52 protein-coding genes and 1 riboswitch (1 of these 53 running past the window's edge) are annotated in these 56,204 nt (G+C 69.8%); of the genes, 23 read left to right on the plus strand and 29 right to left on the minus strand.

Features of this window, described 5'->3' with window-relative positions; all coding sequences use genetic code 11:
- On the plus strand, positions 1 to 107 hold a 107-nt coding region (locus tag ABE487_RS07775; RefSeq protein WP_346448448.1), incomplete at its 5' end, for a transposase.
- A gap of 58 nt (positions 108 to 165) precedes the next feature.
- Here ABE487_RS07775 and ABE487_RS07780 read toward each other — a convergent pair.
- Complete coding sequence (locus ABE487_RS07780; protein WP_346452822.1) at positions 166 to 3,384, minus strand: multidrug efflux RND transporter permease subunit; 3,219 nt, start codon at positions 3,382 to 3,384, stop codon at positions 166 to 168.
- 4 nt (positions 3,385 to 3,388) lie between these two features.
- Positions 3,389 to 4,588, minus strand: coding sequence for an efflux RND transporter periplasmic adaptor subunit (locus ABE487_RS07785; RefSeq protein ID WP_346452883.1), 1,200 nt, complete (start codon positions 4,586 to 4,588; stop codon positions 3,389 to 3,391).
- A gap of 180 nt (positions 4,589 to 4,768) precedes the next feature.
- Here ABE487_RS07785 and ABE487_RS07790 point away from each other — a divergent pair, with 180 nt between their 5' ends.
- From ABE487_RS07790 to ABE487_RS07800, 3 genes are all read left to right on the plus strand, one after another.
- A complete protein-coding gene (locus tag ABE487_RS07790) occupies positions 4,769 to 5,542 on the plus strand; it encodes a helix-turn-helix domain-containing protein (RefSeq protein WP_346452797.1) in 774 nt (257 codons plus the stop codon).
- An 11-nt stretch (positions 5,543 to 5,553) separates the two neighbouring features.
- Positions 5,554 to 6,741, plus strand: a complete 1,188-nt coding sequence (locus ABE487_RS07795) for an efflux RND transporter periplasmic adaptor subunit (RefSeq protein ID WP_346452884.1) — start codon at positions 5,554 to 5,556, stop codon at positions 6,739 to 6,741.
- A 64-nt stretch (positions 6,742 to 6,805) separates the two neighbouring features.
- Positions 6,806 to 9,988 (plus strand): efflux RND transporter permease subunit, encoded by a 3,183-nt coding sequence (locus ABE487_RS07800; RefSeq protein ID WP_346449688.1) that lies wholly within the window; start codon positions 6,806 to 6,808, stop codon positions 9,986 to 9,988.
- Positions 9,989 to 10,034: 46 nt separating this feature from the next.
- Here ABE487_RS07800 and bioD read toward each other — a convergent pair whose 3' ends face one another.
- The gene (bioD, locus tag ABE487_RS07805; RefSeq protein ID WP_346452799.1) at positions 10,035 to 10,736 is read right to left on the minus strand and encodes a dethiobiotin synthase; all 702 of its coding nucleotides are present in this window, start codon (positions 10,734 to 10,736) and stop codon (positions 10,035 to 10,037) included.
- 72 nt (positions 10,737 to 10,808) lie between these two features.
- Between bioD and ABE487_RS07810 the strand changes: the two genes are divergently transcribed.
- The 4 genes from ABE487_RS07810 to ABE487_RS07825 all read left to right on the plus strand — a co-directional run bounded on the left by ABE487_RS07810 (position 10,809) and on the right by ABE487_RS07825 (position 14,629).
- Positions 10,809 to 11,291: a GAF domain-containing protein gene (locus ABE487_RS07810; protein WP_346445829.1), complete on the plus strand. Its 483-nt coding sequence runs from the start codon at positions 10,809 to 10,811 to the stop codon at positions 11,289 to 11,291.
- Entirely contained in the window at positions 11,288 to 11,647 is a 360-nt protein-coding gene (locus ABE487_RS07815; protein WP_346445828.1) for a TfoX/Sxy family protein, read from the plus strand. Before ABE487_RS07810 ends, ABE487_RS07815 begins: the two co-directional genes overlap by 4 nt.
- A 20-nt stretch (positions 11,648 to 11,667) precedes the next feature.
- Positions 11,668 to 11,886: riboswitch (cobalamin riboswitch) on the plus strand.
- A gap of 128 nt (positions 11,887 to 12,014) precedes the next feature.
- Positions 12,015 to 13,886 carry a TonB-dependent vitamin B12 receptor gene (gene btuB / locus ABE487_RS07820; protein ID WP_346452800.1) on the plus strand — a complete coding sequence of 624 codons (1,872 nt, stop codon included), beginning with the start codon at positions 12,015 to 12,017 and terminating at the stop codon, positions 13,884 to 13,886.
- A gap of 110 nt (positions 13,887 to 13,996) precedes the next feature.
- Positions 13,997 to 14,629, plus strand: a complete 633-nt coding sequence (locus tag ABE487_RS07825; protein WP_346447682.1) for an NAD(P)H-binding protein — start codon at positions 13,997 to 13,999, stop codon at positions 14,627 to 14,629.
- A gap of 55 nt (positions 14,630 to 14,684) precedes the next feature.
- Here the strand turns inward: ABE487_RS07825 and ABE487_RS07830 are convergent, their stop codons facing one another.
- Positions 14,685 to 15,473, minus strand: coding sequence for an NAD(P)H-dependent oxidoreductase (locus ABE487_RS07830; protein ID WP_346452697.1), 789 nt, complete (start codon positions 15,471 to 15,473; stop codon positions 14,685 to 14,687).
- A 52-nt stretch (positions 15,474 to 15,525) separates the two neighbouring features.
- Here ABE487_RS07830 and ABE487_RS07835 point away from each other — a divergent pair, with 52 nt between their 5' ends.
- From ABE487_RS07835 to dld, 4 genes are all read left to right on the plus strand, one after another.
- Positions 15,526 to 16,455 carry a LysR family transcriptional regulator gene (locus ABE487_RS07835; protein ID WP_346452698.1) on the plus strand — a complete coding sequence of 310 codons (930 nt, stop codon included), beginning with the start codon at positions 15,526 to 15,528 and terminating at the stop codon, positions 16,453 to 16,455.
- A gap of 367 nt (positions 16,456 to 16,822) precedes the next feature.
- The gene (lldR, locus tag ABE487_RS07840; RefSeq protein WP_346452699.1) at positions 16,823 to 17,626 is read left to right on the plus strand and encodes a transcriptional regulator LldR; all 804 of its coding nucleotides are present in this window, start codon (positions 16,823 to 16,825) and stop codon (positions 17,624 to 17,626) included.
- Positions 17,627 to 17,637: 11 nt separating this feature from the next.
- On the plus strand, positions 17,638 to 18,780 hold the full coding sequence (gene lldD / locus ABE487_RS07845; protein ID WP_346452700.1) for an FMN-dependent L-lactate dehydrogenase LldD: 1,143 nt from the start codon (positions 17,638 to 17,640) through the stop codon (positions 18,778 to 18,780).
- Positions 18,777 to 20,477 carry a D-lactate dehydrogenase gene (gene dld / locus ABE487_RS07850; RefSeq protein WP_346452701.1) on the plus strand — a complete coding sequence of 567 codons (1,701 nt, stop codon included), beginning with the start codon at positions 18,777 to 18,779 and terminating at the stop codon, positions 20,475 to 20,477. The genes lldD and dld overlap by 4 nt, the downstream gene beginning before the upstream one ends.
- Positions 20,478 to 20,714: 237 nt before the next feature.
- On the opposite strand, the gene ABE487_RS07855 is transcribed toward dld, so the two are convergent.
- The 9 genes from ABE487_RS07855 to ABE487_RS07895 all read right to left on the minus strand — a co-directional run bounded on the left by ABE487_RS07855 (position 20,715) and on the right by ABE487_RS07895 (position 29,192).
- On the minus strand, positions 20,715 to 20,921 hold the full coding sequence (locus ABE487_RS07855; protein ID WP_241946029.1) for a cold-shock protein: 207 nt from the start codon (positions 20,919 to 20,921) through the stop codon (positions 20,715 to 20,717).
- 93 nt (positions 20,922 to 21,014) lie between these two features.
- Positions 21,015 to 21,770, minus strand: coding sequence for an S-methyl-5'-thioinosine phosphorylase (locus ABE487_RS07860; RefSeq protein WP_346452702.1), 756 nt, complete (start codon positions 21,768 to 21,770; stop codon positions 21,015 to 21,017).
- A gap of 111 nt (positions 21,771 to 21,881) precedes the next feature.
- A complete protein-coding gene (locus ABE487_RS07865; protein ID WP_183426326.1) occupies positions 21,882 to 22,442 on the minus strand; it encodes a hypoxanthine-guanine phosphoribosyltransferase in 561 nt (186 codons plus the stop codon).
- Positions 22,439 to 23,419, minus strand: coding sequence for a beta-N-acetylhexosaminidase (nagZ, locus tag ABE487_RS07870; protein ID WP_346452709.1), 981 nt, complete (start codon positions 23,417 to 23,419; stop codon positions 22,439 to 22,441). The genes ABE487_RS07865 and nagZ overlap by 4 nt, the downstream gene beginning before the upstream one ends.
- A gap of 88 nt (positions 23,420 to 23,507) precedes the next feature.
- Complete coding sequence (locus tag ABE487_RS07875) at positions 23,508 to 24,191, minus strand: DsbA family oxidoreductase (protein ID WP_346452703.1); 684 nt, start codon at positions 24,189 to 24,191, stop codon at positions 23,508 to 23,510.
- 38 nt (positions 24,192 to 24,229) lie between these two features.
- On the minus strand, positions 24,230 to 24,733 hold the full coding sequence (locus ABE487_RS07880) for a CYTH domain-containing protein (protein WP_346452704.1): 504 nt from the start codon (positions 24,731 to 24,733) through the stop codon (positions 24,230 to 24,232).
- 4 nt (positions 24,734 to 24,737) lie between these two features.
- Positions 24,738 to 26,078 (minus strand): 23S rRNA (uracil(1939)-C(5))-methyltransferase RlmD, encoded by a 1,341-nt coding sequence (rlmD, locus tag ABE487_RS07885; protein ID WP_346452705.1) that lies wholly within the window; start codon positions 26,076 to 26,078, stop codon positions 24,738 to 24,740.
- Between the two features lie 442 nt (positions 26,079 to 26,520).
- Positions 26,521 to 27,120, minus strand: a complete 600-nt coding sequence (locus tag ABE487_RS07890; RefSeq protein ID WP_346447692.1) for a YdbL family protein — start codon at positions 27,118 to 27,120, stop codon at positions 26,521 to 26,523.
- Positions 27,121 to 27,155: 35 nt separating this feature from the next.
- Positions 27,156 to 29,192 carry a hypothetical protein gene (locus ABE487_RS07895; protein WP_346452706.1) on the minus strand — a complete coding sequence of 679 codons (2,037 nt, stop codon included), beginning with the start codon at positions 29,190 to 29,192 and terminating at the stop codon, positions 27,156 to 27,158.
- Positions 29,193 to 29,226: 34 nt separating this feature from the next.
- Here ABE487_RS07895 and ABE487_RS07900 point away from each other — a divergent pair, with 34 nt between their 5' ends.
- The gene (locus tag ABE487_RS07900; protein WP_346444408.1) at positions 29,227 to 29,961 is read left to right on the plus strand and encodes a response regulator; all 735 of its coding nucleotides are present in this window, start codon (positions 29,227 to 29,229) and stop codon (positions 29,959 to 29,961) included.
- Positions 29,962 to 29,973: 12 nt separating this feature from the next.
- On the opposite strand, the gene recO is transcribed toward ABE487_RS07900, so the two are convergent.
- The 10 genes from recO to rpoE form a co-directional block, all read right to left on the minus strand.
- Entirely contained in the window at positions 29,974 to 30,714 is a 741-nt protein-coding gene (gene recO, locus ABE487_RS07905) for a DNA repair protein RecO (protein ID WP_346452707.1), read from the minus strand.
- An 18-nt stretch (positions 30,715 to 30,732) separates the two neighbouring features.
- Positions 30,733 to 31,185 (minus strand): GFA family protein, encoded by a 453-nt coding sequence (locus tag ABE487_RS07910; RefSeq protein ID WP_346444405.1) that lies wholly within the window; start codon positions 31,183 to 31,185, stop codon positions 30,733 to 30,735.
- Entirely contained in the window at positions 31,182 to 32,087 is a 906-nt protein-coding gene (era, locus tag ABE487_RS07915; RefSeq protein WP_346444403.1) for a GTPase Era, read from the minus strand. Before era ends, ABE487_RS07910 begins: the two co-directional genes overlap by 4 nt.
- A gap of 53 nt (positions 32,088 to 32,140) precedes the next feature.
- Positions 32,141 to 32,824 (minus strand): ribonuclease III, encoded by a 684-nt coding sequence (gene rnc / locus ABE487_RS07920; protein WP_346444402.1) that lies wholly within the window; start codon positions 32,822 to 32,824, stop codon positions 32,141 to 32,143.
- On the minus strand, positions 32,808 to 33,188 hold the full coding sequence (locus ABE487_RS07925; protein WP_346444400.1) for a DUF4845 domain-containing protein: 381 nt from the start codon (positions 33,186 to 33,188) through the stop codon (positions 32,808 to 32,810). Before ABE487_RS07925 ends, rnc begins: the two co-directional genes overlap by 17 nt.
- 29 nt (positions 33,189 to 33,217) lie before the next feature.
- The gene (gene lepB, locus ABE487_RS07930) at positions 33,218 to 34,012 is read right to left on the minus strand and encodes a signal peptidase I (protein ID WP_346444398.1); all 795 of its coding nucleotides are present in this window, start codon (positions 34,010 to 34,012) and stop codon (positions 33,218 to 33,220) included.
- Between the two features lie 92 nt (positions 34,013 to 34,104).
- Positions 34,105 to 35,916 (minus strand): translation elongation factor 4, encoded by a 1,812-nt coding sequence (lepA, locus tag ABE487_RS07935; RefSeq protein WP_346444396.1) that lies wholly within the window; start codon positions 35,914 to 35,916, stop codon positions 34,105 to 34,107.
- 167 nt (positions 35,917 to 36,083) lie between these two features.
- Positions 36,084 to 37,625 carry a Do family serine endopeptidase gene (locus ABE487_RS07940; RefSeq protein WP_346452708.1) on the minus strand — a complete coding sequence of 514 codons (1,542 nt, stop codon included), beginning with the start codon at positions 37,623 to 37,625 and terminating at the stop codon, positions 36,084 to 36,086.
- A 78-nt stretch (positions 37,626 to 37,703) separates the two neighbouring features.
- Positions 37,704 to 38,663, minus strand: a complete 960-nt coding sequence (locus tag ABE487_RS07945) for a sigma-E factor negative regulatory protein (protein ID WP_346452885.1) — start codon at positions 38,661 to 38,663, stop codon at positions 37,704 to 37,706.
- Entirely contained in the window at positions 38,660 to 39,286 is a 627-nt protein-coding gene (gene rpoE / locus ABE487_RS07950; RefSeq protein ID WP_346444391.1) for an RNA polymerase sigma factor RpoE, read from the minus strand. Before rpoE ends, ABE487_RS07945 begins: the two co-directional genes overlap by 4 nt.
- A 217-nt stretch (positions 39,287 to 39,503) precedes the next feature.
- On the opposite strand from rpoE, the gene ABE487_RS07955 reads away from it, so the two are divergent.
- Positions 39,504 to 41,573, plus strand: coding sequence for a 3-hydroxyacyl-CoA dehydrogenase NAD-binding domain-containing protein (locus tag ABE487_RS07955; RefSeq protein ID WP_346451448.1), 2,070 nt, complete (start codon positions 39,504 to 39,506; stop codon positions 41,571 to 41,573).
- 43 nt (positions 41,574 to 41,616) lie between these two features.
- Here the strand turns inward: ABE487_RS07955 and ABE487_RS07960 are convergent, their stop codons facing one another.
- Positions 41,617 to 42,195 (minus strand): TetR/AcrR family transcriptional regulator, encoded by a 579-nt coding sequence (locus ABE487_RS07960; protein WP_346444388.1) that lies wholly within the window; start codon positions 42,193 to 42,195, stop codon positions 41,617 to 41,619.
- Positions 42,196 to 42,269: 74 nt separating this feature from the next.
- Here ABE487_RS07960 and ABE487_RS07965 point away from each other — a divergent pair, with 74 nt between their 5' ends.
- Entirely contained in the window at positions 42,270 to 42,530 is a 261-nt protein-coding gene (locus ABE487_RS07965; RefSeq protein ID WP_346444386.1) for a hypothetical protein, read from the plus strand.
- A 33-nt stretch (positions 42,531 to 42,563) separates the two neighbouring features.
- Here the strand turns inward: ABE487_RS07965 and ABE487_RS07970 are convergent, their stop codons facing one another.
- The 4 genes from ABE487_RS07970 to mltG are packed head-to-tail and all read right to left on the minus strand — an operon-like array spanning position 42,564 to position 45,664.
- On the minus strand, positions 42,564 to 42,923 hold the full coding sequence (locus ABE487_RS07970) for a PilZ domain-containing protein (RefSeq protein WP_183426345.1): 360 nt from the start codon (positions 42,921 to 42,923) through the stop codon (positions 42,564 to 42,566).
- 22 nt (positions 42,924 to 42,945) lie between these two features.
- On the minus strand, positions 42,946 to 43,881 hold the full coding sequence (locus tag ABE487_RS07975) for a DNA polymerase III subunit delta' (protein WP_346451449.1): 936 nt from the start codon (positions 43,879 to 43,881) through the stop codon (positions 42,946 to 42,948).
- Positions 43,878 to 44,519 carry a dTMP kinase gene (gene tmk, locus ABE487_RS07980; protein WP_346451451.1) on the minus strand — a complete coding sequence of 214 codons (642 nt, stop codon included), beginning with the start codon at positions 44,517 to 44,519 and terminating at the stop codon, positions 43,878 to 43,880. Before tmk ends, ABE487_RS07975 begins: the two co-directional genes overlap by 4 nt.
- Positions 44,516 to 45,664 carry an endolytic transglycosylase MltG gene (gene mltG / locus ABE487_RS07985; protein WP_346452886.1) on the minus strand — a complete coding sequence of 383 codons (1,149 nt, stop codon included), beginning with the start codon at positions 45,662 to 45,664 and terminating at the stop codon, positions 44,516 to 44,518. The genes tmk and mltG overlap by 4 nt, the downstream gene beginning before the upstream one ends.
- Positions 45,665 to 45,834: 170 nt before the next feature.
- On the opposite strand from mltG, the gene ABE487_RS07990 reads away from it, so the two are divergent.
- Both ABE487_RS07990 and ABE487_RS07995 read left to right on the plus strand, forming a co-directional pair.
- Positions 45,835 to 47,397 (plus strand): phospholipase D family protein, encoded by a 1,563-nt coding sequence (locus ABE487_RS07990; protein WP_346451454.1) that lies wholly within the window; start codon positions 45,835 to 45,837, stop codon positions 47,395 to 47,397.
- Between the two features lie 289 nt (positions 47,398 to 47,686).
- Positions 47,687 to 48,787, plus strand: coding sequence for a Glu/Leu/Phe/Val dehydrogenase (locus tag ABE487_RS07995; RefSeq protein WP_183426350.1), 1,101 nt, complete (start codon positions 47,687 to 47,689; stop codon positions 48,785 to 48,787).
- Positions 48,788 to 49,248: 461 nt separating this feature from the next.
- On the opposite strand, the gene ABE487_RS08000 is transcribed toward ABE487_RS07995, so the two are convergent.
- Positions 49,249 to 52,068, minus strand: coding sequence for a S8 family serine peptidase (locus ABE487_RS08000; RefSeq protein WP_346451456.1), 2,820 nt, complete (start codon positions 52,066 to 52,068; stop codon positions 49,249 to 49,251).
- 191 nt (positions 52,069 to 52,259) lie between these two features.
- On the opposite strand from ABE487_RS08000, the gene ABE487_RS08005 reads away from it, so the two are divergent.
- The 6 genes from ABE487_RS08005 to ABE487_RS08030 form a co-directional block, all read left to right on the plus strand.
- Positions 52,260 to 53,435, plus strand: coding sequence for an acetyl-CoA C-acyltransferase (locus ABE487_RS08005; RefSeq protein ID WP_346451457.1), 1,176 nt, complete (start codon positions 52,260 to 52,262; stop codon positions 53,433 to 53,435).
- Positions 53,436 to 53,560: 125 nt separating this feature from the next.
- Positions 53,561 to 53,896, plus strand: coding sequence for a hypothetical protein (locus tag ABE487_RS08010; RefSeq protein ID WP_183426352.1), 336 nt, complete (start codon positions 53,561 to 53,563; stop codon positions 53,894 to 53,896).
- Between the two features lie 159 nt (positions 53,897 to 54,055).
- Positions 54,056 to 54,415 (plus strand): hypothetical protein, encoded by a 360-nt coding sequence (locus ABE487_RS08015; protein ID WP_346444371.1) that lies wholly within the window; start codon positions 54,056 to 54,058, stop codon positions 54,413 to 54,415.
- Positions 54,416 to 54,791: 376 nt separating this feature from the next.
- On the plus strand, positions 54,792 to 55,334 hold the full coding sequence (locus tag ABE487_RS08020; RefSeq protein WP_346444369.1) for a polymer-forming cytoskeletal protein: 543 nt from the start codon (positions 54,792 to 54,794) through the stop codon (positions 55,332 to 55,334).
- Between the two features lies 1 nt (position 55,335).
- Positions 55,336 to 55,713 (plus strand): hypothetical protein, encoded by a 378-nt coding sequence (locus ABE487_RS08025; protein ID WP_346444367.1) that lies wholly within the window; start codon positions 55,336 to 55,338, stop codon positions 55,711 to 55,713.
- Positions 55,714 to 55,738: 25 nt separating this feature from the next.
- On the plus strand, positions 55,739 to 56,204 hold the 5' portion of the coding sequence (locus tag ABE487_RS08030; RefSeq protein WP_346451459.1) for a hypothetical protein. It continues 71 nt past the right edge of the window; 466 of the gene's 537 nt are visible here — the first part of the coding sequence; it begins with the start codon at positions 55,739 to 55,741; the stop codon falls past the right edge of the window.

Below are 56,204 nucleotides of genomic sequence, written 5' to 3' on the forward strand. Positions count from 1 at the left end.
GCATCAACAACACCATCAAGGTCATCAAGCGCCGTGCCTACGGGTACCGCGATCAGGAGTACTTCTTCCTGAAGATCCGCGCAGCCTTCCCCGGAATTCAGCGATGAACCAAAAAAAGGGCCGCCCCGCGCACGGGACGGCCCTTGGGTCATGCCACCGCGCGCCTCAGTGGGCCTGCGGTGTCTCGTTGCGCGCCTGATGCGCGGCGATCGCCTTGGGATCGGGCTCGTCCATCTTGTCGCCCAGCACGCGCCGGACGATCACGAAGAACACCGGGATCAGCAGCAGGCCCAGGAACGTCGCGAACAGCATGCCGCCGATCACGCCGGTGCCCAGCGCGTGGCGCGCGTTGGAGCCGGCGCCGGTCGACAGTGCCATCGGCGTGACGCCCAGGATGAACGCGAACGAGGTCATCAGGATCGGCCGCAGGCGCAACCGCGCCGCCTCGACCGTCGCCTCGCGCAGAGTCTTGCCCTCTGCCCGTTGCTGCACCGCGAACTCCACGATCAGGATCGCGTTCTTCGCCGCCAAACCGATCACGGTGATCATGCCGATCTGGAAGAACAGGTCGTTCGACAGCCCCGGACGCAGCATCGTGAACACCACCGCGCCGAGGATGCCCAGCGGCACCACCAGCAGCACTGCCACCGGGATCGACCAGCTCTCGTAGAGCGCGGCCAGACACAGGAACACCACGACCACCGACAGCACCAGCAGCAGCGTCTGGGTGTTGCCGGCGATGATCTCCTGGTAGGACATGCCCGCCCAGTCGAAGCCGAAGCCCGGCGGCAACTCGTCGGTGACGATGCCTTCCATCGCCGCCATCGCCTCGCCGGTGCTGCGGCCGGGCGCCTGGGCGCCGACGATGTTGACCGCCGAGTAGCCGTTGTAGCGGCTCAGCGACGGCGAGGCGGTACCCCACTCGGCCGAGACCACGTTGCTCAGCGGCACCATCGCCGGCTGGCCGTTGGCGGCCGTGCCCGGCGCCGGGGTATAGAAGCGCTCGAACGACTCCGGACCGGTGCGGTAGGGCGCGTCGGCACGGATGTTCACCCGCTTGATGCGTCCTTCCGAGAAGTAGTCGTTGACGTACACCGGCGCGAGCATCAGCTGGATCGCGTTGTAGACGTCCTGCACCGACAGGCCCATTGCCTGCGCCTGCACGCGATCGACGTGCAGACCCAACTGCGGCGCGGCCTCCAGGGTATTCGGGCGCACGCCCACGACCGTGTCGGACTTGCCCGCGGCACTGGCCAGCAGCTTGTTGCGGGCTTCGGTCAACGCCGCCTGGCCCTGGCCGGTGCGGTCCTGCAGGTACATGTCGAAGCCGCCGAACTGGCCCAGGCCCTGGATCGTCGGCAGATTGACGACGAAGATCTGCGCTTCGGGCACCGCGCCGTAGAGCATGCCGTTGGCCTGATTGACGAACTCGTCGATGCTGACGTCGCGCTCGTCCCAGTGCTCGAGCTCGACGAACGCCATACCGACGTTCTCGCCCATGCCCACGAAGCTGAAGCCCGAGACCTGCAGGATGTTCTTGAAGCCGGGCACGCCGCCCGTCCGCTCGCCGGTTTCCGGGTTCTCCTGGCCGCGGAAGGTCTGGTAGACCCGGTCCATGACCGCCTGCGTGCGCTGCAGGCTGGCGCCGGGCGGCAGTTGCACGATCACCATCGCATAGCCCTGATCTTCCTCGGGCACGAAGCTGCTCGGCAGCCTGGCGTACAGCAGGCCACAGACCAGCGCCAGCAGCACGAACAGCACCATCCAGCGCGGCGAATGCCGAACGACGCTGGTGATGTGGCCGACATAGGTGTCGTTGATGCGGTCGTAGTACTTGTTGAAGACGCGGAAGACCACGTTCTCGCGCTTGTTGCCGTGCGGCTCGTGCTGCTTGAGGAACGTGGCGCACAGCGCTGGGGTAAAGCCCAGGGCGAGGAACGCCGAGAAGCCCATCGACACCGCGATGGTGATCGCGAACTGCTTGTAGATCTCGCCCGAAGCGCCGCCCTGCAGCGCGCTGGGGATGAACACCGCGGCCAGCACGACGGTGATCGCGACCACTGCGCCGGTGATCTGGCCCATCGCCTTGATCGTCGCCTCGCGCGGGGGCAGGTGCTCCTCGGCCATGATGCGCTCGACGTTCTCGATCACCACGATCGCATCGTCGACCACGATGCCGATCGACAGCACCATCGCGAACAGCGTCAGCTGGTTGACCGTGAAGCCGAGCGCGCTCAGGCCCAGGAACGTGCCCAGCAGCGCGACCGGGATCACGAGGGTCGGGATGATCGTCGCGCGCAGGTTCTGCAGGAACAGCAGCATCACCAGGAACACCAGGACGACCGCCTCGATCAGCGTCTTGACCACTTCCTTGATCGAGATCGTCACGAACGTGGTGCTGTCGAACGGCTTGAACCATTCGACGCCGGGCGGGAACGTGGCCGACAACTCGTCGAGCCGCGCAGTCACCGCCTCGGCCACGCCGAGCGCATTGGCGCCGGGCTGGAGCATGATCGCGACCGCGCCGGTCGGCTGGCCGTTGTACCTGGTGTCGAAGCCGTAGCTCGACGGACCAAAGGCGACCCGCGCCACATCGCCCAGACGCACGACCGCGCCATTGGCGTCGGTACGCAGGATGATGTCGCGGAACTGCTCGGGCGTGCTGAAACGGCCTTCGCCCGACACGGTCGCGCTGAATCCCACGCCCTCGGGCGCGGGGTCGGAACCGATCGAGCCGGCGGCGAACTGCACGTTCTGCGCCCGCACCGCCGCCAGCACCTCGGTCGCCGACAGGCCGTAGCCCTGCAGCTTGTCGGGATTGAGCCAGATGTTCATCGCATACTCGGCACCGAAGTGCTGGGTATTGCCGACGCCGGGCACGCGCGCCAACTGCTCGAGCACACGGGCCGCGATCAGGTCGTTGATCGCATTGCGGTCCATCGATGGGTCGCTCGAACGCAGGCCGACCACCATCAAAAAGCCGGTGTTCTCCTTGGCGACGACCACGCCCTGCTGGACCACCTCGCTGGGCAGCCGCGGCGTGGCCAGGGCGACCTTGTTCTGGACCTGCACCTGGGCGATGTCGCTGTCGGTGCCGGTCTCGAAGGTCAGCGTGACGCTGGCCCGGCCATTGGCGCTGGACGTCGAACTGAAGTACAGCAGATTGTCGATGCCGGTGAGCTGCTGCTCGATGACCTGGGTCACCGCCTGCTCGGTGGTCTGCGCATCCGCGCCGGGATAGGTCGCCGAGATGGTCACCTGCGGCGGCGCTACCGACGGATACGACTCGACGCCCATGTTCAGCAGCGAGATCAGGCCGCTGAGCGAGATCAGAATCGAGACGACCCAGGCGAAGACCGGGTGGTTGATGAAGAACTTGGGCATGGGATCAGTCCTGGTCGGCGGCGTCCGGGGCCGGCGCATCGGCAGCCGGCGGCGCGGCAGGCGCCGGGGCCGGCGCGCCGGACGCCGGCGTGGCGGCGGCAGCCGGTGCGGCCTGAGCCGGCTTCGGGCTCACCGCCGCGCCGATCTGGGCGCGCTGCAGGCCCGAGGTGATGACCCGGTCGCCTGCCGCCAGACCCGAATCGACGATCCAGTTGCCGCCGTCGGCGCGCACCAGATTGATGTCCTTGCGCGCGACCTTGTCGTCGGGACCGGCGACGAGCACGAAGGCGCTGGTCGCGTCGCGTTGCACCGCGGCCTGAGGCACCACGTAGATGCCGTCCTGGCGGCCCATGTCGGCGACCAGGGTCACGTACGTGCCCGGCAGCAGGCGGCGGTCGGGATTGGGCACGGTGGCGCGCAGCGCGATGGCGCCGGTCGCCGGGTCGACGACGTCGGCCGAGAAGTCCAGGCTGCCGGTGTGCTCGTAGACCGTGCCATCCTGCAACCGCACCTGCACCGAGGCCTGCTCGCTGCGGTCGACCTGCTTGGCGCGCAGCGCCTCCATGTCCGACACGCTCATCGAGAAGTTCACGTACAGCGGGTCGATCTGGTCGACGGTGGTCAGCAGCGTCACATCGCCCTGTCCGACCAGCGCACCCTCGGTGACCTGCTGCTTGCCGGCGCGGCCCGAGATCGGCGCGCGCACGGTGGCGTAACCTAGGTTGATCTGCGCACTGCGCACCGACGCCCGCGCCGCTTCCAGCGAAGCCTGCGCGCTGCGCTCGGTCGCCAGCGCGTTGTCGAGGTCGGACTTGGAGATGAAGTCGGTGGGCGCCAGCTGACGTGCGCGGTCGGCGGCGGTCTTGGCGTTGGTGTACTGCGCCTGCGCCTGCGCTTCGGCGGCCTGGGCGTTACCGAGCGCGGCTTGCAGTTGCGCCGGATCGATCACGAACAGCACGTCGCCTTCCTTTACGTCGCTGCCTTCGGTGTAGACACGACGCTCGAGCACGCCGGGGACACGGGCGCGCACATCGGCGCTGCGGAACGGCGCGAGCCGGCCGACCAGATCCTGGCGCAGCGGCTGCGCGCCCGGCTGGACAGTCAGCACCTCGACTTCGGGTGGCGGCGGCGCCGCCTGTTCCTGTTGATTGCCACAGGCGGAAAGCGCCGCGGCGAGCACGGCAATGGACAGGATTCGGCGCATGGGAGGACCTGGGGGAGGAGTCGAACGGGATTTACTATACCGGCCAGTATAGCTAATTAGGCAACCGATCTGCACCGTGCAGGAAGTCATTCCGCCACTCGGCTCCCCGAAGCGGCCATGAACCTTGCTCACAAAATGAACTTGATTCACAATGCGCCGCCGTTCCTGTTCAGGTTCCTCATGTCCGTCACCAGCGCCACTGTCGCCCGGCGCCAGCGCGAGATCGCCGAGCGCGAGATCGCCTTGCTCGATGTCGCCCAGGCGCAGATCCAGCGCGACGGGCTGATGTCGTTGCAGATGGCGCGCGTCGCCGAGGAATGCGGCTATGCGATCGGCACGCTGTACCGGCATTTCGCCAGCAAGGAAGATCTGCTGGTGGCCCTGGCGACACGCAACTGCATGAGCCGGGTGGAGCTGTTCGAGCGTGCGGCGCATTGGCAAGGCCCCACGCGTGAGCGGATGCTGGCCGTGGTTCTGGCCGACCTGCTGATCATGCGTGAGCAGCCGGAGCATTTCCGCCTGGCGCAGTTCGTCTGGACCGACATGGTCTGGGGCGCTGCGTCGGCGGAGAGCCGGCGCCGGGCGCTGGCGGCATTCGCGCCGCTGGGCGACCTGATCGACGGCATCGCGGCCGAAGCCCGCGCGAACGGCGAGCTGCCGTCGTCCACGCTCCCGATCCCGGCACTGACGATGGGCCCATGGATGATGTCGGTCGGGCTGCAGGCGCTGGTGCAGCAGCGCGATCTGATCGACACGGCCGTGATCGGCCACCCCTATCGACTGCTGATCCGCCATCTGCAGTACCTGTTCAACGGCTACGGCTGGCAGCCGCTGGTCGATGCCGGCGACGACGCCGCGCTCGACGCGCTGATCGACCGCGTCAGCCGCGACGTCTTCGGGACCGACTGGTCCAGCATCGCTCCCGCACTGCCCTGCCCTCCTTCCTACGCCTGACGGAACCCCCTATGTCCAGGACCGAGCCCCGACGCGCCCCGCGTCCCCGCCTCCGCATGTTCGTCGTGCTGCTGATCACCGTTCTGGTGTTCGGCGGCGTGTTCCTCGCCAAGTTCCTATCGGGACGTGCGGTCAACGCCTTCTTCGACGACATGCCGCAGCCACCGGTGGCGATCACCACGTTCGATGCGGTCGAGCAGGCATGGACGACGCCGCTCGAAGCGGTCGGCACCCTGGTCGCGGTCAACGGCACCGATGTCACCACCGAGGCCGGCGGCGTGGTCCGCCGGCTGTCGTTCGAGCCCGGCCAGCCGGTCAAGGCCGGCACGGTGCTGGTCGAGCTCAACACCGACAACGAGCTGGCGGTACTGCGCTCGAGCGAGGCGGCCGCCAAGCTGGCGGCGGTGCAGCGCGACCGCTGGCGCGAACTCGGCAGCGATCAGCTCGTCTCGCAGGCCGAGGTCGAGCAGCGTGCCACCGAGGCGGCAACGGCGCAGGCCCAGGTCGATGCGCAGCGGGCGCTGATCGCGCAGAAGACCATCCGCGCACCGTTCGACGGCGTGCTGGGCATCCGCAAGGTCAACCTCGGCCAGTACCTCGCGCCGGGGGCCGCGATCGTCAGCCTGCAACAGCTCGACCCGATCTTCCTGAACTTCACCCTGCCCGAGCAGCAGCTCCCCCGCATCCAGGAAGGCGCGACCATCGAGGCGCGGGTCGACGCGCTGCCGGACGCGCGCTTCGAGGGCACGATCACCGCAGTCGAGCCCGCGGTCGACCCGAACACCCGCAACTTCCAGGTGCAGGCGACGCTGGCCAACCCGGATGGCAGGCTGCGTCCAGGCGCGTTCGCACGCGTCGGCCTGGCGGTCGGCGGTGCGCAGAATGTGGTCGTGATCCCGCAGACGGCGGTCAGCTTCAACCCCTACGGCAATGCGGTCTACGTGGTGTCGGAGCAGCGCGGCGACGAGAAGGCCGACGCGCCCAAGGAGGGCGCACAGGGCCCGACGCTGACGGTGCGCCAGCGCTTCATCACCACCGGCCCCACGCGTGGCGACCTGATCGCGGTGACCGACGGCCTCAAGCCCGGCGAGCGCGTGGCCACCAGCGGCCTGCTGAAACTACGCAACGACGCGGTGGTGACGATCAACAACCGCGTCCAGCCGTCCGCAGACGACGCGCCGACGCCCGAGAACCGCTGACGCCGCGCGGGCTCCGGCCCGCCCCGCTCCCTGACCCGCGCTGCGATGCGCGGGGGAGAACGAGATGACATTCACAGACATCTTCATCCGCAAACCGGTGCTGGCGATGGTCGTCAGCCTGTTCATCCTGCTGTTCGGCCTGCGCGCGTTCTCCGAACTCAATGTGCGTCAGTACCCCGAGCTGCAGAATGCGGTCGTCAACATCAGCACCACGTACTTCGGCGCCGACGCCGACCTGATCCAGGGCTTCATCACCACGCCGCTCGAGCGCGAAGTCGCCAGTGCCGAAGGCATCGATTACATCACCTCGACCAGTTCGGCCGGCGTGAGCGTGATCCAGGCCTACATCCGCCTGGACTACGATCCCAACCAGGCCCTCACCCAGATCGCGGCCAAGGTCAACAAGCTGCGCAGCGAACTGCCGGCCGAGTCCGAGAATCCGGTCATCGACCTGCAGCAGGGCCAGCAGGTCGCGGCGATGTATGTCTCGTTCGCCAGCGACACGCTCGACGACAACCAGATCACCGACTACCTCACGCGCGCGGTGGAGCCGAAGATCGCGACGATCCCAGGCGTGCAGCGTGCCGAGATCATGGGCCCGGGCGCATTTGCAATGCGGGTGTGGCTCAAGCCCGACCGGATGACCGCGCTGGGCGTCACCGCCAGCGATGTCCACGCCGCGCTGCAGGCCAACAACGTGCTCTCGGCCCTGGGCTCGACCAAGGGCCAGATGGTGGCGGTCGATCTCACCGCGCGCACCGATCTGCGCACGCCCGATGAGTTCCGCGCGCTGGTGGTGCGCGAGGCAGACGGCGCGATCGTGCGCCTGGGCGATATCGCCGATGTGGTGCTGGGCTCGGAGAACTACGGCTCGTCGGTGCGCATCAACGGGGCCTCGGCCACGTTCATGGGCATCTATGTCTCGCCCGACGCCAACGCGCTGGACGTGATCGCGGACGTGCGCCGCGCCTGGGACAACGAGATCGTGCCGCAGTTGCCCGAGGGCATCGAGGCGACGATCCCCTACGACAGCACCGAGTCGATCCAGGACGGCATCAACGAGGTCATCCGCACGATCATCGAAGCGGTGATCATCGTGATCGTGGTCATCTACCTGTTCCTGGGGTCGCTGCGCAGCGTGCTGATCCCGGCGATCACCGTGCCCCTGTCGCTGGTCGGCGCGCTGTTCCTGATGCTGCTGATGGGCTTCACGATCAACCTGCTCACATTGCTGGCGATGGTGCTGGCGATCGGCATCGTGGTCGACGACGCGATCATCGTGCTGGAAAACATCCACCGCCACATCGAGGAGGGCATGACGCCGTTCGATGCGTCGATCCGTGGCGCGCGCGAACTGGCGTGGCCGGTTGTGGCGATGACCACGACCCTGATCGCGGTGTATCTGCCGATCGGCTTCCAGGGCGGACTGACCGGAGTGCTGTTCACCGAATTCGCGTTCACGCTGGCCGGCTCGGTGCTGCTGTCGGGCGTGATCGCGCTGACGCTTACGCCGATGATGTGCGCCAAGATCCTCAAGCCGCATGGTCAGGGCAGCGGCAAAAGCCGCCTGGAAGCGTGGCTGGACCGCCGCTTCGACGCCCTGCAGCACGGCTATCAGCGACGCCTGCACGGCGCGCTGCAGACCCGCGGCGTGATCCTGGCCTTCGGCGCGGTGGTGCTGGTCTCGTGCGCATTCCTGTACATCGGCGCGCCCAAGGAACCGGCGCCGATGGAGGACGAAGGCTTCGTGTTCGCGATCGGCAGCGCGGATGCGGCAAGCACGCTGGACTATGTCGAGCGCTACACCGAAGAGATGTCCGACATCGTGGATCAGATCCCCGAGATCAACGACTTCTTCCTGTTCAACGGCGGCTTCGGCGGCATGGGGGGCAGCAACAGCGCGATGGGCGGCTTCGTGCTCAAGCCCTGGAGCCAGCGCGACCGTTCGACCAACCAGGTGCTGCAGCAGGACCTGCAGCCCAAGCTTGCCGAGATCACCGGCTTGAACATCTTCGCGCTGGTGCCGCCGTCGCTGCCCTCGGCCGGCGGCGACGGCGGCGGCGAGTTCCTGATCGGCGGCATCGGTTCGCTGGCGCAGCTGTCGGAGATCGCCGACGAGGTCGTCGCGCGCGCGCAGCAGAGCCGGCGCTTCATCTTCCTGGACAAGGACCTGAAGATCGACAAGCCGCGCGTGGAGGTGCAGATCGATCGCGACAAGGCGGCGCTGCTGGGCATCGACATGCGCACGTTGGCGGCTGACATGAGCGCGCTGCTCGCCGGCGGCTACGTCAATCGCTTCGCGATGCAGAACCGCTCCTACCGGGTGATCCCGCAGGTGCAGCGCGCCGACCGGCTCAATGCCGAGCAACTCGGCAACTACTACACCCGTACCCGCAGCGGCGAGCTGATCCCGCTCTCGACGGTGGTCTCGTTCAAGGAAAGCGCGCAGCCGCAGTCGCTCAAGCGCTTCCAGCAGCTCAATGCGGTGGGCATCACCTTCGCGCCGCGACCGGGCGTGACCAAGGGCGAGGCGCTGCGGGTCCTCGACGAGATCGCCGCCGACGTGCTGCCGCAGGGCTACAGCGTGGACTACGCCGGCGAGTCGCGGCAGTTCAAGCAGGAAGGCACCACGATGCTGATCACGCTGGCGTTCGCGCTGGTGATCATCTTCCTGGTGCTGGCCGCGCAGTTCGAGAGCTTCCGCGATGCGCTGATCATGCTGATCACCGTGCCGATGGCGATCAGCGGCGCACTGCTGGTGCTCAACGCGCTGGGCCTGGTGTCGGGCATCCTGCAGTTCGCCGGCATCGAGGCCTTCCCCGGCATGTCGATCAACATCTACACGCAGGTGGGCTTGGTCACCCTGGTGGGTGTGATCTCCAAGCACGGCATTCTGATCGTGGAGTTCGCCAACAAGCTGCAGATCAACGAAGGTCTGAGCAAGGCCGAGGCGATCGAGCAGGCCGCCGCGATCCGCCTGCGACCGGTGCTGATGACGACGGCCGCGCTGGTGTTCGCGATGGTGCCGCTGCTGATCGCCAGCGGTCCGGGTGCGGCGGCGCGCTTCTCGATGGGCCTGGTGATCGCCGCCGGCATGTCGATCGGCACCGCGTTCACGCTGTTCGTGCTGCCGGCGTTCTACCTGCTGCTGGCGCGCGACCACAGCCACGACCGGGGCGCGGTGGCCGCCACGGACGCCGACGGGCACGACGGCAACCCAGCGACGCCGGTGCCCCAGGGGCACTGAGCACGTCGGGCATCCGCGGCGCATGCCGCGGATGCCACGCCCTCGATCAGAGCCGGCGCGGCAGCGCGTCGATCCAGGCCGGATCGAGCACCAGGGCGCCCGCGTCGGCGCTGCCCCCGTCGCCGACGAACGGCAGCACGCCCAGGCACGGCGCCGGCAGCGCATCGGCAAGCAGGCCGAGATAGTCGTCTGCGCGCGAGAACTCTGGATCGATCCGGTTGCCGACCCAACCCACAAGCCGACAGCCGTCGGCCGCGATCGCGCGTGCGCTTAGCCGGGCATGGCTCAGGCAGCCGAGCCGGAGCCCGACCACCAGCACCACTGCGCCGCCCAGCCACCGCGCCAGGTCCGCATGTTCGATGCCCTCGGCCAGCGGCGCAGCCCAGCCGCCAGCGCCTTCGACCAGCACCACATCGGCCGCCGCGGCGAGCCGCGCGTGCGCCGCGTGCAGATCGGCGGCATCGACGATCACGCCGGCCGCGCGTGCGGCCAGGGTCGGCGCGGTCGCTTCGGGCAGGGCCACCGGGTTGACGTCGGCGTATGCCGGCCGGGGCCGGCTGGCGGCCTGCAGCGCCAGCGCATCCTCATTGCGCCAGCCACCGTCCTGCCAATCGCAGCCGCTGGCGACCGGCTTCATGCCGACCGCGCGGCGACCATCGGCACGCAAGGCCTGCAGCAGCGCCACGCTGGCGTGGGTCTTGCCGATGCCGGTATCGGTCCCGGTGACCAGGCACGTGCGCGCGCTCATACCGGTGCGCCTATCGGGACGCCAGCGACGGCGCGGCCGGGCGGGTGCGACCCCGCTGCTACACTGCGCGACATGTTCACATCCACACCTCTGAGCGGCAGCAAGGCCGACCAGTATGCCGCGCTCGCGGCACAGGCCCGCGCTCTGCTGCACGGCGAATCCGACCCCATCGCCAATGCCGCGAACCTCTCGGCGCTGGTCTACCACGCCCTGCCCGACCTCAACTGGGTCGGCTTCTATTTCTACGACGGGACCGAACTGGTCGTCGGCCCGTTCCAGGGCCTGCCGGCCTGTGTGCGTATTCCGCTCGACAAGGGCGTGTGCGGCGCCGCAGCGCGCACCCGGCAGACCCAGCGGGTCGACGACGTGCACGCCTTTGCAGGCCATATCGCCTGCGATGCTGCGTCGCGGTCTGAAGTCGTCGTGCCACTGGTCGACGGCGACCGCCTGATCGGCGTCTTCGATCTCGACAGTCCGCTGCCGGCCCGGTTCGACGCCGACGATCAGGCCGGGCTGGAGGCGCTCGCACGGCTCTACGTCGAGCACGCGCGTTGAGCGCGCCGAAGCTGCGCAACCTCGGGCCGAAGTCGGCGGCGTGGCTGCGACAGGTGGGGCTGCGCACGCGCGAGGACCTCGAAGCAGCGGGCGCGGTCGAGGCCTTCGTGCGCGTGCGCCGGGCCGGCTTCCGACCCAGCCTCAACCTGCTGTACTCGATCGAGGGCGCGCTGCTGGACTGCCACTGGCAGGAGGTCCCCGAAGCTCGGCGTCTGCAGCTGACCGAGGCCGCCGAAGCGGCGACCGCACAACTGCCCGACCCGCGCGCACGGACCGCGGGCGGCCCGGTCACCACGATCGTGCACGACGCGGCCGATCGCGACGACGCGATGCCGGGCGACCCCGACGCACGCTGAACCGGACGAGCGCTGGCGTACAATCGCGCCTGCTTCGCGGTGACCCGGCCTGCCTGGGTTGAAACGGGAAGCCGGTGCGGGCGCCGCGAGGCAACCCCATTCCGGCACTGCCCCCGCAACGGTAAGCGTGTGCAAGCGTCGCTTCTCGCCACTGTGCCCTGTGCACGGGAAGGCGCGACGCCTGGGCTCAGACCGCCCACGCGCAAGTCCGGAGACCGGCCTCGAAGTTCCACCTGATTGCGATGCGGCGGGCATTGCGACGACGTTCCGGGTGCGCCTTGCGCCTGGACGGCGGTCCGTGTGCGCCCGTTCCCGCGATCTTCGCCCGCCCGCCGCGCGTTCGATGCGCGCGCGCAAGGAGACCGCAATGCCGTTCCGCACCTTGACCGTGGCGATCGCCACTGCCCTGCTCGCTCCGTCGGCGCTCGCCGCTCCCGGCGAACTCGACGCCGTGCTCGTCACCGCCAATCGCACCCAGACCGCGCTGGCCGACACCCTCGTGCCGGCGCAGATCATCGACCGCGACGAGATCGAACGCAGCCAGGCGCGCGACCTGCCGGAGCTGCTGCGCGGCCGCGCCGGCATCCAGATCGGCAACAGCGGCGGCCCGGGCAAGCTGAGCTCGATCTTCCTGCGCGGCGCCGAATCCGACCACGTACTGGTGCTCGTCGATGGCGTACGCATCGGCAGCGCGACCGCCGGCATGCCGGCGATCCAGGACCTGCCGGTCGACCAGATCGAGCGCGTGGAAATCGTACGCGGCCCGCGTTCGAGCCTCTACGGCTCGGAAGCGATCGGCGGCGTCATCCAGATCTTCACCCGCCGCCACGACGGCGCGATTGCGCCGCACGCACGAATCGGCGCCGGCAGCCACGGCTTGCGCGAAGCCAGCGCCGGCATCGGCGGCCGCAGCGGCCGGGGCTGGTTCGGTGTCGATGCAGCGTTCCAGCGCACCGACGGCATCGATGCCTGCCGCGGCTCGTCGGCGTTGTTCCAGGGGTGCTTCGTCGAAGAGCCCGACCGCGACGGCTACCGCAACCGTTCGCTGAACCTGCGCGCCGGCGTGCAGCTCACCGACGCGCTGCGGCTGGAAGGTCATGCCTTGCATGCCGACGCGTTCAATCAGTTCGACGGCAGCCTCTTCGGCGGTAACGAGGCCGACATCGTGCAGCAGGTGGCAGGCGGAACACTGACCTACGCGCCCTCGGACGTCGTGCGCCTGACCGCGCAGGCCGGCCGTGCCTACGACAAGTCGAGCACCTCCTTCCGCGATGCCGACACCGGCACGCGCAGTCATGTCGGCCGCATCGACACCCGCCGCGACACCGCCTCGGTGCAGGCCGACTTCGGCCTGGCGCCGACCCAGGGCCTGAGCCTGGGCTTCGACTGGCAGGCCGACCAAGTCGACAGCGACACCCGCTACGCGGTGACGGCGCGCGACAACTACGCCACGTTCGTCGAGTACCGCGGCCGCTTCGGCGCGCATCGCCTGCAGGCGAGCCTGCGCCACGACGACAACGAGCAGTTCGGCGGCCACGGCACCGGCAGCCTGGGCTGGGGCATGGAGCTGGCCCACGGCCTTCGCGTGACCGCCAGCGCCGGGACCGGCTTCAAGGCCCCGACCTTCAACGACCTGTACTTCCCCGGTTCGGAGAGCCCGGACCTCAAACCGGAACGCGCCAAAAGCGTGAATCTCGGCATCTCGCAGCAGGCGGCCCAGTGGCGCTGGTCGCTCGACGTGTTCGAGAGCCGCATCGACGACCTGATTGTGTTCGTCTACCCGCCGCCGGACTATGTCGGTCGCGGCAGCAACATCGACGAGGCCCGCATCCGTGGCGCCGAGCTGACGTTCGCGACCACCCTCGCCGGCTGGGACCTGTCGACCGAGTTGAGTCACGTCGACCCGCGCGACCGCAGCCAGGGCACCTACCGCGACAACCTGCTCGCCCGACGCGCGCGCAGCAGCGGCCGGCTCGACATCGATCGCAGCTTTGGCGACCTGCGCATCGGCACTACGCTGCGCGGCGCCGGCGGCCGCTACGACAACCCCGCCAACACGCTGCGCGTCGGCGGCTACGGCACCCTCGACCTGCGTGCGGCGTGGGCGTTCGCACCCGCGTGGACGCTCGAGGCGCGGGCGACCAACCTGCTCGACAAGGACTACGAGACGGTGGCGTGGTACCGCCAGCCCGGGCGCGAGTACGGCCTGGCGTTGCGCTGGCAGCCGCTCGCGCGCTGACGCGGTGCCGGTCGCGGGGGGGCGGGCCGCCTCGCCCCCCCCCCCCCCCCCGGCCGCATCGCCCGGCATCTGCGAGACTGTCGGCCGGCACCGGCTTGGCAGGGACAGCAATGCGCGTATTCGTCATGGGCGCGTCGGGCGGCGTGGGCACACGGCTGGTCGCGCAGGCGGTGGCGCGCGGCCACCGGGTCACGGCGCAAACGCGGTCGGCAGATCGGCTCACCGCCACAGCGGGCGTCGACATCGTAGTCGGCCGCCCCGACGACGCCCGCTTCCTGGCGCAACGCATGCCCGCGCACGATGCGGTCGTGATGAGCCTGGGCGTCGCCAGCCCGAGGCCGACGACGGTGTTCTCTGATGCGACCCGTGCAGCGATCGCCGCGATGCGCGACAGCGGCGTGCGGCGCCTGATCGCGATCACCGGCGTGGGCGCGGGCGAGACGCGCGGGCACGGCGGCTGGCTGTACAACCGCATCGTCTTTCCGCTGGTCACTCGCCACCGCTATGCCGACAAGGAACGCCAGGAGGCGCTGATCCAGGACTCAGGGCTGGACTGGACGCTGGTGCGGCCCGCGCCGTTCACCGCGCGCAGTGGACGCGGCGACTGGCAGGTCGCCCTGTCCGTCCCGCCGTCGCTGCAACTGCGCACGGTCACCCGGGACGAGGTGGCTGGCTTCGTGATCGATTGCCTCGAATCAGGCGACTTCCTCCACTGCACGCCGTTCATCGGGCGTCCGCGCTGAGGTCACGGCGCAGGCGGGGACGCTGCCCAGCCGGACGGGCACCGCCCGCCGCAGGTCAGCATCCCGCTTGGGCATCCGAATCGGCGATATGCGCCATCAACCCGCTTCGACCGGGCGCGACCTCCGCGGCCAGCACGTGGCGGTCGGGGTAATCGCCACCGTTCTGCGCCCGGAACGCGATCGGCGCCTGCTCGAACAGCCCCGCCAGCCGCGCCCGCCACGCCTGGGATGCCGACGCGAGGCCCTGCGCGTCGAGCGCACCCGCGCCGTAGACCGCGAAAGTGGGCAGCACCTGCATGCCCGGAAAGAACAAAGCACCGTGGGTGATCGGAAACAGCAACTGTTCCAGCGGGCCATTGATGCCGCGGGGCGAGTAGTCCACCTCGGGACCGCCGACCGACACCGCGAGCAATGCACGCTTGCCCGCAAACCCGCCCTCCCCGTACCGGTGGGCGTTGCCGGCATCGCCGTAGCCATAGGCCAGCCCGTAGGCCCAGACCCGGTCGATCCAGCCCTTCATGATCGCCGGCATGCCGAACCACCACAGCGGAAAATGCAGGATCACCGCATCGGCCGCCATCAGCTTGCGCTGTTCGGCCACCACGTCCGGCGTCTGACCATCATGAGCGAAGGCATGGCGCGACTCGGCCACGAACGACAAGCGCTCGGGGTCGAGGCGATGGGGAAAGTCGTCGGCGTCGAACACCGCCTTCCAGCGCGCCGCGTACAGATCGGATTGCGTCACCATGTGACCCTGCGCAGACAGGACGTCGGTCGAGATGTCGACCAGACGACGGGTCATCGAGGTCGGCTCTGGATGGGCGTGGACCAGCAGGACATGCATCGGCGCGGCTCGCAAGGACGATGCACACAAGGTAGCGATGGGAATCCTATAGTTGAAATGGATTCTCACCATTCCAGGTATCGTCATGCGCAATACCTTGCGGGGACTCGATCTCAACCTGCTGCGCACACTCGACGCGTTGCTGATCGAGCACAACGTGACCCGCGCCGCGCAGCGTCTGCATCTGGCGCAGCCGACCATCAGTGCCCAGCTCGCACGGCTGCGGGATTTCTTCGACGACCCGCTGCTGCTGCCAGGACCGCGCGGCATGCGCCCGACGGCACGCGCCGATGCGCTGCGCGAGCCGCTGCGGCAGTCGCTGGCGGCGCTGGCCCAGGCGGTCGCGCCTGCCCCGCCCTTCACGCCCGCCCAGGCCCGCCAGACGTGGCGCGTCGCCGCCTTCGACTACAGCGTACTGACGGTCCTGCGCCCGGCCTTGGCCACGTTGCGGATCGCCGCGCCAGGGATGCGCCTGGCGGTCGTGCAACGGCCACCGGGCCAGATGGCCGCCAGTACGGCGCAAGATGAGGTCGACCTCGCGTTCCTGACCAACGCCGAGGCACCGCCCACGTTGCGCTGGCGCCGCATGTTCACCGAGCGCTACCTGCTGGTCGGGCGCGCGGGACATCCTGGATTGAAGCGTCGCCCGACACTGGCGCAGTTTTGCAAGCTCGACCATGCGATCGTCTCGCCGGACGGCGGCGGCTTCGATGGGGCTACCGACCGCGCACTCGCCGAGCGCTGCATGGCCCGTCGCGTCGTGCTGTCGGTGCCGCAGTTTCTGGCGCTGCCGGCGTTGCTGGAAACCAGCGACTTGGTGGCGATGCTGCCCTCGCGCCTGGTCCAGGCGAACCCGGCGTTGCGGGTGGTCGCACCGCCGATCGCCATTCCCGGCTTCGACCTGCTGATGCTCTGGCCCGAGCGTGTCCATCGCGACCCGGCCCACCAGTGGCTGCGTGCGCACATCGCCGGTATGGAATGAGGCGACCAGCCGCGCCCCGGTGCGTGGCGGCCGCCCTCTGCCGCCGCATAGGCCGAGACCTTCGACGCGCATCTGCGCGACGGTGTGGCGCGCACCGGCTGCGAACATCAGCGCCCCTCACATTGGTATGACCACATATCTGCGACCTTGGTCGCGTTGACGTTGAACCCGCTCAGTTCGCTAAGATTGCCCGGTATTGAGCGCGCCCTGCCTTCGAATCGGTCATACCAATTGGCCGTGGCGCGCCGGATGCGGTCCATTGATCCGCGCTTGCCGGGCGCGAATCGGACCCGCCTCGGTTCACCGCCCCGCCTCCGCGCCGATGATCGTCATCGCTGCAGGCGAACTGACATGGATGGATTCCCGGATGCGCATTCCCGCCCCAGCGACCCGCCCCGACACGATCGGCGCGCGCCGATTGCGTCTGTCCGACCAGGTGGTCGACCGCGTGCTGGCACTGATCGACGCGCGCGAGCTGAGGCCCGGTGATCGCCTGCCGGCCGAACGCGCGCTCGCGCTGGAACTGCGCGTGTCGCGCACCGTCTTGCGCGAGGCGATCGCCCACCTGGCGAGTCAGGGCGTGCTGCATGCACGCCAGGGCGGCGGCACCTACCTGTGTGCGCACGACGCACCCGCAACCCCGCGCATCGCGCCGCTGCAACCATTCATCAGCGTGTTCCGGAGCGATCCGGAGTACCGCTACGACGTCCTGGAGATCCGCCACGGACTGGAGGGCATGGCTGCCTGGCACGCCGCGCTGCGCGCGACCGACGAGGACCGCGCGCGGATCGCCGATGCCTTCGACGCAATGACGGCCCTGCATGGCCGCAACGATCCCGCCGGCGAGGCGCGCGCCGATGCCGCATTCCACCTGTCCATCGCCGAGGCCTCGCATAATCTGGTGCTGCTGCAGGTCATGCGCGGGATGTTCGACCTGCTGCAGACCAATATCTCGCAGAGCCGCGAAACGCTCTATGTCTCGGCGCGCACCTTCGAGCCGCTGTTGATGCAGCACCGGGCGATGCGCGACGCCGTCCTGTCGGGTGACCCGGAGGGCGCACGCGCCGCCGCGCACACCCACCTGGCGTTCGTGCACAGCTCGCTACGCGAACTCGATGACAACGAAGCGCGCCGCGCCCGCGCCTCGCGCCTGCCGCCGTCGCACAGCTGAAGGCGAGCGCCATGATCATCGCCGCCTCGACCGACTACCGCGCCGCCGCCCAGCGGCGGCTGCCGCCGTTCCTGTTCCACTACATCGACGGCGGCGCGTACGCAGAACAGACCCTGCGTCGCAACGTCGCCGACCTGGAGGGCATCGCCCTGCGCCAGCGGGTGCTGCGCGATGTCGCCGACCTGGACCTGTCGACCGAACTGTTCGGCGAGCGCCTGGCCTTCCCCGCGGCGCTCGCACCGGTCGGGCTGAGCGGCATGTATGCGCGCCGCGGCGAAGTCCAGGCGGCCCGCGCGGCGGCTTCGCGTGGCATCCCGTTCACGCTGTCGACGGTGTCGGTCTGCGCGATCGAGGAAGTCGCACCCGCGATCGACCGGCCGATGTGGTTCCAGTTGTACGTGCTGCGCGACCGCGGCTTCATGCGCGCCGCGCTCGAACGCGCACAGGCCGCCGGCTGCAGCACGCTGGTGTTCACGGTCGACATGCCCACGCCCGGCGCGCGCTACCGCGACGCGCACTCGGGTATGAGCGGCCCCAACGCCGCGCTGCGCCGCCTGTGGCAGGCAGCCACGCATCCGCGCTGGGCCTGGGACGTGGGTCTGCGCGGGCGCCCGCACGATCTGGGCAACATCTCCGCCTACCGCGGCGCTGTGACCGGACTGGCCGACTACATCGGCTGGCTGGGCGCGAACTTCGACCCGTCGATTGCGTGGAAGGATCTGGAATGGATCCGCACATTCTGGCGCGGACCGATGGTCATCAAAGGCATCCTCGACCCGGACGATGCCCGCGATGCGGTGCGCTTCGGCGCCGACGGCATCGTCGTCTCCAACCACGGCGGGCGTCAGCTCGACGGCGTATTGTCGACCGCGCATGCGCTGCCCGCGATCGCAGACGCCGTCGGCGGGTCGCTGAAGATCCTCGCCGATTCGGGCGTGCGCAGCGGGCTGGACATCGTGCGGATGCTGGCGCTGGGCGCCGATGCAGTGCTGCTGGGCCGTGCGTTCGTCTATGCGCTGGCCGCGGCCGGCCAGGCGGGGGTGGCACACCTGCTCGACCTGCTGCAACAGGAAATGCGCGTGGCGATGACGCTGACCGGCGCGCGCACCGTCGCCGACATCGGCGGCGATACCCTGGTTGCGCCACCGCGATGACACCGGGGCTGGTCGAGCGGCTACGCGGTATCGTCGGCCGCCGTCATGTGCTGACCGGCATGCGTGCGACACGGCGCTACCGCAAGGGGTATCGCTTCGGCGACGGGCCGGTGCTCGCGGTCGTCCGTCCGGGCAGTCTGGTGGCGCTGTGGCAGGTGCTGCAGGCGGTGCTCGACGCTGGCGCGATCGTGCTGATGCAGGCGGCCAACACCGGCCTGACCGGTGGGTCGACGCCTGACGGCAACGGTTATGACCGCGGCATCGTACTGGTCAGCACGCGGCGGCTGCTGGGCATCCAGTTGCTCGACGGCGGCCAGCAAGTGGTGTGCCTGCCGGGGGCAACGCTCGACCGGCTGGAAAAAGCCCTCGCGCCGTTGGATCGCGAGCCGCATTCGGTGATCGGTGCGTCGTGCATCGGCGCCTCAGTGCTCGGCGGCGTGTGCAACAACTCCGGCGGCGCGCTGGTGCGCCGCGGTCCGGCCTACACCGAGCTGGCGCTGTTTGCGCAGCGCGACACCGACGGTACGCTGCGGTTGGTGAACCACCTGGGCATCGAACTGGGCGACGACCCCGAGATGATGCTCGCGCGATTGGAGGCCGGCGACTACCGCACCCGCGATGTCCGCGACCCGCCCGATCGCGTCGCCTCGGACCGCCGCTACGCGCAGGACGTGCGCGACGTCGATGCGCCCACGCCGGCACGCTACAACGCCGACCCCTCGCGACTGCACGAGGCCTCCGGTTCGGCAGGCCGGCTGGCGGTGTTCGCGGTGCGGCTCGACACCTTCCCGCGCGCGCCGGCGACCGTGCTCTACATCGGCAGCAACGAGCCCGACGACCTCACCGCGATCCGCCGTCACCTGTTGCGCGCATCCGACGACTTGCCGATCGCCGGCGAGTACGTGCACCGCGACGCGTTCGACATCGGCGCTCAGTACGGCAAGGACGTGTTCCTGCTGATCGACCGCTTCGGCACCGACAAGGTCCCGGCAGCGTTCGCGCTCAAGAGCCGGATCGACGGCGTGCTTGAGCGTATCGGCCTGCGCGGCGCGAGCGACCGGGCGCTGCAGGCGCTCGTCTCGCTGTTACCCGACCAGCTGCCGCGCCGGTTGCGCGACTTCCGCGAGCGCTATGCGCACCATCTGTTGCTCAAGGTCGGCACCCCGCAGGCGGCCGCGACCGAGGCGTTTCTGGATCGCCATTTCGCCGCAGCCACATCGGGCAGCTGGTTCCGCTGCACCGCCGACGAGGGCCGCAAGGCCTTCCTGCATCGCTTCGCCATCGCCGGCGCGGCGGTCCGCTACCGCGAGGTGCACCGGCGCCAGGTCGCCGACATCGTCGCGCTCGACATCGCGCTGCGCCGCAACGATCGCGACTGGGTCGAGACGTTGCCGCCGTCGATCGCATCCGCGCTCGCCGGCAGGCTGTACTACGGACACTTCCTGTGCCACGTCTTTCACCAGGACTACATCGTCAAGGCCGGCCACGACCCTCTGGCGATCGAGCATGCGATGTGGGCCCTGCTCGACGCACGTGGCGCCGAGTACCCGGCCGAGCACAATGTCGGCCATCTCTACACCGCCAAGCCGGCGCTGGCCGCGTTCTATCGCGCGCTCGACCCGACCAACAGCTTCAACCCAGGCATCGGCCACACCCCAAAAGGTGCGCACTGGCGCGACGGCGACTGTCCGCGATGATCGCGCGCGCTTATCGGCCCGCCATCGCACAGTGTCCAGCACCTGCCGAGTGCCGCGACCACCCAGCGGAATCGGGCCGCGACTGGGCGCGGTACCCGGCAGGCGCCCACGACGGACGACCGGCTCCTGGCTGGCACGTCCCTGCCCATCCAAAGTGGAACGCCCGTTCCCGCATCTGGGTGAAGAACCACAAGAAAGCCCCGCTCACGCGGGGCTTTCTTGTGGCTGCGCGCGCGGTCAGGCGACCGGCGCCACACCCGAGGCCTGCGCCCCCTTCGGTCCCTGCGTCACCTCGTAGCTCACCCGCTGCCCCTCCTGCAGCGAGCGGAAACCACTCGAGTTGATCGCCGAGAAATGGACGAATACGTCCGCACTGCCGTCCTCGGGCGCAATGAACCCGAATCCCTTCGCATCGTTGAACCACTTCACTGTGCCGTATTGCATGAACGTCTGACCTCGTCTGGATACGTGATACCGGCCCGCCTGCAAGGAGCGACCGGCGGCCCGAGTATGCAAAGCAAGCTACCGCCGTGGCAATCAGGCCGCGAGCAGCGCCCGCAGCAGGGCCGGAATGCCGGACGACGCCGCGGTGACGTTGGCGAGCACGTCCTCGAAGGTGATGACCTCATCGACCTGGGGGCCGGCCCCGGCCGCCCAGTTGGCGACGATGGCCAGGCACGCGTAATCCAGACCGAGCTCCCGTGCCAGGCCCGCCTCGGGCATGCCGGTCATGCCGACCAGGTCGCAGCCATCGCGGCGCATGCGCGCGATCTCGGCCCGGGTCTCCAGTCGCGGACCCTGGGTCGCGCCATAGCAGCCGCCGTCGACCAGCGCCACGCCGGCGCGCCCGGCCGCATCGACGACCGCCCGCCGCAGCGCAGGCGTATAGGGATCGCCGAAATCGACGTGCAGCACCTCGCTGCCCTCCTCCTCGCAGTACGTCGACACCCGGCCCCAGGTGTAGTCGATCAACTGATCGGGGCAGGCCAGCACGCGCGGGCCGAAACGGTCGGTGATGCCGCCCACGGTGTTGAGCGCGAGCACCCGCGAGGCGCCGAGCGCCTGAAGCGCGGCGAGATTGGCGCGGTAGTTGATCCGGTGCGGCGGCAGCGAATGGCCCTCGCCGTGGCGCGCCAGGAATGCCACGCGGCGGCCGTCGAGCGTGCCGATCCGCACAGGGCCCGACAGGCCGCCATAGCGCGTCACCGGCTGGTGCGCCTCGACATCCTGCAGCTCGGCCAGTGCGTACAGCCCGGTACCGCCGATCACGGCCAGGTCGATGGATGCGGTCATCGCGAAGTCTCGTCAGGCGCCGGGCGACGCGGGACCGGGATGATAGCGCCTGGCCGCCGTCGTCCCGCTACCGCACAGGCGTGCGGACCCGGCCGCGCCGGTCCGACGTGTTCAGTCGGCCAGCGCGTAGATCCCCGGCAGGTTGCGTCCCTGCTCGTGGAAATCCATGCCGTAGCCGAACACGTAGCGGTCGGGCACCTCGACGCCCACGTAGTCGGCTTCCACGCCCTCGACGCAGCGGTCGTGCACCTTGACCGCGAGCACCGCGACCCGGACCTCGCTCGCGCCCTGGTCCTCGCACCAGTGCCGCACGGCCTTGAGCGTGTGGCCTTCGTCGAGAATGTCGTCGACCAGCAGCACGCGCCGGCCCTGCAGCGGTGTGGCCGGACGGTGCAGCCAGGCCAGGCCCGAGCCGGTGGTCGCGCCGCGGTAGCGGGTGGCGTGCAGATAGTCGAACTGCAGGTCCAGTTCGCGCTCGCCCAGCGCGAACGCCAGTTGCGCGGCAAATGGCATGCCGCCGTGCATCACCGTGATGAACAGCGGCGGCACCTCGTCGTCGCCGTAGTCGTCGGCGATGCCGTCGGCCATCGCCTCGATCGCCTCGTCGAGCACATCGCGATCAAACAGCAGGTCCGCGCTATCGAGCACGTCGTCGAGCCGGGGGATGTTCATGCGATGTCTCCGTTGCGCGTGGCGGTCGCGGCGAATGCGCCGTCCCAACCGAGGGGGCCGCGACCGATCAGGCCGGTCAACGCCATGGTGTTGAGGGCGCGGCCTTCGACGGCGGCGAGCGATTCGGCGACGAGTTCGGGATGACAGACCAGCACCACGTCGCAGCCGGCATCGAGGTGCGCATCGACGCGCGCCTTGATGCCGCCGGCCGAGAATGCGGCGGCCATGCCGATGTCGTCGGAGAACACGACGCCGCGAAAGCCCAGCTCACCGCGCAGGATGGTCTCGATCCAGCGCGGCGAGTACCCCGCCGGCTCCGGCGCGACCTGCGGATAGGTCACGTGCGCGAGCATCACGGCATCGGCACCGGCGTCGATGCCGGCGACGAACGGCACCAGGTCGTGCGCGCGGATCTCCTCGAGGCTGCGGCGATCCACCGCCTGATCGAAATGCGTGTCCTCGCGGACCGAGCCGTGGCCGGGGAAATGCTTGAGCGTGGCCGCCATGCCCGCCTCGTGCATCCCTTCGACGTAGGCGCGCGTGAGCGCAGCGACGATCTGCGGATCGTCCGAGAACGCCCGGTCGCCAATCGCGAGGTTGCCGTGGCCGACATCGACCACCGGCGCGAAACTCAAGTCGACGCCGCTGCCGTGCACCTCCTCGGCCATGCGTCGCGCATGCGCGCGCGTCTGGGCGAGCGCCGCATCGGGATCGCTCAAGTACTGCACGCCGAAGCCGGCCAGCGGCGGCAGCGCCGTGTAGCCGTCCACGAAGCGCTGTACGCGGCCGCCTTCCTGGTCGACGCAGACCAACTGCGGGCGCGGCGCGGCCTCGCGGATCGCGGCGGCCAGTTCGGCGATCTGCGCGCGCGAGGCGACGTTGCGCTTGAACAGGATCACACCGGCGCAGGCATCGTGCTGCAGCCAGTCGCGCTCCTGCGCAGTGAGTTCGGTGCCGGCCACGCCGATCACGAGCATTGCGGACATCTCCATCGAGCGCGCCGGGCGGCGCAGACGGGCATTGTCGCAGATGCACGCATCGCGCCGAGCGTGCGCAGCCCGGTGTTCAGGCGCAGCCGTCCGGGCCGCAAGCGGCACCGGTTGCCGACGCAGGTGCTGCGGCGGCCAGCGCCTGGCGCAAGGTCTGGGTCAGTTGCTCGGGCGGCTGCGCGCCCTGCACCGCCAGCCGCCCGTCGATGATGAAGGTCGGCACGGCGCGGATACCGATCGCCTGCGCCTGCGCAATCTGCGCCTGCACCTCCGCCTCGCCTTCATCGCTGGCCAGCAGCGCCCGCACGCGCGCCGCGTCGAGCCCACCCGCTGCGCCCGCCTCCACCAGCACCTCGACATCGGCCAGATTGCGGCCTTGCGCGAAGTGCGCATGGAACAGCGCCTCGCCAACCGCGTCGGCGTCGCCCTCACGCGCAGCCAGCGCCAGCAGCCGGTGCGCCGGCAACGTGGTCACGCGGACCTGGCCGCGGTCGAAGTCAAACGGCAGGCCCTCGGCGCGGGCAGTGGCCTGGGTCTGCGCCAGCAGCTGCGCGGTGCGCTCGGCGCCGCCGAACTTGCGGGCATAGGCCTCGCGCAGCGGCACCGGCGTGGCATCCGCGTCGGGGTCGAGCAGGAAGGGATGCCAATGGATGTCGATCGCCGGTGCATCCTCGCCCAGCAGCGCGATGGCGCGCTGCAATCGGCGCTTGCCGATCCAGCACCACGGGCACACGACGTCGGACCAGATGTCGATTCTCATGTGTGCATCATGCGCCGGTTGCTGGCGCTGCGCTCGCCTCAGCCCCGTTCCGCAGCGTCCCAGCGGGAGAACGGATACGCGGCGAGTGCCAGGTTGTAGTAGCGCTTGCGGTCGGTGACCTCCTCGCCCAGCCAGCCGGGGCGCGCGAAGGCCTCGTCGGCGTGGTCCAGCTCGATCTCGGCCACGACCAGCCCGGCGTTATCGCCGAGAAACTCATCGACCTCCCACAGATGGTCGCCGTGGTGCACCAGATGCCGGCGTTTTTCGACCCGGCCGCCGACGCACAGCGTCAGCAGCGCGTGCGCATCGGCGATCGGCAGCGGCAACTCGAACTCCTGCCGGGTATGGCCGAGCGCGCGCGACTTGATGTTCACGAACGCCGCTTCGCCCTCGATGCGCACGCGCACCGAGGCCTTCTGCGCGCCGCTGTCGAGCGCAGCCATGTCGTTGAGATAGCCCTGCGCCATTGGCACCACCGCCTGCGCCGCATCGCGCCACGCCTCGGACGTCACCAGGAACTTGCGTTCGATCTCGATCGCCATGGCGCTACTTCTTCCTCTCGAACACCGCGATCGACTCCACGTGCGCGGTCTGCGGGAACATGTCCATCACGCCGGCGTCGACCAGCCGCCAGCCGCGCTCGTTGACCAGGTAGCCGGCATCGCGCGCCAGCGACGCGGGGTGGCAGCTGACGTACACGATGCGGGCGAACCGTTCGAGTGGCAGTTGGCGCAGCACATCGATCGCGCCCGAGCGCGGCGGGTCGAGCAGCAGTTTGTCGAAGCCCTGGCGCATCCAGGGCGCCCCGCGCTGGTCCTGGGTCAGGTCGGCAGCATGGAACTGCGCATTGTCCAGGCCGTTGTGCGCGGCATTCTCCCGCGCACGTGCGACCAGCCCGGCCTCGCCCTCCACACCGACAACCTCGCGCACGCGGCGCGCCAGCGGCAGCGTGAAGTTGCCCAGGCCGCAGAACAGGTCGAGCACGCGGTCGTCGGGCTGCACGTCGAGCAGGTCGAGCGTGCGCGCGATCATCGTGCCGTTGAGGCCGGCGTTGACCTGGATGAAATCCAGCGGCCGGAATTTCAGCTCCACATCCCAGGCCTCGAGCCGGAACGACAGCGCCGGCGCCTGCGGCCACAGCGGGTGCACGCTGTCGTTGCCGCCCGGCTGCAGGAAGATCGCCATCCGCTGCTGCTGGCCGAACGTGGTCAGCGCCGCGAGATCGCGCTCGCCCAACGGCTGCAGGTGCCGGAACACCAGCGCCACGCCGTCGAACTCGGAGGTCGCGTCGCCGGCGATGAACTCGATCTGCGGAATATCGGCGCGGGCGTCCAGGCCATCGACCAACGCGCACAACGCCGGGATCGCGGCACCGATCGGCGGGATCACCGTGTGGCATTCGTGCAGGTCGGCGACGAAGCGTGGATCGCGCTCGCGAAAGCCCACCAGCGTCTTGTCCTTCTTCTCCACGCGCCGCACCGAGAAGCGGCCCTTGCGGCGGTAGCCCCAGGCGCGGTCGACCAGCGGCGCCATCCAGCGCTGCGGCGTGACGTGACCGATGCGCTCGAAGTTCTCGCGCAGCACGCGCTGCTTGGCCTGGATCTGCTGCTCGGCGTCGAGATGCTGCAATACGCAGCCGCCGCAGACGCCGAAATGCGCGCAGCGTGGTGCGACCCGGTGCTCGGACGCACGCAGCACCTCCAGCGTCACCGCCTCGTCGAAGCTGCGCGAACGCGCGGTGCGCTGGGCGACGACCTGCTCGCCCGGCAACGCGCCGGCGACGAACACGGCCTTGCCGTCGGGCAGCCGCGCGACGCCGCGACCATCGTGGGTCAGGTCGAGGATGTCGACCTGGAAGGGAGTCTGATCGAGGCGTTTGCGGGCCACGTGGCGAAGGCTGCGGGCGGAAAGGCCGCGTATTGTCGCAGAACCTAACGCGACATCGGACCGGGTGCCCGCGTCAAGCACGTCATGGGCAAGCCCGCGCCGCCTCCGGGAAACCTGCGGTAAACCGGGGTCAGAGTGCAATTTCGCTACACGAAATTGCACTCTGACCCCGGTTTTGATCGAGAATCGCGCGTTCGAAGAAGCCGCGAATTTCGAGCCGCAGCGCGTTGTGGCGGCTGGGGGGTGCGGAGAGCGGGCCATGGATGGCCCGCGGCGGCGAGTCGGCCATGGGTGAGTGTGGGCTGCTCGCGCGGCATGTCGCGCAGCCTGCACGAACGCACGGCGTGCTTCGCCGGGCCGGACCGCGGAGCGGGCTGCCGAGCCGAGTAGCACTCCCCGGCCGACGCAACGCCGCTACCGACGTCGAAGCGCCTAACAGACCCTACTTCTGCGTCCAGCTCCCGCCCTGCTGATACCACCAGCCCGAACGCGCGCTCTGGATCCACTGGCGCGCGAACACATCGCGGATCTGCGACTCCCATTCGGGATGACCGTTGGCGACCGCGATCTCGCGGTACACCGCCTGGCGGTCGCGGTTGTCGTCGGCGACCGCGGTGTTGACCGCGACCCGGTCCTTGATCGGCAACTGCGAGGCATCGCGGACCACGATCAGGCCATTGCTGCCGAAGCCGAGCGCGCCCGAATCGAAGTGCGGCCGCAGCGTGCCGTTGAAACGCTGCTCCATGCGCGACTGGATCGCCTGGATCGCCGGCGTGCGGATCGTGACGTCCGGGGTCTGGGCCTGGGCGGTACCGATGCCCAGCAGCATCCAAGGATCGAAGCGCATGCCGCGCTGGGCCATGCCGCCACCGGGCGTCGTCGACGGCGCAGGCGGCTGTGCGGCCGGCGTGTCGCCGATCACGTTCTCGACGAACTCGCGCGCCGCTTCCTTGGCCTCGGCGGCGGGAAAATAGACGTTGATCGTCACGCATGCGGTAAGTGCGAGCGCGGCCACGGCCGGCAGTCCCATCCAACGCGCCATCGGGTGTTCTCCTGTATCGATACGGGGCGTGGCGCTCAGTCGATGACCGGGGCCACATCGCCGCCAGCGGCGGCAGCCAGACGCTCGACCAGCGTCGGCCAGTCGACGTCGCGGTTGTAGCCGACGACGTCCAGCCGCGGCAGGCTCGCGCCGTCGACGATAGTAAAGGCGTTGCCCGCTGAATGCAGACCCCCCATTCGGCACACCTGGTTGCGCAGCCGGCAGGAGATGCCGATGCCGCGATAGCCGAAGTCGTCGAACAGCGCGATCGCCCTGCCCTGCAGGCTGGTGACGAACGACGCATCGCCGACACTGGAGATGTCCTGCACCGCGCGCTGGCTGATGCGCTGGCGCACGCCGGGCGTGCGTTCGGTATGCAGTTCGGCATCGAACGCGGTCGCGCCCCAATCGACCAGGCGCAACCCATCGATCCGTCCGTGCAGCCGCCCCTCGATGCTGCCGAAGCCGAACACGCCGGTCAGCGCCTGCAGGTCCAGCCCCTGCAGCGCCAGGTCGCTGGTGACCGTCGGCGCGACGCCGAACGGGCGCTCGATCGACAGCGACGACACATCGACGCGTCCGTCGAAGAGCTGCATCGCCAATCCGCCGTCGAAGTCGATCCGGTTGTCCGCATAGCGCACTGTCGGAATGCGACCGCTCAGGCGGCCTTCGAACGCGGGCCAGGCCAGCGCCTGCGCCAGTCGACCGATATCCAGACCGTCGAGCCGCAGCGCGGTACGCATCCGCAGGCCGTCGCCATCGCTCTGCGCATGCCCTGGCAATTGCAGCGCCAACGCGTCGAACCCGACCTCGCCGCCGAGGAACGACAGCGCGACCGGCTCGCGCAGCCGCATACGGCCCCCCGCGCTTTCCAGGCTCCAGGCCGCTGCATCGAACGGCATGCCGTACAGCGCCCCGCCCCGCCAGGCGAACGTACTGTGCACGGGCGCGGTGGCGGAGTAGCGGAGCGCGCCGTCCATGCGGTCGAAGCGGAACCGCGCCTGCGCATCGCCGACATCCAGGCCGCGCAGGCGCAGGTCCGCCGTCCGCAGGACGCCCCCCGCCACCTCCAACGACGCCTCGAACCCGCCCTGCAGCGACAGCCCCGACAGGCCGGCCGGGCCGAGCCAGCCGGAGAGGTAGCGTGCCGGCAGCGCATGGGCGTCCCGGCTCGTCGCATCGAGCGACAAGGCCTGCAACGTGCCATCGGCCGACAGTGTCGCAGTGCCGCCGAGTTGCAACGCATCGCTGTCGCGCCAGGCCAGACGCGGCAGTGCCCAGCCGCCATCGGCGCTGCGCTGGAGGTCGAGGCCGATCCCGATCGGCGCAGTAGGCAAGGCCAGATACGCCGCACCGAACAGCCATTCCCCGCCGTGCAGCGTGCCGTCCAGCCGCAGCGTGGGGCCGGCATCGGGCAGACGCAGGTCGAGCCGCAGATCGGCGGCGACCCCTTCGGTCGCGATCGCGCCGTCCGCAGTCTCAAGCGCAAGGTCGTGCACGGCCAGGGGACCGGCGACGCGCAACGGCTGCGCGTCCGGCACGTCGATCTGCAGCGCGCCGTCCAGCCGTCCCTTGCGCAATTGCGCGGCCTCCCAAGCGGTGCGCACCAGCGCCTGCGCCCAGGCCGCCGGGACGCGCTTGAGGTCGATCGTCGTGCGCTCGGGCGTGGCCGCCCGGCGCGTCAGCGTCAGCGTGCCCCCCTCGCCCGACAGGCGGGCATCGAGGTCCTGCGCATCGAGTTCGAGCGCCAGCCGCAGCACCGACCCCGAGCCGTCGCGGACCGGACCATCGCAGCGCCAGCGCACCCGCCCCTCGTTCACGATCCGTTGCAGCGGGCACTGCCAATCGACATCGCGCAGCCGCCACCCCAATGCCCCGGCGTCGACGTCCGCAGCGCGCAGCCGGAGCCGGCCATCGGGCGCATCGGCCGGCCAGTCGAGCGCCAGCCGGACCTGCGTCATCGCCGCGACCGGGGTGTCGACATGCGCGATTCGCGCCGCCATCGTCCGCGCCTGCGCGACCGGCACACAGGCCAGCAACAGCGGTAGGATCGGCAGCAGGCGGCGAGGCATCGCCGCAGGATACCTTCATCGCATGGAGCGACCGATGCCCAGATTGCTGCTGGTCGAAGACGACCCCACGAGCCGCAGTTTCCTGCTCGCCGCAGCGGCGGCGTTGCCGGCCGAGGTGGACGTGGCCGGCACGGTCGCCGATGCCCTGGCACTGGCCGCCGACGACACCCACGATGCCTGGCTCATCGACGCCAACCTGCCCGACGGCAGCGGCATCGAGCTGCTCGCCCGCCTGCGCGCCCAGGGGCTGGACACGCCGGCCCTGGCGCACACCGCCGAGCGCGAACGCGAATCGCTCGATGCCCTGCGCGCGGCCGGCTTCCTGCTCGCGCTGAGCAAGCCGGTGACGGCCGCCAACTGGCGCGCCGCGATCCGCACCCTGGTGGCAGCGCCGGTCGTCGCCCCGCCGCCACCGCCGCGACCGACCCCGGCCGACGACGACCTCGAACCCAGCGCCTCCGCACGTCCCCCCGTCTGGAACACCCGGGCCGCGCTGGCCGCGGTCGGCGGCAACGTCGGCAACGCCGATGCGTTGCGCGGGCTGTTCATCGGCGAACTGCCGCAGGCCCGCGATGGGATCGTGCTGGCGGCACGACGCGGCGATGCCGCGGTCATGCGCAGCCTGCTGCACAAGCTGCGGGCTGGCTGCGGGTTCGTCGGCGCCGACCGCCTGTGCGCAGCCGCCGCCAGCCTGCACGCCGCCCCGGAGTCGGAGCCGGCGCTGCATCGGTTTCTCGCCGCCATCGACGCGACGCTCGCGGCGGCGTGAGCGCGCGGGCGGCTAACGGTCGCCCGGCGTTCCGCGCCGCGCGAACTGGGACGCAAGTTCCCAGGACTTGAGGCCCCGCGGCCCCAGGTGATGCGCCAGGACCGCGCGCAGTGCGCGCCGCAGATTGGCGAGGTCCGCGCTGTCGGGCGCCGCACCATCGGCGGCCAGCGCGAGCAATGCGCGCCCGGTCGCCGCCGCGCTGCGCGAGGCCGCGCCGCCGTCGAGATGCAGACGGCGCGGGCCATGCTCGGGATCGAGCAGGTAGCGCGCCGCGGGGTCGATCGCCCGGCCATCGCCATCGGTATCGAGCGGCAGACCCACGCCAAGCGCATCGAGCAAGTCGCGTTCGAACCGGCGCAGGCTCCAGGCCAACTCGCCCGGCAACGCCAGACGCCCACGCACGCGCGCATAGGCCTCGTACAACTCCGGCAGCGGATCCTGGCGCGGCGCCAACCGCAACACCAGTTCGTTGAGGTAGAAGCCGGCAAGCATCGCATCGCCGAGCAGCCGGGGCGCCGCGTCGAGCGCCTCGGCGCTGCGCAACTGCGCCAGCTCCCCGCGCAGTTGCGCGTCCAGCCGCACATGTTGCAGCGGTTGCAGCGCCGCGCGCAGTACGTGCTTCTTCGGGCCCTGGACGCCACGCGCCACCAGGCCCAGGCGTCCGTGTTCGCGGCTCAGGACCTCGACCAGCAGGCTCGTCTCCCGCCATTGCCGGGCATGCAGGACGAACGCGGGCTCGTTGTCGATGCGCACAGGCGCCAGGCGCCGCGCTCAGCCCGCGCCGATGCGGGCGAAGAACGCCTCGCCGGTCAGCCGCTCGTCCGGATCGGCCAGGCTGTACCAATCGGGCTTGGCGTCGATGAAGATCTCGAGCGCGAAATGCGCATCGGGGATCGCATCGAACAGCCCCGCGGCGACGTAATGGTGGCCGTCGCCGGTGGTCGCGAAGAACAGGCTGCTGCCACAGGTCGCACAGAACGCGCGTTCGGCCCAGTCGGAGGATGCGAACCTGCGCACCAGCGACGCACCGGCCTCGATCCGCAACGACGTGGCGACCGGCAGCAGCATCGCCGGGCTGCCATGGAAACGGCGACAGGCCCCACAGTGGCAGGCATGCACCTCGTGCGTCCCGGCAGGCACACTCAGCACCACCCCGCCGCACAGACACCGGCCTTGCAGCCGCGCCGCCTCGTCCTGATCGTGCACGGCCACAGCCTCGGTCATTCGCCGTAGCCCAGCGCCTTCAGCGCGGCCTCGTCGTCGGACCAGCCCTGGCGCACCCGCACCCAGGTCTCCAGGAACACCTTGGCGTCGAACAGCCGCTCCATCTGCAGGCGCGCCTTGGTGCTGATGTCCTTGAGCCGCGCGCCGCCCTTGCCGATGACGATCGCCTTCTGGCCGTCGCGCTCGACCCAGATCACCGCGCCGATGCGCAGCATCGCGCCGTCGACCGTGAAGCTCTCGATCTCGACCGTCGTGGCATACGGCAGTTCGGCACCAAGCTGGCGCATCAGTTGCTCGCGCACGAGTTCACCGGCCAGGAAGCGCTGGCTCTTGTCGGTGATTTCGTCCTCGCCATACAGCGGCGGCTGCTCGGGCAGCAACGGCAGCACGGTCGACACCAGTTGCTGCAGGCCATTGCGCTTGAGCGCCGACAGCGGCACCACGCCGGCGAACTCGCGTCCGTCTGCGACCTGCTGCAAGTACGGCAGCAACGCGGTCTTGTCCTTCATCCGGTCGATCTGGTTGACCACCAGCACCACCGGTACGCCGGCACCGCGCAGCGCATCGAACGCCAGCGTGTCCTCCTCCTCCCAGCGGCCGGCCACCACGACCAGCAGGGCGACATCCACGCCTTCGAGCGCACCGCGCGCGGCGCGATTCATGACCCGGTTCATCGCGCGCTTCTGCTCGCGATGGATGCCCGGGGTGTCGACCAGCAACAGCTGGCCTTCGGGCAGGGTCGCGATGCCCAGCAGACGGTGCCGGGTGGTCTGGGGCCGGTTGGAGACGATGCTGACCTTGGCGCCCACGAGCGCGTTGACCAGGGTGGACTTGCCGACATTGGGTCGACCGATGACGGCAACGAAGCCGGCGCGATGGGACGCGGAATGGGGATCTGTCATGCCGGCATTCTACGGAAAAACCCGCATCGCTCGGCGGCGGCGGGCCGCCGCGCTCAGGCACGGGCGTCGAGCAGCGCGACCACGCCCTCGGCGGCCTGCTGTTCGGCCGCTCGGCGGGAACTGCCTTGCCCCTCGGCGGCGATGTCGGCATCGCCCAGCACGCAGCGCACGATGAAGGTCCGTGCGTGCTCCTCGCCAGTCTCGGCCAGCAGTTCGTAGACCGGCAACGCGCGCTGCCGCGCCTGCAGCCATTCCTGCAGCCGGGTCTTGGCGTCCTTGGCGATCCGGCCGCTCGCCAGGGCGGCCAGCGCGCGCTCGAACAGCGGCAGCACCACCGCGCGGCAGGTGTCCAGGCCGGCATCGAGGTAGACGGCCGCGATCACCGCCTCGAGCGCGTCGGACAGGATCGAGTCGCGACGATGGCCACCGGACTTCATCTCGCCCGGGCCCAGTACCAGACGCGATCCCAGATCGAGTTCGCGCGCGACCGCGGCGAGCGAAGACTCGCGCACCAGTTCGGCCCGTGCCCGCGTCAGCGTGCCTTCGTCGGCACTGGGGCAGCGCGCAAACAGCGCCTCGGCGATCAGCGCACCCAGCACCGCGTCGCCGAGGAACTCGAGCCGTTCGTTATGGGGCGCACCGGCGCTGCGATGGGTCAGCGCCTGCGCCAGCAACCCCGGATCGCGGAACACATGCCCTGCGAACCGGCCCTGCTGGCGGTCAACCGCGCCCGCCATCGCCTGCGAACGTCTGGGTGGCCTGGAAGCGGCCGACCACGTCGAGATTGCCGATCAATGCCTTGCGGGCCTCGTAGTTCACGTCCATGCGCAGGCCTTCGGGCACGCGGGTGATCGTGACGTCCTGGGGCTTGACGGTCTCCGCGTAGCTGATCTGCAGCCGACGGAAGAACAGTTCGCGAATCCGCGCGGTGTCGGCGCTGGCGATGCCCGGCTCGGCGGCCAGGCCCTTGAGCGCGGAGCGGACGCTGTAGTACTCCGAATACATCGGAAACAGCTTCATGCCCACGTAGGCGAAGAAGCCGACGAGCGCCAGCACGACGACGAAGCCCAGCAACGTGATGCCGCGTTGCGTACGTTTCATGGTGTCCCCCTCAGGTCGCGTCCGCCGGCTCAGCGAATGCTGCTGCCGATCCGGCCCCAGTCGACCCAGCCCGGCGCCTGCGAGTCGACGTTCATCCAGATCAGGAACGCCTTGCCGCGCAGTTGGGTCTCGGGCAGCGTACCCCAGAAGCGGCCGTCGTCGCTGCGGTCGCGGTTGTCGCCCATGACGAAGTAATGGCCCTGCGGGACTTCGTAGCGCCCCTCGCCCATGTGGAACGGCGCGGCCTCGTCGATGTGCAGGATCTCATGGCTGCGACCGGGCATCGTCTCCTCGTAGAGCGAGGCACCAGTCATCTCCGCGCCGCGCCCCACGCCCTCGTAGGTGCCCAGCCGCTGGTAGCCGAACGGGGTGCCGTTGACGAAGACCTGGTTGTCGCGGAACTCGACCGTGTCGCCCGGCAGGCCGATCACGCGCTTGATCCAGTCCTGGTCGGGGTGCTGCGGCGGACGGAACACCACCACGTCGCCACGCGCCGGCTCGCCGATGTCGATGACCTTCTTGTTGGTGATCGGCAGCCGGATGCCGTAACTGAACTTGTTGACCAGGATGAAGTCGCCGATCAGCAGCGTCGGCATCATCGAGCTCGACGGGATGCGAAAGGGTTCGGCGACGAAACTGCGCAGGATCAGCACCACGAACAGGACCGGGAAGAAGGCCTTGGCGTAATCCACCGCGACCGGCTCCTTCTCCTCGATCAGCCCGCTGCGGCGCGCGCGCCGTTTGGCCAGCACCAGCTTGTCGAGCAACCAGATGACGCCGGTCAGCAGCGTCAGGAGGACCAATGCAGTCTCAAACCATTTCATGCGAGCTCCTCGGGAGCGGTGGTGCCTGATGGGCGATCGATGATCGGAAAAACGGGGCGTTCACGTTGCGCACGCCGCTCACCGACATGCGATCACGAATCGCGACTGTTGCTGAGCACCGCCAGGAACGCTTCCTGCGGGATCTCGACGCGGCCGACCTGCTTCATGCGCTTCTTGCCTTCCTTCTGCTTCTCGAGCAGCTTCTTCTTGCGCGAGATGTCGCCGCCGTAGCACTTGGCCAGCACGTTCTTGCGCATCGCCTTGACCGTGGTCCGGGCGATGATCTGCGAGCCGACCGCAGCCTGGATCGCCACGTCGAACATCTGCCGCGGGATCAGGTCCTTCATCTTCTCGGTCAGCTCGCGCCCGCGGCGGTCGGCGTGCTGGCGATGGACGATCAACGACAGCGCATCGACCTTGTCGCCGTTGATCAGCGTGTCCACGCGCACGAACGGACCGGCCTGGAACCGCAGGAAGTGGTAGTCGAGCGAGGCATAGCCGCGGCTGACCGACTTGAGCTTGTCGAAGAAGTCGAGCACGACCTCCGCCATCGGCAGCTCGTAGCTGATCTGCACCTGGCTGCCCAGGTAGCTGATACCGATCTGCGTGCCGCGCTTCTCCTCGCACAGCGTGATCACGTTGCCGACATAATCGGGCGGGGTCAGCACGTTGGCGCGGATGATCGGCTCGCGGATCTCCTCGATCTGGTTGACCGGCGGCAGCTTGGCCGGGTTGTCGAGGCTGAGGATCTCACCGTCCGTGCGCAACACCTCGTAGATCACCGTCGGCGCGGTGCTGATCAGGTCGAGGTTGTACTCGCGCTCCAGCCGCTCCTGCACGATCTCCATGTGCAGCATGCCCAGGAATCCGCAGCGGAAGCCGAAGCCCATCGCCTCCGAACTCTCGGGCTCGAAGCGCAGCGCGGCGTCGTTGAGGCGCAGCTTCTCGAGTGCCTCGCGCAGCGCCGGATAATCCTCGGCATCGATCGGAAACAGGCCCGCGAACACGCGCGGCTGCATCTCCTGGAAGCCGGGCAGCGGGCTGGGCGCCGGATCGCCGGCCAGGGTCAGGGTGTCGCCGACCGGCGCGCCGTGCACGTCCTTGATCGATGCGGTGATCCAGCCGACCTCACCGGCCCGCAGTTGCGGCAACGGCTTGCGCTTGGGCGTGAACACGCCGACGTTGTCGACCTGGTGGCTGCGCCCGGTCGACATCACCAGCAGCTTGGCACCGGGCTTGATCTCGCCCTGCATCACGCGCACCAGCGAAACCACGCCCAGGTAGTTGTCGAACCACGAATCGATGATCAGCGCCTGCAGCTTGTCGGTGTCGCGCGGCTTCGGCGGCGGGATCCGATGCACGATCGCCTCGAGCACCTCCTCGACGTTCAGGCCGGTCTTGGCGCTGACCGCGACCGCATCGGCGGCATCGATGCCGATGACCGCCTCGATCTCGCTCTTCGCCCGCTCGATGTCCGCCGTGGGCAGGTCGATCTTGTTGAGCACCGGCACCACTTCGAGCCCCTGCTCGACCGCGGTATAGCAGTTGGCGACCGACTGCGCCTCCACGCCCTGGGCCGCGTCGACCACCAGCAGGGCGCCTTCGCAGGCGGCCAGCGAACGGCTGACCTCGTAGCTGAAGTCGACGTGTCCGGGCGTGTCGATGAAGTTCAGATGGTAGGTCTGGCCATCGCGCGCGGTGTACGGCAGCGACACCGACTGCGCCTTGATCGTGATGCCGCGCTCGCGCTCGATCGGGTTCGAGTCGAGCACCTGCGCTTCCATCTCGCGCGCCTGGAGGCCGCCGCAGAGCTGGATGATGCGGTCGGCCAGGGTCGACTTGCCGTGGTCGACGTGGGCGATGATGGAAAAGTTGCGGATGTTCCGCATGGGATCGTGGGTCATGTGCGGCGGCCGGGCCGTCGTCGGGATAACGGGCGATTATCGCATAGCGCCGCCGCCCCGCCGCGCTCGCCGTGCCTCCTGCCAGCGCGACGCCTGGGCGCCCGGAGACGCGAAGGCCCGCGGCGTCGGCCGCGGGCCTTGCATGAACGCAGCGCGGGCGCCTGCGCTCAAGGCGCGTCGGGCACCGAAACTGCGCGGTACTGGGTCGCGCCACCGCGGCCGCGCACCAGCAGCATCACCGTATCGCCCGGCTTGACGTCGCGCAGCGCACGGTCCAGCGCGGCCGCACTGGCGACCGGGGTCCGGCCCACGCGCAGGATCACATCGCCCGCGGCGATGCCCGCGGTCGCCGCGGCACCACGGCCGACGCCGGTCACCAGCACGCCTTCGTCGTTCGACAGCCCGAACTGCCGGCGCTGCGCGGCATCGAGGTCGCGACCGGCCAGTTCGAGCGGATTGCCCTGCGTCGACGGCGTGGTCCCGCGCTCGGGCGCGGTGCGCGGCGCGCCGGCCGACCCCTGGCCGTCGAGCTGCATCAGCGTCACGTCGAAATTGCGGCTGCGGCCGTCACGGAACACGTCGAGCTTGACCCGGGTCCCAGGCGCCTTGCTGCCGACCAGCGGCGGCAAGTCGCTGAAGGTGTTGATCGGCGTGCCGTCGACGGCGCGGATCACGTCGCCCGGCTCCAGCCCGGCCTTCTCGGCCGGACTGCCCGGCGCGACCACGGTCACCAGCGCGCCGCGCGCATCGGGCAGCTTGAAGCCGGCGACCTCGTCAGCGCCGACCAGCCCGATCTGCACGCCGAGCTGCCCGCGCTGCACGCTGCCGGTCCGCTTGATCTGGTCGGCGACGTTGGAGGCCACGTCGATCGGGATCGCGAAGCTCACGCCCATGTAGCCGCCGGAGTTGCTGAAGATCTGCGAATTGATCCCGATCACCTCGCCGGCGACGTTGAGCAGCGGGCCGCCCGAATTGCCGCGATTGATCGGCACGTCGGTCTGGATGAAGGGCACGTACTGCTGGTTGGCGTAGGGATTGGAGCGCTGCACGGCACTGACGATGCCGGCCGTCACCGACTGCTCGAAGCCGAACGGCGAGCCGATCGCGACCGCCCACTGCCCGGGCTTGACCGCCGCGGCGTTGCCCATGCGCAGCATCGGCAGACCGCTGGCATTGATCTTGAGCACGGCGACGTCGGATTCGGGATCGCTACCGACGACTTCGGCCTGGAACTCGCGCCGGTCCGACAGCCGCACCTTGACCTCGTCGGCGCCCTCGATGACGTGATGGTTGGTCAGCAGATAGCCGTCGGACGAGATCAGAAATCCTGTGCCCATCGAGGCACGCGGCACGCTCTGCCCGGGGCCACCCGGCCCGCCCGGAAAGTCGAAACCAGGACCGAAGAAACGTCGGAAGATTTCCGGGATCTGCGCGTCGTCGGGCATCTGCTGCCCGCGCGTCTGGCGGGTGCCGGCGGTCGATTCGATGCTGACTACGGCCGGACCGACGCGCTCGACCAGCCGGGTGAAGTCCGGCAGCCCGCTGACCAGCGGCGCCTGGGGCGTGGCGGAGACGGTGTTGGCGGTATCGGCCGCCGACGGGGCGGCGCTCGACTGCGCGGTCGCATTGGGCAGCACCAGCGCCGTGGTCGCCGCCGACAGCACCGCGACCAGGGACACGGCCAGCAAGGATTTCTTCATCGAGGTCATGGGGGAGTCCGGAAGTTCAAGACAGGGGGATCTGTCGCCGCTGGGCGGCGACGTGCCGGAACGGCTGCGGCGCGATGCTCAGGGCTGCGCGGCGGACGCCTGATCGGGGACCTGGCGTGCGTCGCCGGGCTCGACCGGGAAACTCGGCAGCACGTCGCTGGCCGGCGCGTCGCTGCGTGCCCAGGAGGGCGCATCGAAGCCGCCGCCGTAGCGCACCGAGAAGCGGGCATCCGGCGCCAGGTCGCTCGCCTTCGGCCAGGGCCGCGCGACCGAGGGCGCAGCCGGCAGCCCGGCGTTGGTCGCGGCGGCCGCGAATGCGGCCTCGACCTGCGACGCGGCGGCCGGCGCTGGGGCCAGGGCATCGGGGGCGACCTCCAGAGGCGTTGCCGCAGCGGCCACCTGTACCGGTGCCGCATCGCGCGTGCGGCGCGCCGCCGGGGGCGCGACCGCGCGGTCGCCGCGGCTGCGCCGGGGGACTTCGGCGGTCGCGTTCGCCGCCGCACCTGCGGCCGCAGCCGCCTGGACCGGCGCTGCGGGTTCATGCGCAAACGCCGACGCATCGGCCGCGGCATCGGTGGCCAGCGGCTCGCTGGTCGCGGCGACCTGCGCGGCCGGCAGTGCGGCCTTGTCTTCCGCGCCCGGCACGCCACCCGGGCGGCCGACGAACAAGGCGGCCAGCGCGACCGAGGCCGCCAGCGCCGCGCCGCCCCCGCCCCAGCGCAGCAGGCGCGGACGGCGCCCGGCCGAGGCCGGCGCGACGGTGACGCCGTCGTTGGCAATGCCACGGGCGACGCGATCGGCGAAATCGGGCGGCAGCAGCGAGACGTGGCGACCGCGCAGCACGTCGCCACAGACCTGCCAGCGCTCGAAGCACGCCGACAGTTCGGCGTCATGCTGCAGCCGGCGGCGCAGGAAGCGCGCCTGGTCCTGGGGCAGCGCGTCGTCGAGCATCGCCGACAACTGCTGGCGGTGGTACAGCTCGAGCTTGTCCGGATCGGGACCGAGCTGCAGGGCATCGATGTCGTCGGAAGGGCTCATCGGGTCACGCGCTCCACTTGTCTCTCGTTGTCCATCAGGGGCCTGAGTTCGCGATCGATCGCATCGCGCGCCCGGAAGATCCGCGAACGCACCGTGCCGATCGGGCACCCCATGCGTTCGGCGATCTCTTCGTAGCTCAGGCCATCGACCTCACGCAGGTTGATCGCGACGCGCAGTTCCTCGGGCAAGGCTTCGACCGCGCGCACCACCGTTTGTTCCAGTTGCTGACGCATCAGTTCACGTTCCGGCGTATCGCCGTCGCGCAGACGGATCGCCGAATCGAAATGCTCGGCGTCATCGACGTCCACATCGTCGGTCGGCGGCCGCCGGTTGTGCGCGACCAGATGGTTCTTGGCGGTGTTGACGGCGATGCGGTGCAGCCAGGTGTAGAACTGCGCATCGCCACGGAAGCTGGCGATCGCGCGGTAGGCGCGGATGAAGGTCTCCTGGGCGACGTCCTGGCATTCGCTCCAGTCGGCCACGTAGCGCCCGATCAGCGCGGCGATGCGGTGCTGGTACTTGCGCACCAACAGGTCGAACGCCGCGGTGTCGCCGCGCTGTACCCGCTTGACCAGTTCCTCGTCCAGATTTCCGTACTCCGGGCTGTCGCGTTGTTCGGCCATCAGCCGGACCTCCTTCGGGGCCCGGCCTGGCACGGGCAATGAGACAGGCGGTCGCGCGAAAAGTTCCGTCACGACGGGTATGGCATCGTCGCCGCACCAAAGAATGCATGTCCTGGGGCCACGACCGACGTTCCGCAAGCCGGCCGCACGATTTGACGGCACGGAAGCGACCTCGGGATCATAGGACCCACCTCCGTACTCTAAAGAATGGTGCCGTATGCTTGCAGGCCTCGACGGGCTTCGCTTCAGCCACTGGCAAGCGCAATCGCGCGATGACGGTGTCCTGGTGCTCGCGTTCGACCGCGCAGGCGAGTCGGTCAACACCTTCGCCCAGGATGTGCTCATCGAGTTGGACACGCTGCTCGAACGCCTGGCGCTCGACCCGCCCAAGGCCCTGGTGATCCGCTCGGCCAAGGCCAAGGGCTTCATCGCAGGGGCCGACATCCGCGAATTCCAGGCATTCGATGCCAAGGGCACGATCGGCGACTCGATCCGCCGCGGCCAGTCCACGTTCCAGCGCCTGGCCGAGCTGCCCTGCCCGACCGTCGCCGCGATCCACGGCTTTTGCATGGGCGGCGGCACCGAGATCGCGCTGGCCTGCGACTATCGCGTCGCCAGCAACGATCCCTCGACCAAGATCGGCCTGCCCGAGGTCAAACTCGGGATCTATCCCGGCTGGGGAGGCAGCGTACGCCTGCCGCGGCTGGTCGGTGCACCGGCCGCGTTCGACATGATGCTCACCGGACGCGCGTTGTCGGCCAAGGCCGCGCGCGGGATCGGCCTGGTCGACAAGGTCGTCGAGCCGGCGCTGCTGGTGGATGCAGCCGCGGCGCTCGCGCTCAAGGGCACCACGCGGCCGCTCAAGCAGCGCGCGCTGGCGCGGCTGACCAATCTGTGGCCGGTGCGCCAGGCGCTGGCCCCGGTGCTGCTCAAGCAGGTCGCACGCAAGGCAAGGAAGGCGCACTACCCCGCTCCCTACGCGCTGGTCGAGACCTGGAAGCGCGCGTCCGGCGATACCCGCGCCCTGCTCTCGGCCGAACGCCGCTCGGTGGTCAAGCTCGCCGGCACCTCGACGGCGCGCAACCTCACGCGCATGTTCTTCCTGATGGAACGGCTCAAGGGCCTGGGCGGCAAGGCCGGCGCGCAGCAGGCCCCGATCCGCCGCGTGCACGTGGTCGGCGCCGGCGTGATGGGCGGAGACATCGCCGCGTGGTCGGCCTACAAGGGCCTGGAGGTCACGCTGCAGGACCGCGAGCAGGGATTCATCGACAAGGCGCAGGCACGCGCGGCCAAGCTGTTCGAGAAGAAGGTCCGCGACGAAGCCAAGCGTCCCGAAGTCGCCGCCCGGCTGCGCTCGGATCTGGCCGGTGACGGGATCGCCGAGGCCGACCTGGTCATCGAGGCGATCATCGAGAACGCCGAGGCCAAGCGCGCCTTGTACGCGACGGTCGAACCCAAGCTCGGCCCCGATGCGCTGCTGACCACCAACACCTCTTCGATCCCGCTAGACGAGCTGCGCGCCCACGTGCAACGCCCGGCGCAGTTCGCCGGCCTGCACTACTTCAACCCGGTGGCGTCGATGCCGCTGGTGGAGATCGTCCACCACGACGGCGTCGCCGAAGCGACGATCCAGCGGCTGGCGGCGTTCTGCAAGGCGATCGACAAGTTGCCGGTGCCGGTCGCCGGCACGCCGGGCTTCCTGGTCAACCGGCTGCTGTTTCCGTACATGCTCGAGGCCGCGACCGCGTACGCCGAAGGCATCCCGGGGGCGGCAATCGACCGCGCGGCGATGGCGTTCGGTATGCCGATGGGGCCGATCGAGCTCATCGACACCGTCGGCCTGGACATCGCCTCGGGCGTGGGACAGGAACTGGCGCCGTTCCTCGGCCTGCAGATTCCCGCTTCGCTGGCGACGCCGCCCGAGGCCGGCAAGCGCGGCAAGAAGGACGGCCAGGGCCTGTACACGTGGGAAGACGGCAAGCCGAAGAAGCCCGACCTGCCGAAGGACTATCGCGCGCCCGAGGATCTGCAGGACCGGTTGGTGCTGCCGCTGCTCAACGAGGCAGTCGCCGCGCTGCACGACGGCGTCGTCGCCGATGCCGACCTGCTCGATGCCGGCGTGATCTTCGGCACCGGCTTCGCCCCGTTCCGCGGTGGCCCGATCCAGTACATCCGCGAGACTGGGGTCGATGCAGTGCTCGAACGCCTGCGGACGCTGCAGGCGCGCCACGGCGACCGCTTCGCGCCGCGACCGGGCTGGGACGCCGCGGCGCTACGCGCCGGCTGAGCCTGCCGGACCGATCGAGACCGGGCCGAGCGCCTGGTCGGCGTCACGCGCCGTCGGCGGCTGCCGCGATCGCTGCGGCGCGATCGGCGATCGCCTGCACGACCGCTTCGCGCTCGGACGGCGTCAAGGCGAGCATCTCGAAGGTCTCGCCGAAAAACAGCCCGTCGAAGGCGAGCATGACCATCATGGCCTCGGGAAACCGCGGTCCGAGCCGCCGCAGCTGATCGATCTGTTCGCCCGAGAACCGCCGCGGCTCCTCCATGAGCTCGGGCGTGTTGACCGCCGCGGCAATGAACGAGCGGGTGGCGTGCGGCTCGTGCAAGCCTTCCTTGCGTTCTGCGCGATGTGCCTGCACCAGTGCCTGCAGGTAGCCACCAGGCGTGGCCGGTTGCTCCGCGATCGCCGCCTTGAGCGTCGTGCGGTGCTCGTCGAGGTGATGTTCGACCATCGCGCGCAACAGCGCGTCCTTGCTGGCGAAGTGGTACAGCAGGCCGCCCTTGCTGACGCCCGCTTCGGCCGCCACGGCATCGAGCGTGAGATGGGCCGCGCCCACCTGTTGGGACACGGCCAGGGCCGCGTCGAGAATGCGGGCGCGGGCATCGCTGCGGGGTTTTCGGGTCATGGCTGCCGGGCTTGACGACGAGCCCACAAGTCTAGACGATACCGTCCAGCCGGTACAGTCAAGGATTCAACGTGATGACCTCCCTTCATCCGCGACCTGCGCTTGTCGACAGCGCCAACGTCACTGCCGCAGATGCCTACGCGGCGCTGTCTTGGGTCGAGCAGTTCGTCGAACTCGCGCGCCTGGCGATCGACGAGGACGACGACGAAGCGCTGCGGCGCCGTTATGAGGACGAGCTGCTGCGCCGCGCGGTCTATCTGCGCGCCGCCGGTCTGTTCGATGTCATGCAGATCCGCCACCCCGCCCTGCGCGCGCTGGTCGCCGACGCGCGCTGAAGGCGGCCACGCCGCACGCCCAGCGCCGTCGCACTACATCGTGTGGGTCGGCTTCTCCGACGTCAGCACGCCGGCCAGCAAGGTCTCGATCCGCCCTTTGAGCGCTTCGCCCTCGGGGGTGTCGGCGAACTGGACGCCGACCCCGGCCGCGCGGTTGCCCTGGGCGCCAGCCGGCGTGACCCACACCACCTTGCCTGCGGTGGGCAGGCGTTCGCTCGACTCGGGCAGCGTCAGCAGCAGGAAGACCTCATCGCCGATGAAGTAGCGCTTGGTCGTGGGCACGAAGACCCCGCCCTGCTTGAGATAGGACATGTAGGCGTTGTACAGCGCCGCCTTGTCCTTGATGGTCAGCGACAGGATGCCCTGGCGCGCGGCGGCTCCGGTAGCGCTCATCGATTCGATTCCCCGGTTGTGGTCATGGACGGCCAGCGGCGCTGCGCCATCCCTGGAGCAGTTCGGCGATCGCCAGGTCCGCGCGGACGGTGGTCCTGAGCAGATCGCGCGTGCGGTTGGCCGCGTCGAACCACGCCGCGAGCTTCGCGATTCGCGTCGGGTCAGTCAAGGCGGCCGCGCGCGCAAGCGCAAGATCGGCCGCATGGCGCAGCCGGTCCACGGCCTGCTCGTCGCCGGCCCAGCGCTGCGCGGTCGCAACGGCCGGCAGCTCGCCCTTGGCCAGCCCGGCCAGATCGCGATGGACCTCGCGGCGCAACTGCATGCCACCGCCAGCGAGCCAGTCGGCCGCCAGGCCCGGGTGTCCCTTCGCCGCATCGAGCGCCTCGACCACGTCGTCCTGCGCGTAGCCCTTGCCCGCCAACCACGCCAGCGCCTCGTCGCGCGGCGGCAGGCGGAACTCGATGCGCTGGCAACGGCTGCGGATTGTCGCCGGCAACCGCGCCGGGTTGGCCGCGACCAACCACAGGTGACGACCGGGCTGCGGCTCCTCGAGGGTCTTGAGCAGCGCGTTGCAGGCCGCGTGATTGATCGCGTCGGCCGGATCGACGATCGCGACCTGCGCCTGCCCGTACTGCGGCGTCAGCGACAACTTGTCCGACAGGCCCCGGATCTGTTCGATGACGATCTCGGTGCGCAGCTTGGTGCCGTCCTTGGTCGGCACGAACGACACTGGATGGAAATCGGGATGGCTGCCCGCGGCCAGCAACTGCGCGACGCGCGGCTCGCGGTCGGCCCCGAGCACATGCGCGGCCAGCGCGTCGGCGACCGCGCGCTTGCCCAGCAGCGCAGGCCCGCAGAACAGCAGCGCATGGCCCAGCCGCTGCGCATCGAGCGTGGCGAGGGTGTGCGCATAGATGCGCTGCTGCCAGGGGGCGAAGTCGGCCACGCCGGCGCTCATGCCGACACCTGCAGGACCTGGAGCGCGTGCACGGCGTCGGCGGCGACCGCATCGGCCGGCCGGGCGGCATCGATCACCCGGAACCGCGCCGGATGCGTTTGCGCGCGGTGCAGGAACGTCGCGCGTACCCGCTCGAAGAACGCGTCCTGCTCGGACTCGATGCGGTCCGGGCTCGGGTCGCGACTGCGCGCACGCGCGCGGCCCTGTGCCACGCCCAGGTCGAGCAGCAGGGTCAGGGCCGGCTCGATGCCGACATAGTCGCGCTCGAGCGCGGCGATCCGCGCAACCTCCAATCCGCGCCCGCCGCCCTGGTAGGCGTAGCTCGAATCGGTGAACCGATCGCTGATCACCCAGGCGCCGCGCTCGAGCGCCGGCACGATGGTCTCGGCCACGTGTTGGGCGCGCGCGGCGAACACCAGCAGCAGTTCGGTGTCCGGGCGTGCGGGCTCGTGCCCCGGATCGAGCAGCAGGCTGCGGATCATCTCGGCCAGCGGCGTCCCGCCGGGTTCGCGCGTACACACGACCTCGCGGCCGTCGGCCTGCAACGCTGCGCACAGCGCGCGCAACACCGTGGTCTTGCCCGCGCCTTCGCCGCCTTCGATCGTGACGAAACGCGGATACGACCGCAGCCCGCTCACGGCCGCACCTCCTCGCTGGTCGCGGCTTCGACCTCCGCCTCGTTCGGCGGCAGGGTCTCGTCGCCGGCGGCGGCCTGGGCGGCGCTGCCTGCGCTCGCATCGCCGCCACCGAAGCGCGCCCGATAGCGCCGCACGTACTCGCGGACCGCGGCGTTGTGCTCGGCGTAGCTGCGCGAGAACACATGGCGGCCACTGCCATCGCCGACCGCGACAAAGTACAGCGTGTCGCCCGGCGCCGGGTGCGTGGCCGCCTCGATCGCGGCCTGGCCGGGCATCGCGATCGGCGTGGGCGGCAGGCCGTCGCGGGTGTAGGTGTTGTAGGGCGTATCGGTCTGCAGATCGCGGCGCCGGATATTGCCGGTGTACGCGGTGCCCATGCCGTAGATCACCGTGGGATCGGTCTGCAGGCGCATGCCCAGTTGCAGCCGGCGGTTGAAGACGCCGGAGATCTGCGGGCGCTCTTCGGGCACGCCGGTCTCTTTTTCGATGATCGAAGCCAGCACCAGCGCCTGCTCGCGGTCCTCGAGCGCCAGGCCCGGGTCGCGCGTCTCCCAGGCGCGGTCGAGCGCAGCCTCGAGCGCGGCATTGGCCCGCGCCAGCACGTCCAGGTCGGTGTCCCCGCGGGTGTAGAGATAGGTCTCGGGCAGGAAGCGGCCTTCGGGATGCACGCCTTCTAGGCCGACTTCGGCCATCAGGCGCGCGTCGTCGAGCTCGGGCACACGCTGCGCCAGCAGTTCGGCGCGCGCGAGGGCAGCGCGCAGTTCGCGCATGTTCCAGCCTTCGACGATCGTGAAACGGTGGTGGATGACCTTGCCGTCGCGCATCCGCAGCAGCAGCGTGCGCGGGGTCGTCTTGGCGTCGAGCGGATACTCGCCGACTTGGATCTTGGCATCGGCGCCGAGCTGGCGCGCGAGCATGCGCCATTCCAGAGCATGCCCTTCGACCACGCCGGTCTCGCGCAGCCGCGCGAGCACGCGCTGGAACGAATCGCCGCGCTCGACGGTGAACGTGCGACCGTCCTCGATGTCAGACAGCGGGGTGTCGGCAAAGCCGGTGTAGCGGTCGTAGAGCAGATAGGCGCCGGCACCGGCCAGCAGCGCCGAGAGCACGAACAGCAGGCCGAGGCCGCGCCAGCGGCGTTTCACAGGTGGGGTCATGGGCGGCGAAGGCCGTCGGTTCCGAATCGGGACGTCAGGATACCGTGGCGCCCGTGCAGGGCGTGACCTGCGGCCGCGATCGGCCGCGCAGGACGGCCATGGCGCGGCAGCGACGCGACTTCTGCGATCCTAGCCGGCCTTCCCGCCGCCATCCCTCGATGAAGAAGCGCGTCAAGAGAATCCTCGCCTGGGGTGTGTTCACGCTGCTGGTCATGGCGGTCAGCAGTGTGTTCGTCGCCGACCGGCTGATGCCGCCAGCGACCGGGGTGCCGAGCACGACGCTGCCGCTGTCGGAGGATGCGACCGCACTGGACCGCGAACTGACGCCGCTGCTCGCCCGCCACCCGGGCCAGACCGGCGCGATCATGCTGCCCGACGGCATCGACGCCTACGCCGCGCGTGCGATCTCTGCACGCCAGGCCGGACGCAGCCTCGACCTGCAGTACTACATCTGGCACGACGACCTGACCGGCCGCATGCTCGCCAACGAGGCCTGGGAAGCGGCCGAGCGCGGCGTCCGGGTCCGGATCCTGCTCGACGATGTGGGTGTGGGCGACATGGACGCCACGCTGCTGGCGATGGACGCCCATCCGCGCATCGAGCTGCGCGTGTACAACCCGTTCCGCAATCGGAGCGGGCCGCTGCGGGTGCTGGAAATGATCCAGCGCGCCTGGGGCGTGAACCATCGCATGCACAACAAGGCGTGGATCGCCGACGGGCGACTGGCGGTGGTCGGCGGGCGCAACATCGGCGTGGAGTACTTCAGCGCCGCCGAAGCATTCAACTTCCACGACCTCGACGTCGCCGTGTTTGGTCCCGCAGTCGCCGAGGCCAGCGCGATCTTCGACGACTTCTGGAACAGCGAGGCCGCGGTGCCGATCGCTGCGCTCAATCGCAAGCCGCCGCACACGCTGCGCGCGGTGCTCGCGCGGATCCGCGACGAGGCCGGCAGCCCCGAGGCACGCCGTTTCCTCGATGCGATGGACATCTCGCCCAGCGTACGCCGTTACTTCTCGCAGGAGCTGACGCCAATCTGGAGCGAGGACATCCGGATCCTCTCCGATCCGCCGATCAAGTGGCGCGGCGATGAACGCGGCAACTGGCTGGTCGAGCATCTGGTCGGCCAGATCGGCGCAGCCAAGCGCAGTGCGTTGTTGATCTCGCCGTACTTCGTCCCCGGCGGGAATGGTACCGAGGGCCTGGTCGCGCTGGCCGACCGCGGCGTCCATGTGTCGGTGGTCACCAACTCACTGGCCGCCAACGACGTCGTGGCCGTGCACGGCGGCTACGCGCGCTATCGCAAGCCGTTGCTCGAAGGCGGCGTGCATCTGTTGGAGACCCGCAGCCAGGCCGACGCCAAGGCCGCCAGCAGTCTGTTCGGCAGCAGCGGGGCGAGCCTGCACACCAAGGCGGTGCTGATCGATGGCCATCGCGGCTTCGTAGGCTCGTTCAACCTCGACCCGCGCTCGGCCAATCTCAACACCGAAATGGGCGTGCTGTTCGACGACCCGGACCTGGGCGCGGCGCTGCGCGACGAGTACCTGCACCTCGCCGACCCGGACATGAGCTATTGGGTCTATCTCGACAGCAAGGGCCGGCTGCGCTGGCTCGACCGCGCGCGCGACCCGCCAGCCGCCCTGGACAGCGAGCCCGACGCCACCCGGCGACAGCGCGCGATCGCAGCGCTGGTGCGCTGGCTGCCGATCGAATCGCAGCTGTGACCGTGCGCGGTCGGCGGGCGCGCCAGCGCTGCGCCCACACGCCGGCCGCGTGGTGCACTGCAACACCTGCGGCAACCCGATGACGCAGACGCAAGCGCTTGATACCGCGGTGTTTTCCGCCTCGCGCGGGTGGGCGCGACCCTTTCCGGGGAGGAGGTGCGTAAAATGCGGCGTTCCCGGACAGACGGCGTCCGCGGACGTCCGCAGACGGACGTACGGGCCCACCTGCTGGCCCCATGCCGCCTCCAGCCAACCATGCGTCGGGCGATTGCCCGCGACGGAGCATTGAATGATTTTCGAGCACCTCGACACCACCGGTCACGAGCAGATCGTGTTCTGCCACAACAAGGACGTCGGCCTGAAGGCGATCATCGCGATCCACAACACGGTGCTGGGCCCGGCGCTGGGCGGCACGCGCATGTGGCCGTACGAATCCGAGCAGGACGCGCTCAATGACGTGCTGCGCCTGTCGCGCGGCATGACCTACAAGAACGCGGTCGCCGGCCTGAACATCGGCGGCGGCAAGGCGGTGATCATCGGCGACCCGGCCACCGACAAGTCCGAGGGTCTGTTCCGCGCATTCGGCCAGTTCGTCGAGTCGCTCGGCGGCCGCTACATCACCGCCGAGGACGTCGGCATCGATGTCAACGACATGGAGTTCGTCTACCGCGAGACCCAGTACGTCACCGGCGTGCACCAGGTCCATGGCGGCTCGGGCGACCCGTCGCCGTTCACCGCCTACGGCACGCTGCAGGGCCTGCTGGCGTCGTTGAACCGCAAGTTCGGCAACGAGGAAGTCGGCAACTACAGCTATGCGGTCCAGGGCCTGGGCCATGTCGGCCTGGAGTTCGTGAAGCTGCTCAAGGAGCGCGGCGCGAAGATCTTCGTCACCGACATCAACAAGGAGCGGGTCGAACGCGCGGTCAGCGAGTACGGTGCCGAGGCCGTGGGCCTGGACGAGATCTACGATGTCGATGCCGATGTCTATTCGCCATGCGCACTCGGCGGCACGGTCAACGAAAAGACCCTGCCCCGCCTGAAGGCCAAGATCATCTGCGGCGCGGCGAACAACCAGTTGGCCAACAATGCGATCGGCGACGAAGTCGAGCAGCGCGGCATCCTCTACGCGCCCGATTACGCGGTCAACGCGGGCGGCGTGATGAACGTGTCGCTGGAGATCGACGGCTACAACCGCGAGCGTGCGATGCGCATGATGCGCACGATCTACCACAACCTCACGCGCATCTTCGAGATCGCCGAGCGCGACGGCATTCCGACCTACCGGGCCGCCGACCGCCTGGCCGAGGAGCGCATCGAGGTCATCGGCAAGCTCAAGCTGCCGCTCGGTCGCGCCGCCCCGCGTTTCCAGGGCCGCGTCCGCGGCGCCTGAGGCGGTTGAAGTAGAGCAAAGCGCTTCAGAAATGGGAGTTCCACTTCGGCTGGGCAGCGGCCTGCCGGCCGGAAGCCGCTCTTCCCTCGGCCAGGCCGCTTCGCGGTCCGGCCACGCGAAGCACGCGTGGCGTTCACCTGGATGCGCGGCAATGCCGCGCAAGCCATCCAGGCTCACCCTGTCCTGACTCGGGTGCGCGCCCGCTCCGCTTCGCGGATCGGTCCGGCCCGGCGCAGCGCGCCGTGCGTTCGTCCACTCGCGCGGCATGCCGCGCAAGCAGAGCGGACTCACCCATGGCGCGCTTGACGCGGCCACCGACCGGCAGTCCGCTCTGTGCGGAGCGCTTCTGATGACTTCGGCAAAGAACCCGGTACAAGACGATGGGGCTTCGGCCCCATCGTCGTATCCGGCGATCCGAAAGAACGGGGCCGAATGCAATCGCGCGCGCCGCCCCGACCCGGTCAGAAGCCGTAGGCGTAGCGCAGCGACAGCATGCGGTCGGCGCCGCGCGGGCCGAAGCGCTGGTCCAGCCCCAGCCCCAGCAGCGAGCGGCGCGTCAGTCGGCTGTCGAGTCCGACGCCGAACAGGCCGCCCGAGCGTGCCGGATCCAGCCCCGCGATCGGCGCCCAGGCCTCGATGCCGGTGAAGCTCGCCTGCAGGTCGAAGCCGCTGGCCGACAGCGTCTGCTGCCATTCGCCGTAGCCGTGCAGCGAGAACCCGGGTCCGTCCCAGCGCGCACGCACGCCGGCGATCGCCTGGGTGCGCTGCGCCGACCAGCCGGCGCTGCGCAGGCCGAAGCCGTCGCCGCCGAGTTCGTCGAAGCCGTCGCTGCGCAGCCGCACCTGCTCGGCGCCGGCATACGGCCCGATCTCGGCCGCACCGATCCGCCAGTGACGGCCGGCCTCGATCGCCGCCTGGGTGTAATGACCCGCGTAGCGGGTCGAGACCCCCTGCGGCATCGCGCCAGTCAACAGCGTGCGCTGCAGGTCGCGATCGAAGCGGCCGCTGCCCAGTTGCATCATCGCGTAACCGGCGCCAAAGGTCCGTGCAACGTAGGCCTGGGCCTGCGTCAGCCGATCGTGGCTGCGATCGCCGCGGCTGCCCGCGATGCCGTCGCCGCGCAGCTCGCCGAACGCGAATCCCGCCACCAGGCCGTCACCGAGCGCGTGATCGCGCCCCAGGCTCCAACCGTCGACGGTGAAGCCGTCCCGGGCGAATCCGCCGCGGCCGCCCTGTCCCAGGGCGTCCTTCCACACCCCGATACTTGCCGCATTGGCCGCCAGCGCACCGACGCGGTCGGCGACCAGGCGGCGTGTCATGTCGACATTGTCGAACGTCGCCGACAGCGCCGCGGCGTGCTGCGCACCGGACAGACTGTCGAGCGCGGCGAGCGCGCGCGCCTCGTCCTGCACCTGTTGCAACGCCCCCGCCGCGCGCACGAAGCCGTCGGCGACGGGCACGCCGGCGGCGTTCTGCGCATCGATGCGCGAGAACGCGCCTTCGACGCGGACCGCCGCGCCCTGCCCCTGCGCCGTGATGCCGGCCATCGACATCGCCGTTGCGCTGACGTCGAGCCGGGCGATGTCGAGCCAGGCCCGGTTGGCGTCGTAACCGAGCGTGGCGTCGAGGAACACGCCCGGGCCGCGGGTCAGGCTCCCGAAGCTGCCGGTCACGCCGTCGGTGGCCTGGACCACGATCTCACGCGCCGAGTGGACATAGCCGCCGACGATGCCGGTCACCTGCAATTCGCCGGCCAGCCAGGCGCTCCCGGTGACCTGCAAGGGCGCACCGATCTGCCACGCCAGCCGCCCGCTCGCGCCTTGCTGGAAATCGCCGACGATCGTCCGCCTGCCGAAGTTGCCGGCGACTGCGACCGTGCCGTTGTTGACCAGCGTGCCGCCGATGCGCACGCCACCCAAGCGCAGCGCGGCGCCAGGCGACACGGTCGCCGCCCCCGGCACCGTGCCGGCAAACGACAGCGTGCCGCCCTCGACACGCGTCGCGCCGCGATAGTCCATGAGCCCGTCCAGTTGCAGCGTGCCGCTGCCGCGCTTGACCAGCCCGCCAGCACCGGTGATGGCGTTGCGCCAGGTCGAGGTGCCAGTGAAGTTCACGGTCACATCGCCCCAGTCGAACTTCGCGGGGCCGCCCACGGCCTTGGCGACGTTCAACGCGCCGTAGCCGAACACCGGATCGACACCCGGCGCGCCGATGTCGGTGGCGGTGCCGAGGATCGTCTGGCGCACCAGGTCGTTGTCGAAATACGGGAAGGCTTCCCAGACCAGCGCCGCGGCGCCCGAGACCAGCGGGGCGGCCAGCGAGGTGCCGCTGTACTTCCAGTACTCGGGGCGGTTGGGCGCGGCGTCGGTGCCGGTGACGACGACGGTACCGGGCGCGACCAGGCAATAGCGCATCGCGATGCCGCAGGCGTTGGAGTAATCGGCCAACTGCGTGGTGCTGTTCTCGGCCAATGCCGACACGGTCAGCCAGCCGCGTTCGAGATCGGCGCCGGGCGTGCTGCCGTTGGCGCCGCGCTGACTCGGCAGTGCGGCAAGATCCGAGGGATCGGCGCGCTTCGAGTTGCCCGAGGCGAAGACCACCAGCCCGCCGTGGCCGATCACGAATGGGCGGTACTCGCTGGCGATCTCGCGCGCTGCATTGTCGCCGCTGATGTACAGCCCGCCCCAGGAGTTGTTCATGACCCGCACATCGCGGCGGATCAGGTCGGCATGGATCGCCTCGACGCCGATGCGCCCGGTCACCGGGTTGCCATTGCCCGAACCGTCGTCGACCGGTGGCTTGTCGTTGATGATGCGCGCCGAGACGATCTCGGCATTGGGCGCCACGCCGCCCGGCCAGGCGCCAAACGGCCGCCCCGCCGCAGCCTGCGCGACGGCTGTGCCATGCCCGGCGACATCGTCGACCGACAGGTTGTTGTCCCGACCGACGTAGACCAGATTGGCGACCACCCGATCACGCAACGCCGGATGCTTGCGGTTGACGCCGCTATCGAGGAAGCCGATACGCACACCACGGCCGGTATAGCCGGCGTCATGCGCGGTCCAGGCGCCGGTGTCGGCCAGATGCCGGCTATAGGCCGGCTCAGGCGGCTCGACCACCGTCGGCGGCGGATTGGGCGAGATCACCGGCGGCGGTGGTGTCGGCAGCACGATCCCGCCACCCGACCCGCCGCCGCAGGCCGCCAGCGCGCTGCCCAGTGCCATGGCGAGCACGGCGCGACGCATGGTCTGCGGCGCCCGCACGATCCTCGAATCCGACATCCTGCACCCCTCTCCCGTTGATCGATCGTCGCGCGCGGCCACGCCGGCGCCTGCTTCCCCTGCGCATGCTTCTATACGCGCAAATGTCCAATCCCGCCATCGGGGCCAATCCCAGTCGGCCGGGTGCCGATTCCCGTGGCCGGATGCGATAATCGCCCGATCGCATGCAGCTCACTACGGAGTTTCGCCTCATGACCGAGATCGTCATCGTCGGTGCCAAGCGCACCGCCATCGGGTCCATGCTCGGCCAGTTCACTGGCGTTCCCACGCCGACGCTGGGCGCAGCGGCCATCCGCGCCGCGCTCGAGCAGGCCGGCGTGGCGCCCGAGCAGGTCGACGAGACCGTCGTCGGCTGCGTGCTGCCGGCCGGCCTGGGCCAGGCCCCCGCGCGTCAGGCCTCGCGCGCGGCCGGCATCCCCGACGCGGCCGGGTGCGTGACCATCAACAAGGTCTGCGGCTCGGGCATGCAGGCGGTGATGTACGGCCACGACATGATCAAGGCCGGGACCGCCACGGTCGTCGTCGCCGGCGGCATGGAATCGATGACCAATGCGCCGCATCTGCTGCCCGGCGCACGCACCGGCATCCGCTACGGCAGCGCCGAGTTCCTCGACCACATGGCCTGGGACGGCCTGACCAACCCGTACGACGGCAAGGCGATGGGCGTGTTCGGCGACATCGCCAGCGAGAAGTACGGCTTCAGCCGCGAGGACCTGGACGCCTATGCGGTCGAGAGCGCGACCCGGGCCAAGCATGCGATCGCGTCGGGCGCCTTCAAGGACGAGATCGTTCCGGTCGTGGTGAAGACCCGCAAGGGCGAGGCGAGCTTCGACACCGACGAGCAGCCCGGACGCATCCAGGTCGACAAGATCCCGACCCTGCGCGCGGCCTTCGGCAAGGACGGCCTGCTCACCGCGGCGAGCTCGTCGAGCATCTCCGACGGCGCCGCCGCGTTGGTGCTGACCTCGGCCGACGAGGCCGCCGCGCGTGGCTTGACCCCGCTGGCGCGCATCGTCGCCCACGGCCGGCATTCGCAAGCACCCGAGTGGTTCACCACCGCGCCGGTGACCGCGATCCGCAACGTCCTCGACAAGGCGGGCTGGAAGGTCGAAGATGTCGACCTGTTCGAGGTCAACGAGGCGTTTGCCAACGTCGCGATGGCGCCGATGAAGGATCTGGGCATCCCCCACGACCGCCTCAATGTGAATGGGGGCGCACTGGCGCTCGGCCATCCGATCGGCGCAAGCGGCGCGCGATTGATCGTGACGCTGGTCCACGCGCTCAAGGCGCGCGGCCTAAGTCGCGGAGTCGCTTCACTTTGTATTGGTGGCGGCGAAGCGACCGCAATTGCCGTCGAAATGGCGTGAACTTCGGTTAACGTGATTTTTACGAAAAAACCACGAACTCCCGCTTGACAGCCGTTCGCGGCTTGTCATGATGTTGCCGGCGCGCATTTAGCGCGTTGCCCACACTTTCAGACGAGGAAGACACAATGACGATCAACAAGGCTCTGCTTGCCCTGGCTATGGGTTTTGCGCTGGCTGCCTGCAGCAACGCCGATCAGGCCAACAGCTCGGCCGAAGGCGCTGCTGACGCGGCTGCCGACGCGCAGGCCGCTGCCAACGAGACGACCGATCCGGCCGTCGCTGGCACCGCGCAGACCGCCGCTGACGACGCCGCCGCTGCTGCCGACGCCGCTGCCGAGGCTGCTGCCGACGCCGCCGCTGCTGGCACCGACGCTGCTGCCGAGCACGCCGCCGACGCTGCCGACCACGCTGAGACCAAGGCCGAAGACGCCAAGGACGCAGCGCAGGAAGTCGCACCGTAATTCCACGTGGTGGCCCTCGCGCCACTGTGTCGAATTGCAGAAGGCCGCCGGGTGTCCCGGCGGCCTTTTTTCATGGTCGGGCACCGCCCGGCCTTGCCATCGCGCTCACATCGACGCATTCACGCTCCGTCTTCCGTACTTGCCCACAGGAGACCTGCCATGCGTTTCACTCTGTTGACCGCCACGACGATCGCCGCCCTGACGCTGGCCGCCTGCAACAACCACAGCGCCGATGCCGAGCGCGAGCGTGCCGAAGCCTCGGCTGCCGCCGACAACGCCGGCCGCGCAATCTCCGATGCCGCGTCGGCGACCGGCGAGGCCGCGCGCGAAGGCGCCGATGCCGCCGCTGCCGCCTCGTCGGACGCGATGCACCGCGCCCAGGTCGCCGCCGACGACGCCGCGGCGCGCTCCGAAGCCGCCGCCCGCGAGGCTGCCGCCGCCACGGGCCGCGCGACCCAGCGTGCCGGCGAAGCGATCGAGAACACCGGCGAGCGCATGGAAGAACGCGCCGACCGCTGAGTCCTGCGCGATGTCGTTCCCGGGCCCGCCGCAAGGCGGGCTTTTCGTTGGCGGATTGGCCACGCGTTCAAATGATGGAGGGACGCCCAGATCGATGCGTGCTGGCCAGCGCCTGCCGACGGACGGCCGATGAGTAAGCCATATGCCGGCGCGCGCGCGCCGTCCACCAGGAGCGCCCGCCCCCTTGGCGGTGCGGAACACGCCCCGTAGCGGCCGATAATCGCGGTGGTTGTCGAGTGAACACGAGGCCGGCGCTCGCCCGTCGCCTGCGCCAAAGTGCGTGCTAGTCTCGGCCTTCCGCGTCGTCCCCCGGCGGCGCGGACCGGCCCGTTGGGTGCATCGGGCGGCCCCGTCCATCTCCGAGGTAACGCGCGACATGGCTATTTTTCCAAGTTCCGGTTCCGCCAAGAAGGATCCGCCCGCTCCCGGCAATGACGCCGCGCTTTCGCCTGCGCCGGTCCGCGACGTGACGCCCGCCGTCGCCGACTTCGCGACGCCGACCCCGATGCCACAGCCGCGCAGCGCGCCGGCGCCCGTTGCGAAGGAATCGATCATCGCGGCCGATCTGACGATCGAGGGCAAGATCGAGGGCTCGGGCGATGTCCGCATTGCGGGCCGCTTCAAGGGCGACGTCAACGTCCAGGGCACTCTGACGATCGAACATGGCGCCAAGCTCAACGGCGGCGTACGCGCCAACCAGGTGCTGGTGTCGGGCGAACTCGACGGCAACATCGATTCGGCCTCGCTGGTCGAACTGCGCGCCTCGGCGGTGATGACCGGCGACCTCAAGGCCGGCTCGCTGACGGTAGCCGCCGGTTCGAAGATCCGCGGGCATGTCGAGTGCGGCTGGGGCGAGGTCAAGGGCGACGAACGCCGCGCCTCCCGCAGCCAGGATGCAGCGGCGTCCGATCGCGTCTGACATGGATCCCCGCACCGGTGCGGCAGGCGCGACCCGCGTCTGCCCGCACTGCAAGACCACGATCCTCGAAAGTTCGGCGCGCTGCCCGGCGTGCCGGCACTATCTGCGCTTCGATGCCGATGCCTCCACCAGCATCGGCACGCAGGACGCCACCACCGCGCTGCAGGTCGAGGGCACGATCCGGCACCCGCCCGAAGGTGGCGCCTGGGAGTACTCGGTGGTGCTGGTCATCCGCGACGAAGCCGGCAAGGAACTCAACCGCCAGGTCGTCGGCGTCGGCGCACTGTTCGCTGGCGACGAACGCAGCTTCAGCCTCGCCGTCGAAGTCGTGCCCACCCGCGACATGCGACGCAGCCCCAACCGCCGCGGCCGGCACTGACCCACGCGATCGAGCAGCACGCCGAATGTCCGAACCGTATTCGCTGTATGCCCGCCTGAGCTTCGCACCCGGCGCGTTCGAGGCGTTCCTGGCGGCCGCGCCTGCCCAGCCGTCTGCCTTCGGCGACTGGCAGACCTGGTTCGATCAGCATCGACTGGCCGGCGACGGGCGCGTGCCGGCAGGCCTGCTCGCCGATGTGGATGCTGGTCGGGTCGCAGACATCATCGAGGCCTGGCAGCGCGACCCTGCCCTGGGAATGCCGCCGATGGCCTACGACGCCGCGACCGGCGTGTGCCGGATCGCGATGCTCAGCGCGTCGGAGAACGTCGAAGCGCTTGTGCGCATGCTCGCGCCGCTGCGCGGCGCTGCCGCATGGCATCGCGCCGAGGCCGACGACTTCATCGTGGTGCTGGACTTTCTGTGGGGCGGTGATCAGCTTGGCGCGTACGTGGCCCTGCGCGATGGTCACAGCCATCTCGGGACCACGGTGC

Origin of the sequence: Luteimonas sp. TWI596 (assembly GCF_039674105.1) — a bacterium.
Lineage (GTDB): Bacteria > Pseudomonadota > Gammaproteobacteria > Xanthomonadales > Xanthomonadaceae > Luteimonas.

Coding starts and splice junctions, on each gene's coding strand:
- ABE487_RS07780 (WP_346452822.1), bottom strand. CDS start 3,384: ATGCCCAAGTTCTTCATCAACCACCCGGTCTTCGCCTGGGTCGTCTCG.
- ABE487_RS07785 (WP_346452883.1), bottom strand. CDS start 4,588: ATGCGCCGAATCCTGTCCATTGCCGTGCTCGCCGCGGCGCTTTCCGCC.
- ABE487_RS07790 (WP_346452797.1), top strand. CDS start 4,769: ATGTCCGTCACCAGCGCCACTGTCGCCCGGCGCCAGCGCGAGATCGCC.
- ABE487_RS07795 (WP_346452884.1), top strand. CDS start 5,554: ATGTCCAGGACCGAGCCCCGACGCGCCCCGCGTCCCCGCCTCCGCATG.
- ABE487_RS07800 (WP_346449688.1), top strand. CDS start 6,806: ATGACATTCACAGACATCTTCATCCGCAAACCGGTGCTGGCGATGGTC.
- bioD (WP_346452799.1), bottom strand. CDS start 10,736: ATGAGCGCGCGCACGTGCCTGGTCACCGGGACCGATACCGGCATCGGC.
- ABE487_RS07810 (WP_346445829.1), top strand. CDS start 10,809: ATGTTCACATCCACACCTCTGAGCGGCAGCAAGGCCGACCAGTATGCC.
- btuB (WP_346452800.1), top strand. CDS start 12,015: ATGCCGTTCCGCACCTTGACCGTGGCGATCGCCACTGCCCTGCTCGCT.
- ABE487_RS07825 (WP_346447682.1), top strand. CDS start 13,997: ATGCGCGTATTCGTCATGGGCGCGTCGGGCGGCGTGGGCACACGGCTG.
- ABE487_RS07830 (WP_346452697.1), bottom strand. CDS start 15,473: ATGCATGTCCTGCTGGTCCACGCCCATCCAGAGCCGACCTCGATGACC.
- lldR (WP_346452699.1), top strand. CDS start 16,823: ATGCGCATTCCCGCCCCAGCGACCCGCCCCGACACGATCGGCGCGCGC.
- lldD (WP_346452700.1), top strand. CDS start 17,638: ATGATCATCGCCGCCTCGACCGACTACCGCGCCGCCGCCCAGCGGCGG.
- dld (WP_346452701.1), top strand. CDS start 18,777: ATGACACCGGGGCTGGTCGAGCGGCTACGCGGTATCGTCGGCCGCCGT.
- ABE487_RS07855 (WP_241946029.1), bottom strand. CDS start 20,921: ATGCAATACGGCACAGTGAAGTGGTTCAACGATGCGAAGGGATTCGGG.
- ABE487_RS07860 (WP_346452702.1), bottom strand. CDS start 21,770: ATGACCGCATCCATCGACCTGGCCGTGATCGGCGGTACCGGGCTGTAC.
- ABE487_RS07865 (WP_183426326.1), bottom strand. CDS start 22,442: ATGAACATCCCCCGGCTCGACGACGTGCTCGATAGCGCGGACCTGCTG.
- nagZ (WP_346452709.1), bottom strand. CDS start 23,419: ATGCTCGTGATCGGCGTGGCCGGCACCGAACTCACTGCGCAGGAGCGC.
- ABE487_RS07875 (WP_346452703.1), bottom strand. CDS start 24,191: ATGAGAATCGACATCTGGTCCGACGTCGTGTGCCCGTGGTGCTGGATC.
- ABE487_RS07880 (WP_346452704.1), bottom strand. CDS start 24,733: ATGGCGATCGAGATCGAACGCAAGTTCCTGGTGACGTCCGAGGCGTGG.
- ABE487_RS07890 (WP_346447692.1), bottom strand. CDS start 27,120: ATGGCGCGTTGGATGGGACTGCCGGCCGTGGCCGCGCTCGCACTTACC.
- ABE487_RS07895 (WP_346452706.1), bottom strand. CDS start 29,192: ATGCCTCGCCGCCTGCTGCCGATCCTACCGCTGTTGCTGGCCTGTGTG.
- ABE487_RS07900 (WP_346444408.1), top strand. CDS start 29,227: ATGCCCAGATTGCTGCTGGTCGAAGACGACCCCACGAGCCGCAGTTTC.
- ABE487_RS07910 (WP_346444405.1), bottom strand. CDS start 31,185: ATGACCGAGGCTGTGGCCGTGCACGATCAGGACGAGGCGGCGCGGCTG.
- era (WP_346444403.1), bottom strand. CDS start 32,087: ATGACAGATCCCCATTCCGCGTCCCATCGCGCCGGCTTCGTTGCCGTC.
- rnc (WP_346444402.1), bottom strand. CDS start 32,824: ATGGCGGGCGCGGTTGACCGCCAGCAGGGCCGGTTCGCAGGGCATGTG.
- ABE487_RS07925 (WP_346444400.1), bottom strand. CDS start 33,188: ATGAAACGTACGCAACGCGGCATCACGTTGCTGGGCTTCGTCGTCGTG.
- lepB (WP_346444398.1), bottom strand. CDS start 34,012: ATGAAATGGTTTGAGACTGCATTGGTCCTCCTGACGCTGCTGACCGGC.
- lepA (WP_346444396.1), bottom strand. CDS start 35,916: ATGACCCACGATCCCATGCGGAACATCCGCAACTTTTCCATCATCGCC.
- ABE487_RS07940 (WP_346452708.1), bottom strand. CDS start 37,625: ATGACCTCGATGAAGAAATCCTTGCTGGCCGTGTCCCTGGTCGCGGTG.
- ABE487_RS07945 (WP_346452885.1), bottom strand. CDS start 38,663: ATGAGCCCTTCCGACGACATCGATGCCCTGCAGCTCGGTCCCGATCCG.
- rpoE (WP_346444391.1), bottom strand. CDS start 39,286: ATGGCCGAACAACGCGACAGCCCGGAGTACGGAAATCTGGACGAGGAA.
- ABE487_RS07955 (WP_346451448.1), top strand. CDS start 39,504: ATGCTTGCAGGCCTCGACGGGCTTCGCTTCAGCCACTGGCAAGCGCAA.
- ABE487_RS07960 (WP_346444388.1), bottom strand. CDS start 42,195: ATGACCCGAAAACCCCGCAGCGATGCCCGCGCCCGCATTCTCGACGCG.
- ABE487_RS07965 (WP_346444386.1), top strand. CDS start 42,270: ATGACCTCCCTTCATCCGCGACCTGCGCTTGTCGACAGCGCCAACGTC.
- ABE487_RS07970 (WP_183426345.1), bottom strand. CDS start 42,923: ATGAGCGCTACCGGAGCCGCCGCGCGCCAGGGCATCCTGTCGCTGACC.
- ABE487_RS07975 (WP_346451449.1), bottom strand. CDS start 43,881: ATGAGCGCCGGCGTGGCCGACTTCGCCCCCTGGCAGCAGCGCATCTAT.
- ABE487_RS07990 (WP_346451454.1), top strand. CDS start 45,835: ATGAAGAAGCGCGTCAAGAGAATCCTCGCCTGGGGTGTGTTCACGCTG.
- ABE487_RS07995 (WP_183426350.1), top strand. CDS start 47,687: ATGATTTTCGAGCACCTCGACACCACCGGTCACGAGCAGATCGTGTTC.
- ABE487_RS08000 (WP_346451456.1), bottom strand. CDS start 52,068: ATGTCGGATTCGAGGATCGTGCGGGCGCCGCAGACCATGCGTCGCGCC.
- ABE487_RS08005 (WP_346451457.1), top strand. CDS start 52,260: ATGACCGAGATCGTCATCGTCGGTGCCAAGCGCACCGCCATCGGGTCC.
- ABE487_RS08010 (WP_183426352.1), top strand. CDS start 53,561: ATGACGATCAACAAGGCTCTGCTTGCCCTGGCTATGGGTTTTGCGCTG.
- ABE487_RS08015 (WP_346444371.1), top strand. CDS start 54,056: ATGCGTTTCACTCTGTTGACCGCCACGACGATCGCCGCCCTGACGCTG.
- ABE487_RS08020 (WP_346444369.1), top strand. CDS start 54,792: ATGGCTATTTTTCCAAGTTCCGGTTCCGCCAAGAAGGATCCGCCCGCT.
- ABE487_RS08025 (WP_346444367.1), top strand. CDS start 55,336: ATGGATCCCCGCACCGGTGCGGCAGGCGCGACCCGCGTCTGCCCGCAC.